Here is a 57,671-nt window from a genome sequence, read left to right as displayed (position 1 = left end):
TAAGTAAGGTTATATCTATGGTAAAAAAGCTTAACTTTGTAAATGCAGTACTAGCGCTTTTGTTATTTCTTTTTCCGTTTCAGTCATTTACAATATCTATAGGCAACAATACACTTACCCAGCAGGTTGGGTTGTATATAAGTGGACAGTACAAACCAAGTATCTCTTACTTTAAAAATTTTTCAGTAGCAGAAAATAATAAAATTGTGGACTTAATAGGTCTTGACACTGGTGTTACATATATTACAGAAACTACATTACAGGATGATACAAAATTTAATATCCCTTACATTGCAAAATTTAAAAACAATTTTACAAATTTCAGTAGTGCAATTGGTTATTATTCAGGGCAAGGACTAAGATTAGAAATAGAAGGTTCTTATGGGAATTTTGATGTTGTAAATTGTAAAAATTGTGTAGTAAAAGATGCTAATAGATATTTTGCTTTAGTACGTGAAAAAAAAACTGATGCATTTTCTCCGAAAGCACATGATGGTACTAATGGTAACAAGACATCTTATTATACTTTTATGAAAAATAATGGAATATCTATTGCATCGGTTATGATGAATAGTTGTTATGATTTTTCTTTTAATAATCTAAAGATATCACCTTATGTATGTGTGGGTATTGGTGGAGATTTTATTGAATTTTTTGAAGCAACATATATTAAGTTTGCTTGTCAAAGTAAAATTGGCATTAATTATATAATATCTCCTTCTATCAGTATTTTTACTGATGGTTATTATCATAAAGTTATAAATAATCAGTTTAAAAATTTACATGTTAAGTATCCATATACACTTAAAAATTCACCTACAATTACTTCTGCAACAGTTAAACTCAATCTTGGGTATTTTGGTGGTGAAGTTGGAATGAGGTTTATATTTTAAAGTAATTAAGCAAAGGAATTTTTTATGAATAACAAGAACTTTATTATAATAGGAACAGTATTTGCATCTCTACTGTCATTTTTATCTATTGAATCTTTATCAGATGTAAATCATAATATAGAGGGCAATACTAGTGGTATATATGTCGCAGGACAATATAGACCAGGAGTTTCTCATTTTACTAATTTTGCAGTTAAAGAAACCAATAATACTACCAAACAATTAGTAAGATATAAAAAAGATGCAACTTCTATTGCTCTTGCAACTAATACAAATTTTCAAGATTCATATACTGTAAAATTTCAAGATAATGTTACAGGCTTCAGTGGAGCTATTGGATATTCTTATCCAGATGGACTAAGATTTGAAATCGAAGGTTCTTATGAAAAATTTGATGTTAAAGATCCTAAAGATTCTTCGTTAAAGGATGCTTTTAGGTTTTTCGCTGTAGCACGTAATATGAACAGTAATAACCCTGAGACTGGTAAATACACAGTTATGAAAAACAATGGTATGTATATTACATCAATTATGATTAATGGCTGTTATAATCTATCTTTCAATAATTTAGTTGTATCACCTTATATATGTGCAGGTATCGGTGAGGACTTTATTGAATTTTTTGATACTTTGCACATTAAATTTGCTTATCAAGGTAAGCTAGGTATCGACTATCACTTATCTTCTAAAATTAACATATTTGCCAATGGGTATTATCATAAAGTTATAGGAAATAAATTTAAAAATTTAAATGTTAATCATGTTGTTGCACTCACTCAATTCCCCAAAGTGACTTCTGCAGTAGCTACACTCAATGTTGCTTATTTAGGTGGTGAAGCCGGAGTAAGGTTTATATTTTAATAATATAACAGGGTAATCTTCTTATGATACATAAAGAAAAATTTATTACAGTAAGGTATGTTTTAATACTTTTGTTATTTGTTTCTTATATTTACATTTTTCTAATGCTTGTGGGTATGAGCAGTAGCATTAAAAATTTTATTATACACGCTATCGGGTTTTATAAGGTTAATATTTTTAATGCTAACACAAAAAAGTTAACAAATGTTGAAGATGTTATTACTAGCTTTAATAATACTAAGTTGTCCCTAGGTAGCGAATCTCTAAAATTTCATCAAAAATTACAAACTTTTTATAGGGTATTTTTCTGTATTAAAAGTCCTTATGGTATCATACTCAAGATTTTGCATGGCACTCTGAGAAACATTGAAACATCATACTACACACGCATTGCTACTATCAAAAATTCTCACTTCCTTGATGCTTTATATATGATTCTTATTTATCAATATAAGTTAGGAATTGATGGTAGCCACCTTATAAATCAACATAATAAAAATACTCTAGTAGTAACATCCATACCTAGTATTAGAGGTTTTGGTGATAGAGCTCGAGTAAGAAATATATTAAATAATAAGGAAAGTTCTTATGAGTAGTAAAACAATGTTTTCTATAGTAAGGTTAGCACTAGTATGTCTAGTGTCATACTTACCTATCCAATCTTTTTCAGAATCAAATAATATTCCTGAGAATATTAAACATACTGGATTATATATTAGTGGACAATATAAACCTACTGTTTCTCATTTTAGTAATTTTTCAGTCAAAGAAACTTATATCGGTACTCAAAGGTTATTTGGATTACAAAAAAATGCTAATTCCATCACAAGTGACATAAAAACACATACAAAATTTGATATTCCTTATAATGCCAAATTCAAAGGTAATGCTCTTAGCTTTAATGGGGCTGTTGGGTATGTTGCTCAAAAAGGACCAAGAATTGAAATAGAAGGATCTTATGAGAAATTTGACATTAAAGATTCTGGCAATTATACAATAAATGAAGCAGCCAAGTACATTGCTTTAGCAAGGGTAGCTGCAACAAGCAGCAACCAAAGTTATCCTGACACAGGCACATACGTTGTTATAAGAAATGACGGTTTATCTGTTGCATCTATTATAATTAATGGTTGTTATGACTTCTCTTTAAATAATTTAAAGATATCACCTTACATATGTGCAGGGTTTGGTGGGGATATGATAGAATTTTTTAATGCTGTACGTTTTAAATTTGCTTATCAAGGGAAATTAGGCATTAGTTATCCGTTATCTTCTAATATTATTTTATTCGCTGATGGATATTATCATAAGGTAATAGGCAATCAATTCAAAAATTTAAATGTTCAGCATGTTGTAAATCTTACTAAAGAACCTAAGGCTACTTCTGCAGTCGCTACTCTTAATATTGAGTATTTTGGCAGTGAATTTGGGTTAAAGTTTATATTTTAAGGAGTTTTATGAATAAAAAACAATTTATTACACTAGGGACAACTTTAGCTTACCTATTGCTGTTGCCTAGTATATCTTTTTCAGAAGTTAACAATAATGTTACCAGTCAATCTTCCGGATTATATATAAGCGGGCAGTATAAACCAGGAATTTCTCATTTCAACAAATTCTCAGTTAAAGAAACTTATCATGATACGGTTCGATTAATAGGGTTAAAACATTCTGCTATCTCTACTGATAGGTTGAACACTAATACAGATTTTAATGTTCCTTATAAAGTGACATTTCAAAATAACATAACTAGCTTTAGTGGAGCAATTGGTTATTCTGATTCTACAGGTCCGAGATTTGAGCTTGAAGGTTCTTACGAGAGATTTGATGTTACAGATCCTGGAGATTGTACAGTAAAAGACACTTATAGATATTTTGCATTAGCCAGAGAAGTTTCAGCTGATACTCCTAATACTCCTACTAGTGGAAAATTCACTGTTATGAAGAATGACGGTGTATCTATTGCTTCCGTTATGTTTAATGGCTGCTATGATATTTCTTTAAAAGATTTAGAAATATCACCTTATGTATGCGCTGGCATCGGTGGAGATTTTATAGAGTTTTTTGATGCATTGCATATCAAATTAGCATACCAAGGTAAGTTAGGTCTTAATTATTATTTATCTACTAAAGCAAGTTTATTTATTGACGGATATTATCACAAGGTTATAGGCAATCAATTTCATAACCTAAATGTCCGACATGTAGTTGATCTATCTACAGATCCTAAACCTGTATATGCAGTAGCTACACTTAACATTGGTTATTTTGGTGGCGAAATTGGAGTTAGACTCACATTTTAAAGGAATATTATGAGTAATAAAAAAAGCTTTTTTACAATAGGTGTATCATTCATAGCAAATTTATTATTGCTATCTAATGCATTTTCTACAGAAAATACAAGCAATTACACTTATTTCAAACCTAGGTTGTATATTGGAGGACAATACAGACCAGCAGTTTCTCATTTTAGCGAATTCTCAGTTAAGGAAACAAATTTCAATACTGTTCGATTAGTGGGATTAAAAAAAGACCTCAGTGCTATCAATAGCACTAATATTGCTAGTAATACAAATTTTAATTTTCCTTACATTGCAGAATTTCAAGATAATGCTATTAGTTTTAGTGGAACTATAGGATATTCATATTCTAAAGTATTAAGAATTGAAGTAGAAGCTTCTCATGAAGAATTTGACGTTAAAAATCCTGAAGGATCTGTTGTAGATACATACAGGTATTTTGCTCTAGCACGTGCTGTGGACAACACTAATCCTCAGAATGGAAAGTTTACTGTAATGAAAAACGATGGGCTGTCAATTTCATCTGTTATGCTAAATGTCTGTTATGATTTTGAGCCAGATGGTATACTAGTAACGCCTTATATATGCGCAGGAATAGGAGGAGACTTTATAGAATTTTTCAATGACTTACACGTTAAGCTTGCTTACCAAGGTAAAATGGGTCTCAGTTATTCAATATCCCCTGAAGTTAGTTTATTTCTTGATGGATATTATCATAAAGTAATCGATAGCAAATTCAAGAATTTACATGTTCAACATGTAGCTGATTTAGATAGTGCTCCTAATTTTACATCTGCAGTTGCTACACTCAATATCGGATACTTTGGTGGTGAGGTTGGAGTAAGGTTTACATTTTAATTATAATTAAATACGGGAATTTCATGAGTAAGAAAAATAAATTCATTGCAGCAGGTACAGCATTGATGTACTTATTGCTATCACCTAATATATCGTTTTCAGAAAATATAAATAGTAACGTCAACAAATCTGGGTTATACATCAGTGGACAATATAAGCCCAGTGTCTCTGTTTTTAGTAATTTCTCAGTAAAAGAAACACATGTCCCTACAAAACAGTTGGTAGCTTTGAAAAAAGATGTTGACTCTGTTGAGGTTAGTACAGATGCTACCAAAGGGCTTAATAAGCCAGATAATTTTACCCTTCCTTACATGCCAAAATTCCAAGATAATGTTGCTAATTTTAGCGGAGCAGTTGGATTCTTCTATAAAGGCTTAAGAATTGAATTAGAAGGTTCTCATGAAGAATTTGATGTCAAAGACCCTGGAGGTTATACAGCAATAAAAGATGCTTACCGCTACTTTGCTTTAGCACGTGATACAGAAACTAATAAAATTCAACCAAAAAACAAAGAATCCTCTACTACGCCACAGGGGATTTATCACACTGTAATGAAGAATGATGGGCTATCCATTTCATCTGGAATGATCAATGGTTGTTATGATTTTACTTTAGGTAGTTTGCCAATATCACCTTATATATGTATAGGTATGGGTGTAGATGCTATACAGTTCTTTGATGCATTACATATTAAGTTTGCACATCAAGGTAAAGTGGGCATTACCTATTCATTATCGTCTAATGTGAATTTGTTTGCTGATAGTTATTATCATAAAGTACTAGGCAATAAATTCAAAAATTTGAATGTTCAACACGTCTATGCATTGCAAAATCCTCCTAGGGCTACATCTGCAGTTGCTACACTAGATGTCGGATACTTTGGCGGTGAAGTTGGAGCAAGGTTTATATTCTAATTTAATTAAATACAGGAAATTTTATGAGCAAGAAAAACAAATTTATTGTGATAGGCACAGCACTAGTGTATTTGTTATCACTACCTAATATATCTTTTTCAGAAACTATAAACAATAGTATTGAACAATATTCTGGATTATATATTAGTGGACAATATAAACCTAGTGTTTCCGTTTTTAGTAATTTCTCAGTCAAAGAAACAACTGTTCCTACAAAGCAACTTATAGCTCTTAAAAAAGATATAGATTCTGTTGAGCTTGACAGCAATGCTAGTAAAGGTATTAGTAAACCAGATCATTTCAACACTCCTTATACTGTAGAATTTCAAGACAATGCTGTTAATTTTAATGGAACTATTGGTTATTCCTTTTCTGGAGGCCCAAGAATTGAAATAGAAGGATCTTATGAAGAATTTGATGTTAAAAACCCTGGAGGTTATACATTAAATGATGCCTTTCGGTATTTTGCCTTAGCACGTGAACTGAAAAGTGATGCAACAAACCAACCCAAAGAGAAATCTACTGGTATTTATCACACTGTAATGAAGAATAATGGCCTATCCATAACGTCTGTTATAATTAATGGTTGCTATGATTTTTCTCTAGATGATTTCTCAGTATCACCTTATATATGTGGCGGTATAGGCGTAGACGCTATAGAATTTTTTGATGCATTGCACATTAAACTTACTTGCCAAAGCAAATTAGGCATCACTTATTCATTATCTTCTAACATTAGCTTATTCGCCGGTGGCTATTATCATCAAATAATAGGTAACCAATTTAGAAATCTAAATGTTCAGCACGTAGCTGATCTTAATGATGCACCTAAAGTTACATCAGCAGTTGCTACACTCAATATCGGATACTTTGGTGGTGAGGTTGGAGTAAGGTTTATACTTTAAATTGTAATTAAATACGGGAATTCCATGAGTAAGAAAAATAAATTCATTACAGCAGGTACAGCATTAATGTACTTATTGCTATCACCTAATATATCGTTTTCAGAAAATATAAATAGTAATGTCAACAGATCTGGGTTATACATCAGTGGACAATATAAGCCCAGTGTTTCTGTTTTTAGTAATTTCTCAGTAAAAGAAACAAATGTCCCTACAAAACAGTTGATAGCTTTGAAAAAAGATATTGATTCTGTTGAGATTAATAAAGATGCTAACAAAGGGCTTAGTAAGACAGACAATTTTACCCTTCCTTACATGCCAAAATTTCAGGATAATGTTGCTAATTTTAGCGGAACAGTTGGATTCTTCTATAAAGGCTTAAGAATTGAATTAGAAGGTTCTTATGAAGAATTTGATGCCAAAGACCCTGGAGGTTATACAGCAATAAAAGATGCTTACCGCTACTTTGCTTTAGCACGTAATACAGAAGATGGTAAAACTCAACCAAAAAACAAAGAAACTTCTACTGATCCAAATGGGGTTTATTACACTGTAATGAAAAATGATGGGCTATCCATTTCATCTGGAATGATCAATGGTTGTTATGATTTTACTTTAGGTAGTTTGCCAATATCACCTTATATGTGTATAGGTATGGGTGTAGATGCTATACAGTTCTTTGATGCATTGCATATTAAGTTTGCGCACCAAGGTAAGGTAGGCATTACCTATTCATTATCTTCTAATGTGAGCCTATTTGCTGATGGTTATTATCATAAAGTACTAGGCAATAAATTCAAAAATTTGAATGTTCAACACGTTTATGTATTGCAAAATCCTCCTAAGACTACATCTGCAGTTGCTACACTTGATGTTGCATACTTTGGTGGCGAAGTTGGAGCAAGGTTTATATTCTAATTTAATTAAATACAGGAAATTTCATGAAGAACAAATTTATTGCGATAAGTACAGCATTGGTATGTTTATTATCATCACCTAACATATCGTTTTCAGAAACTGTAAATAGTAAAATTGAAAAACATTTTGGACTATATATTAGTGGACAATACAAACCTAGTGTCTCTGTTTTTAGCAATTTCTCAGTAAAAGAAACAAATGTTGCTACGAAGCAGCTTATAGCTCTTAAAAAAGACATTGATTCTGTTGAAATTGATGCTAGTAATGCTGACAAAGGTATTAGTAAACCAGAGCATTTCAACATTCCTTATACTGTAGAATTCCAAGACAATGCTGTTAATTTCAATGGAGCTATTGGTTATTCCTTTTCTGAAGGCCCAAGAATTGAAGTAGAAGGGTTTTATGAAAAATTTGATGTAAAAAACCCTGGAGGCTATACAAAAGTAAAGGATGCTTACCGTTACTTTGCTTTAGCACGTGACTTAGAAGCTACTAAATTTCAGCCAAAAAATAAAAGTTCATCTTCCTCTTCCCCCCCTCCCACACCAGGTGTTTTCCATACTGTAATGAAAAATGATGGTCTATCTATTTTAGCCACAATAGTCAACGTTTGCTATGACTTTTCTCTAGATGAGTTATCGGTTTCACCTTACATATGTGTAGGAATGGGTATAAATGCCATAGAATTTTTTGATGTTTTACATGTGAAATTTGCTTATCAGAGTAAGTTAGGTATTAGCTATCAGTTATTCCCTAAAATTAATCTATTTGTCAACGGATATTATCACCAAGTAATAGGCAATCAGTTTAAAAATTTGAATGTTCAATACGTTTACGATTTAGAAAAAGCTCCTAAAGTTACATCTGCAGTTGCTACACTTGATGTTGCATATTTTGGCAGTGAAGCTGGCATAAGATTTACATTCTAATTTAACTATTGAAATAATGAGAAAACACGCTAAATAGTGTTTTCCATTATTCAATGGTTAACTCTAACAATAAAAAATAAAGTATAAATAGGCTTTCTAGTTTTAAATTAATAATAAAATTATATCCCATTAATAAAAAGCTTTAAGTTATAAAGTACATATTTTTAAAGATCTTTCCTAAAATTCCAAATAGCACCTACTAATTAAGTCATACTTTGCCTTGCTAGAATAAATTTTGATTAATTTACTATTCCATCTTTATTAATATATATTCTAATGTAAAGAATCAGGATAATAGATTTACTTATAGGGTATAACCGCTATTAATAGATTACGCATAAAGTATTAAATTTGTTTCCTACAACAATAAATATATGATGTAATAAAAGTATAATTTAATAATATCTTTATTAATTAATCAATCTATTACAAATTTTATTAAAAAATTTTCTCTAATTACTTTAAATATCAATTACTTTTATTGTAAATTTAAAAGAAATTTTACATTCTAGACTTGCTTTTCTTTACTTCTTTTATTATTCTTAAATTTTGATTATCTTTTATAAAAGGTTTATTAACATGAATTATAAGAAAATTTTTGTAGGGAGCGCATTAATCTCATTAATGTCAATCTTACCGTACCAGTCTTTTGCAGATCCTGTAACTTCCAATGATACAGGAATCAATGATAGCAAAGAAGGCTTCTATATTAGCGTAAAGTATAATCCAAGCATATCACATTTTAGAAAATTTTCAGCTCAAGAAACTCCTATTAATGGAACAACTTCTCTTACTAAAAAAGTTATTGGACTAAAGAAAAATGGAATTATAATTACTCATAGTGATTTCACCACAACAGATCCAGCTTTTGAGTTTCACAATAACTTAATATCAGGGTTCTCAGGAAGTATTGGTTATGCTATGGATGGACCAAGAATAGAACTTGAAACTGCATACCAACAATTTAATGCAAAAAATCCTGACAGTAATGACAGTGATAGTAGTGATTACTACAAGTATTTTGGGTTATCTCGTGAAGATGCAATAGCAGATCTGAAATACGTGGTACTTAAAAACGAGAGTATAACTTTCATGTCGTTAATGATTAATACTTGTTATGATATTACAGCTGAAGGAGTACCTTTTATACCATATGCATGTGCAGGTATAGGAGCAGACCTTATAAGTATATTTAAAGATTTTAACCTAAAATTTGCTTATCAAGGAAAAATAGGTGTTAGTTATCCGATTACACCGGAAGTTTCTGCATTTATCGGAGGATATTATCATGGAGTTATAGGAAATCAGTTTAACAAGATACCTGTAATAACACCTGTAGTATTAAGTGAAGCTCCTCAAGTTACATCCGCTTCAGTAACTCTTGACACTGGATACTTTGGCGGAGAAGTTGGAGTGAGATTCACCTTCTAGTTTTATTTATTTACTGTTACACATAATAAACAGTAAAAAACTTAGCAATTCATATCATAGGGAAAATATGAAGTTATTTCAAGTTTTCCCTTGTGTGTTTCTGTTTTTTGTTATGGAAGGTGTTTCATTCTTACCATGAATACCTTAGTATGTTGCTTTAGTAAGAAAGTACACTTTTCCTTTCTATGCAAATAATACAACATATTAAATTTTTCTTACAATAATCACAGATATTTTTCGTAAAAAGTTACCTTCTAGCTTGCATTTACCTTATACTTCCACTATTGTTAGCTTATTTTCACTATTTTAGGTGTGTAATATGAATTGCAAAAAAATTTTTATGACAACAGCATTAATATCATTAATGTCCTTTCTACCCGGAGTGTCATTCTCTGATCCAGTACAGGATAGTAGCACTAATGGTAACTTCTATATCAGCGGGAAATATATGCCAAGCGCTTCTCATTTTGGAGTATTTTCAGCTAAAGAGGAAAAAAATCCTACTGTGGTATTATATGGGTTAAAACAAAATTGGACAGGTGTAGGAGCATCAACACATAGTGATGATGATTTTAGTAATAAAGGTTATTCATTTAAATATGAAAATAACCCATTTTTAGGCTTCGCAGGAGCTATTGGTTATTCAATGGGTGGTCCAAGAGTAGAGTTTGAAGTGTCTTACGAAACATTTGATGTTAAAAATCAGGGTAATAATTATAAAAATGATGCCCATAAGTACTGCGCTTTAACCCAACAAGATGGCACCACCAAACCTACACAAAATAAATACGTTCTACTAAAAAGTGAAGGACTACTTGACATATCATTTATGCTAAATGCGTGCTATGATATAATAACAGATGGAATACCTTTTTCTCCTTACATATGTGCAGGTATTGGTACTGATTTAGTATCTATGTTTGAAACTACAAATCCTAAAATTTCTTATCAAGGAAAATTAGGCTTAAGTTATTCTATAAGTCCTGAAGCTTCTGTATTTGTTGGTGGGCATTTTCATAAAGTTATAGGAAGTGAATTTAAAGACATCCCTACCCTTAAAGCGTTTGCTTCATCAACGGCAACTCCAGATATGGCAATAGTAACACTAAGTGTATGTCATTTTGGAATAGAACTTGGAGGAAGGTTTAGCTTCTAATTTTATTGTTGCCACATGTTAAAAATGATCTAAAATTATTTTCATTATTGCTGCAGACAAAAAAAGAAAATAGTGGCAAAAGAATGTAGCAATAATAGGGGGGGGGGGGACAAAACTTACTAAAGCAAAATCCATTATATTCTTTTACTATTTTTACACACAAGGTGTTTAGAACAAGGTACACCCCATTATTACAATTTTACATAATATATTAAATTTTTCTTACAATAATCACAGATATTTTTCGTAAAAAGCTACCTTCTAGCTTGCATTTACCTTACACTTCTACTATTGTTAGCTTATTTTCACTATTTTTAGGTGTGTAATATGAATTGCAAAAAAATTTTTATAACAACAGCATTAATATCATTAATGTCCCTTCTACCTGGAGTGTCATTCTCTGATCCAGTACAGGATAGTAGCACTAATGGTAACTTCTATATTAGTGGAAAATATATGCCAAGTGCTTCTCACTTTGGAGTATTTTCAGCTAAAGAGGAAAAAAGTCCTACTGCAGCATTATACGGGTTAAAACAAGATTGGACAGGTGTAGGAGCATCAGCACATAATGATAATGATTTTAATAATAAAGGTTATTCATTTAAATATGAAAATAACCCCTTTCTGGGCTTTGCAGGAGCTATTGGTTATTCAATGGGTGGTCCAAGAGTAGAGTTTGAAGTATCTTATGAAACATTTGATGTTAAAAATCAGGGTAATAACTATAAAAACGATGCCCATAAATACTGTGCTTTAGATCAACAAGCTACCAGCAGCAGCGCTACAGCAAACAAATATGTTCTACTAAAAAGCGAAGGATTACTTGATATATCATTTATGCTAAATGCGTGCTATGATATAATAACAGATGGGATACCTTTTTCTCCTTACATATGTGCAGGTATTGGTACTGACTTAGTATCTATGTTTGAAACTACAAATCCTAAAATCTCCTATCAAGGAAAATTAGGCTTAAGTTATTCTATAAGTCCAGAAGCTTCTGTATTTGTTGGTGGGCATTTTCATAAAGTTATAGGAAGTGAATTTAAAGACATCCCTACTCTTAAGGCTTTTGCTTCATCAACAGCAACTCCAGATATGGCAATAGTAACACTAAGTGTATGTCATTTTGGAATAGAACTTGGAGGAAGGTTTAGCTTCTAATTTTGTTGTTGCCACATGTTAAAAATGATCTAAAATTATTTTCATTATTGCTGCAGACAAAAAAGAAAATAGTGGCAAAAGAATGTAGCAATAATAGGGGGGGGGGGGACAAAACTTACTAAAGCAAAATCCATTATATTCTTTTACTATTTTTACACACAAGGTGTTTAGAACAAGGTACACCCCATTATTACAATTTTACATAATATATTAAATTTTTCTTACAATAATCACAGATATTTTTCGTAAAAAGTTACCTTCTAGCTTGCATTTACCTTATACTTCCACTATTGTTAGCTTATTTTCACTATTTTAGGTGTGTAATATGAATTGCAAAAAAATTTTTATAACAACAGCATTAATATCATTAATGTCCTTTCTACCCGGAGTGTCATTCTCTGATCCAGTACAGGATAGTAGCACTAATGGTAACTTCTATATTAGTGGAAAATATATGCCAAGTGCTTCTCACTTTGGAGTATTTTCAGCTAAAGAGGAAAAAAATCCTACTGTAGCATTATACGGGTTAAAACAAAATTGGGAAGGTGTAAGAGCATCAGCACATAATGATAATGATTTTAATAATAAAGGTTATTCATTTAAATATGAAAATAACCCCTTCTTGGGTTTTGCAGGAGCTATTGGTTACTCAATGGGTGGTCCAAGAGTAGAGTTTGAAGTGTCTTATGAAACATTTGATGTTAAAAATCAGGGTAATAATTATAAAAACGATGCTCATAAATACTGTGCTTTAGGTCAACAAGATAATTCTGGTAAAGCGAAAGCAAATACCTACGTTCTACTAAAAAGCGAAGGATTACTTGATATATCATTTATGCTAAATGCGTGCTATGATATAATAACAGATGGAATACCTTTTTCTCCTTACATATGTGCAGGTATTGGTACTGATTTAGTATCTATGTTTGAAACTACAAATCCTAAAATTTCTTATCAAGGAAAATTAGGCTTAAGTTATTCTATAAGTCCTGAAGCTTCTGTATTTGTTGGTGGGCATTTTCATAAAGTTATAGGAAGTGAATTTAAAGACATCCCTACCCTTAAAGCGTTTGCTTCATCAACGGCAACTCCAGATATGGCAATAGTAACACTAAGTGTATGTCATTTTGGAATAGAACTTGGAGGAAGGTTTAGCTTCTAATTTTGTTGTTGCCACATGTTAAAAATGATCTAAAATTATTTTCATTATTGCTGCAGACAAAAAAAGAAAATAGTGGCAAAAGAATGTAGCAATAATAGGGGGGGGGGGGACAAAACTTACTAAAGCAAAATCCATTATATTCTTTTACTATTTTTACACACAAGGTGTTTAGAACAAGGTACACCCCATTATTACAATTTTACATAATATATTAAATTTTTCTTACAATAATCACAGATATTTTTCGTAAAAAGCTACCTTCTAGCTTGCATTTACCTTACACTTCTACTATTGTTAGCTTATTTTCACTATTTTTAGGTGTGTAATATGAATTGCAAAAAAATTTTTATAACAACAGCATTAATATCATTAATGTCCCTTCTACCTGGAGTGTCATTCTCTGATCCAGTACAGGATAGTAGCACTAATGGTAACTTCTATATTAGTGGAAAATATATGCCAAGTGCTTCTCACTTTGGAGTATTTTCAGCTAAAGAGGAAAAAAGTCCTACTGCAGCATTATACGGGTTAAAACAAGATTGGACAGGTGTAGGAGCATCAGCACATAATGATAATGATTTTAATAATAAAGGTTATTCATTTAAATATGAAAATAACCCCTTTCTGGGCTTTGCAGGAGCTATTGGTTATTCAATGGGTGGTCCAAGAGTAGAGTTTGAAGTGTCTTATGAAACATTTGATGTTAAAAATCAGGGTAATAATTATAAAAACGATGCTCATAAATACTGTGCTTTAGATCAACAAGCTACCAGCAGCAGCAGCGCTACAAAAGACAAATATGTTCTACTAAAGAACGAAGGACTACTTGATATATCATTTATGCTAAATGCATGTTATGATATAATAACAGATGGGATACCTTTTTCTCCTTACATATGTGCAGGTATTGGTACTGACTTAGTATCTATGTTTGAAACTACAAATCCTAAAATCTCCTATCAAGGAAAATTAGGCTTAAGTTATTCTATAAGTCCTGAAGCTTCTGTATTTGTTGGTGGGCATTTTCATAAAGTTATAGGAAGTGAATTTAAAGACATCCCTACCCTTAAAGCGTTTGCTTCATCAACGGCAACTCCAGATATGGCAATAGTAACACTAAGTGTATGTCATTTTGGAATAGAACTTGGAGGAAGGTTTAGCTTCTAATTTTGTTGTTGCCACATGTTAAAAATGATCTAAAATTATTTTCATTATTGCTGCAGACAAAAAAGAAAATAGTGGCAAAAGAATGTAGCAATAATAGGGGGGGGGGGGACAAAACTTACTAAAGCAAAATCCATTATATTCTTTTACTATTTTTACACAAAATTATGCACACATAAGATGTTTAGAATAAAGTACACTCCATTATTACAATTTTGCATAATATATTAAATTTTTCTTACAATAATCACAGATATTTTTCGTAAAAAGTTACCTTCTAGCTTGCATTTACCTTATACTTCCACTATTGTTAGCTTATTTTCACTATTTTAGGTGTGTAATATGAATTGCAAAAAAATTTTTATAACAACAGCATTAATATCATTAATGTCCTTTCTACCCGGAGTGTCATTCTCTGATCCAGTACAGGATAGTAGCACTAATGGTAACTTCTATATTAGTGGAAAATATATGCCAAGTGCTTCTCACTTTGGAGTATTTTCAGCTAAAGAGGAAAAAAGTCCTACTGTAGTATTATACGGGTTAAAACAAAATTGGGAAGGTGTAGGAAAATCAACACATAGTGATGATGATTTTAATAATAAAGGTTATTCATTTAAATATGAAAATAACCCCTTCTTGGGTTTTGCAGGCGCTATTGGTTATTCAATGGGTGGTCCAAGAGTAGAGTTTGAAGTGTCTTATGAAACATTTGATGTTAAAAATCAGGGTAATAATTATAAAAACGATGCTCATAAATACTGTGCTTTAACCCAACAAGATGGCAGCAACAAACCTACAGCAAGCAAATATGTTCTACTGAAAAGCGAAGGATTACTTGATATATCATTTATGCTAAATGCGTGCTATGATATAATAACAGATGGAATACCTTTTTCTCCTTACATATGTGCAGGTATTGGTACTGATTTAGTATCTATGTTTGAAACTACAAACCCTAAAATTTCTTATCAAGGAAAATTAGGCTTAAGTTATTCTATAAGTCCTGAAGCTTCTGTATTTGTTGGTGGGCATTTTCATAAAGTTATAGGAAGTGAATTTAAAGACATTCCTACTCTTAAAGCTTTTACTACATCACCAGCAACTCCAGATATGGCAATAGTAACACTAAGTGTATGTCATTTTGGAATAGAACTTGGAGGAAGGTTTAGCTTCTAATTTTATTGTTGCCACATGTTAAAAATGATCTAAAATTATTTTCATTATTGCTGCAGACAAAAAAAGAAAATAGTGGCAAAAGAATGTAGCAATAATAGGGGGGGGGGGGACAAAACTTACTAAAGCAAAATCCATTATATTCTTTTACTATTTTTACATAAAATTATGTACACATAAGATGTTTAGAACAAAGCACATCCCATTATTACAATTTTGCATAATATATTAAATTTTTCTTACAATAATCACAGATATTTTTCGTAAAAAGTTACCTTCTAGCTTGCATTTACCTTATACTTCCACTATTGTTAGCTTATTTTCATTATTTTAGGTGTGTAATATGAATTGCAAAAAAATTTTTATGACAACAGCATTAATATCATTAATGTCCTTTCTACCCGGAGTGTCATTCTCTGATCCAGTACAGGATAGTAGCACTAATGGTAACTTCTATATTAGTGGAAAATATATGCCAAGTGCTTCTCACTTTGGAGTATTTTCAGCTAAAGAGGAAAAAAATCCTACTGTAGTATTATACGGGTTAAAACAAGATTGGACAGGTGTAGGAGCATCAGCACATACTGATGATGATTTTAAAAATAAAGGTTATTCATTTAAATATGAAAATAACCCATTTTTAGGCTTTGCAGGAGCTATTGGTTATTCAATGGGTGGTCCAAGAGTAGAGTTTGAAGTGTCTTATGAAACATTTGATGTTAAAAATCAGGGTAATAATTATAAAAACGATGCTCATAAATACTGTGCTTTAGGTCGAGAAGATGGCACCACCAAACCTGCATCAAACAAATATGTTCTACTAAAAAGCGAAGGATTACTTGATATATCATTTATGCTAAATGCGTGCTATGATATAATAACAGATGGAATACCTTTTTCTCCTTACATATGTGCAGGTATCGGTACTGATTTAGTATCTATGTTTGAGACTACAAATCCTAAAATTTCTTATCAAGGAAAATTAGGCTTAAGTTATTCTATAAGTCCTGAAGCTTCTGTATTTGTTGGTGGGCATTTTCATAAAGTTATAGGAAGTGAATTCAAAGACATCCCTACCCTTAAAGCGTTTGCTTCATCAACGGCAACTCCAGATATGGCAATAGTAACACTAAGTGTATGTCATTTTGGAATAGAACTTGGAGGAAGGTTTAGCTTCTAATTTTGTTGTTGCCACATGTTAAAAATGATCTAAAATTATTTTCATTATTGCTGCAGACAAAAAAAGAAAATAGTGGCAAAAGAATGTAGCAATAATAGGGGGGGGGGGGACAAAACTTACTAAAGCAAAATCCATTATATTCTTTTACTATTTTTACACAAAATTATGTACACATAAGATGTTTAGAACAAAGCACACCCCATTATTACAATTTTGCATAATATATTAAATTTTTCTTACAAAAGTAACCGATATTTTACACCAAAATCTATATTCAGACTTGCTTTTATTTTATAGTTCTACTATTGTTAATTTATTTGTCACTATTAGGTTATGTATGAATTGCAAAAGAATTTTTATAAAAAGTGCACTAATATCATTAATATCTTTCTTACCTGGAATATCATTTTCTGATCCAATACAGGATAGTAATGCTAGTGGTAATTTCTATATTAGTGGAAAATATATGCCAAGTGCTTCTCATTTTGGAGTACTCTCAGCTAAAGAAGAAAAAAATGCAACAGCTAAAATATTTGGCTTAAAACAAGATTGGGATGGGTCTGCAATATCTAGTTCTAGTCCAACAAATGTATTCACAATTTCAAATTATTCATTCAAGTACGAAAATAACCCATTTTTAGGCTTTGCAGGAGCTATTGGTTATTCAATGGATGGTCCAAGAGTAGAGTTTGAAGTGTCTTATGAAACATTTGATGTTAAAAATCAGGGTAATAACTACAAGAATGAAGCTCATAGATATTACGCTTTGTCTCAACAGGACACAATTACAGAACACAAATTTGTTGTGCTAAAAAATGAAGGTTTAGCTGATATATCATTTATGCTAAATGCATGTTATGATGTAACAACAGAGGGAATACCTTTCTCTCCTTACATATGTGCTGGTATTGGTACTGACTTAGTATCTATGTTTGAAACTACAAATCCTAAGATTTCTTACCAAGGAAAATTAGGCTTAAGTTATTCTATAAGTCCAGAAGCTTCTGTGTTTGTCGGTGGACACTTCCATAAAGTAATAGGGAATGAATTTAAAGATATTCCTGCTATAGTACCTAGTGGATCAACTCTTGCAGGAAACCACTTTGCAATAGTAACACTAAACGTATGCCATTTTGGCATAGAACTTGGAGGAAGGTTTGCCTTCTAATTTAGTAATACATGTTGTTTAAGTAGTTTTGTATATAAGATAAAAGCTAGATTTGCACTATTACAAATATGCTAACAATTACACTGTCCTTATAAATTAGTTTTTACTACATACATTGTAATTGTTAGCCTAAACTAGTGGGAATTCTATAATGCTGCTTATTAGTTAAAGTAATTGTAGATCTAATGCCAAAAAATCACTAATATACTTCATCAATCTTCAAATTTATTTTACTGACAGCCCCTTTATTCAAAAACAACAGTGTGTCACTTGGCATTTTCCGTAACTACAGCCATACAAAAGCATAACTGTAGCGGAACAAAAATAATCAGGACTTTAAATACACTATGATTACGTAAGAAATTAGCGTGGTATAAACTAAAATAGGAAAACTATCACCTAATTCCCCACAATAGAAATTACAAGAAATTTATACTTAATAATAAAATCCTACAGTGCAAACCTCATACCAACTTCCCAACCAAAATAGTCAGTACCTAAAGTAGCAGAAGCTGAGGTAGTTTTAGGAACATCAGTAAAAGCAGAAGGATGATAAGCTATTTCTACTCTCTCATATTTGTTACCTACAACCCTATGGTAGTAACCTCCACCAAACAACATAATATTAACACTGACAGGATAGTTAACACCAAACTTAACTTGATAAGAAAACTTAGGTAAGGATCTGCCTAAAAACTTTATATAATCTGCACCAACACCAGCACATACATACGGTGCCAAAGGAACCTGACCATGCGCAACATCATAACAAAAGTTCACATTAAGAGACTTATTCATAACTCCATTGTTTTCTAGCACTATAAATTTATTATCTGCCATAGTATCAGCACGAGATAAAGCAAAAAATTTGTAACTTTCGCTTCCTTCAGGATACCATTGTCTTTCAGGCTCAAAACTTTCATACGAACCTTCAAATTCTATTCTAAAATCGTCAACATAATACCCGATAACACCACTAAAACCAGCAAAATTACTTGCATATGTAGGGTTATACACTTGTTTAAAACCAGAATGAGTAGTAATATCAGATTCGGTAAAACCTAAAGCAAAAATCCTCTTTGTAAGTCCAGGAAGTGTTTCTTGTGCTGAAAAATCACTAAAATTAGGAACACCAACTTTATACTGAGTACCTACGTAAAGCCCATTCCCTCCCTCAGGAATGTTTGTACTAGAAAAAGAACTATAAGGTAAAAAAGAAAGCAATGTACTCAATGCAACACCTATAATAAATTTTTTGTAATTCATTTTAAATCCATTAATAACAAGGTAAACTATGGTAATTTACTATGACAAACCATGCCAAGTCAAGCAATTGTACATAATTCTATTTGCACTATACAAATATTATAAACCATAAAAAAGAACACTTATTATATAAATAGCAATGTAGGACTTCACTTCTTAATTAGTAACCAATTATATGTAAATTCCCTACCTGTTTTGATAAATCTTACAAAAAATACCTTAATCTAACTTGGCTACTACTCAAACATTAAGAGAAAATAGAAAAGAAGCTTATGGAATATTACATCAGAGAATATCATTCCACTACAAACCATTCCACGTATAGATTAATAAATATACTGAGATACTTAAGTAATTGATTCCCATTTTGCCGTAAAAGAAAGTCTACATCTTATTAAGTCAAAAATTTTAATAACATCTTCTCCGATAACCATACAAGACGAGGAAATAATACTAGCATTACATATTGTAAAAATCGTAATAAATATTTATCATAGTGTAAGATAATATCCTATTTCACACATCTAGCTTTTACTAAGCAATGTTTATTATCGTTCGTCAAATGTCCCCTATATATCTACAATATCAAGCTTCTTCAAGTCCTAATTGTTAAATTTCAAATAAATATTCTAATACAAAAAGATAACTAAAAAAACATTGTCGTTATATTTTAAAACATACCTATCTGAGAAAAACCATTAAAATCTTTGCCAATATTTAAAAAATACTATTCTTTACTCCTTCCCACATACATACAACTCTATCAATTTCTATACTTATTATCATATATGTTTTCACTTACAAAAAAATCCTTAATATGTTAAAAAGAAGCATTTAATCTACATGAAATACGCAAAAAGATAGGACTTGATCTGCTGGAAAAATACTTAATATATCCAATAAACATGAGAAATAATAAGAAGGTATTAATATTATTATCAAAGTTTTTACAATTCTATACTTCATAAATTAACTTATCTAGCAGTAATAATAACTAATACTGTACAATACAAACATTAACAATTTAAATAAAAACAAACTTATTTATATACACCTAACCAATATATTTCTTAATTTGTACATAACATGAACAATCATTACATATGATTAAAATTATAGAATAGAAAATTTATATACGAAACATTCATCAAATTGACCAGTTTAAGCCATATTACAAACACATAAAACTACATTGCAGTTGATACTGAAACTCATAAATTATTACAACCCTACTGTAAACATTTTGTCCTATTTAGTTTGGCAATACCCTGTAAAAAACTATCAGAAATTCAAAACTAAATATGACTCTTATTATAAGACTTACATAATTTAATGTTTATAGAATAATAGTGCAATCCTGCAATAAAAAAAACCAGAAGATATATTGTTTTCATATACTAATTGTTATAGATTATATACACAATTCATTTGCATGTTAGGTATAATAATGAACGACTCAGAACTTTACCATGAAACAAAAATCTCAGTAGATCCTATAGATAATAGCACGTTTCATGCTTCTAGTGCTTCTAGTTTAACCAGTTTGCCTAATAACAGTTATATTTTTAACGACAATTGTATTTCTAAGTTTCTAGTTACACTATCTCCCACATCCATAAATAATCAATACATTGTTAACTTCACATTTGAACAACATAAAAACAATGCTGAGCAAAATTTATTAAAATTAATAACAGAACAATTTGTAGTTAATTTTGATCAAGAAAATCATGCCTTGGTTTTTAATAAAGGTGATACTTCTATAGTACTAAACGAGGATATGATAAGTTCATGTTTAAATTCTATAAAGGTAATACATAAAAACCATTCTATAGAATAACCAACATATTCTTTTATGTATAAAAAACTGGCCTATGCCTTTTGTTGTTGGTAAAAAAGTTTACCAATTCAATACAGCACAGTGAAAGTGCTGAGTTTTATAGCTATAAATTTTACCCTTAACATATAAAATATATTGTATATATAGTCAGTACAGCGGGCTGAAAGCAGGTACGGTAATTAAGTTGAACCACAATACTGACATTAAATTCACTTACAGACAAAATCTAGCTTCTGTTATTTCAAAATTATATAATTATTTCTATTCTAGTTTTCACTAGTTACGTAGTATAGAATACACTTATACTTAAAAATTTAAATATAGAACATCTTAAGTAAATTAAAATACATATTATTTTTTGATGTCAAAGAAAAAAATTAGGATCTTTGATAACTTGTTTTTAATATCAAACAAAACATATTGTTTTATTATCCTCATAAGATATAATATGATTATTAATAAATTTAGGTAGGCCATAATGGATATTTTTGGTAATGAATTCGACGTTCACATTAATGCAAACGGAACAGAGTATGCAGGGCAAGTTATCGTGGATAATGAAGGGAGCTTCGACGCTGGGCTTAAGCTACAAGCTGGTGTTGGAACTTTTGGTCATTTCTCCGGAGATATATTGAGAAATGATGATGATTTAGAAAATCATTATGTTGCTCATTACTTATTCGAACAATGTGTAATTCATCCAGAACTTCCTGTTTTACATTCATTCACTGGAGAAGCAGTACTTCATTTTGAAGGAAATAACATTACTTTTGGGGATGAAAACATTACAGTGTCATTACATAGTTCAAAGAAGCCGGGAGAAAATGAGAAACCTGCTGATAATGATGAAGTAACACAAAATCAACAGTAATATCTTTTCTAAATGCTTTTGTTTTTTTATTAAAGGTAAGTTAATTAGTGTTGAATGCTAGTAAAGCGGATGCTTACCTTTCGTAAGCATCCGTTTCACAGTTAGTGATGTCTTAAAGTATGTTGGGTTATTTTATACAAAAAACTAGCTTTTACATATACTATGATACCTTTCTAAAAAAAGCTTTTTAATACTGGGTTATAAATACATTATGCAATTAAGTACTAGTCATTCATTTATACATATTTAAATATATATAATTAAACGTATGAAAACTATTACGTTATACATAATTCTTTACAGCACATGAAATACAAAAAACATTTACGCAACCTGTTGCTAATTTTATTGTACTTTTGCCTTATTTAGCCATATAATTCACAACCTAATAAATTAAATATTAATTTAATTATGCTTAGTATTGCACACAAAATATTTGGCTCGACAAATAGCAGGGTAATAAAATCATTTCATAAAATAGTTCAGGATATAAATGCAATAGAACATGAAATTCAACTTCTCTCTAATGAAGCATTAAAATATAAAACTATAGAGTTCAAGGAAGAACTTAAAAATGGGAAAACTTTAGATGACATCTTAGTACCAGCCTTTGCTGTGGTAAGAGAAGCATCAAGAAGAGTACTAAATATGAGGCATTTTGATGTACAGCTCATAGGTGGAATAGTCTTGCATAAAGGAATGATATCCGAAATGAAAACGGGTGAAGGAAAAACTTTAGTAGCAACACTAGCTGCATATTTAAATGCATTAGAAGAAAAAGGAGTTCATATAGTAACAGTAAACGATTATTTAGCAAAACGTGACGCTGACTGGATGGGAGAATTATATAATGCATTAGGAATAACAGTTGGCTGTATATTAACTGATACGAACGACTTAGAAAGAAAAAACGCCTATAACTGTGACGTATTATATTCAACAAACAATAACTTAGGGTTTGATTATCTACGTGATAACATGAAATTCTCTAAAAAAGACATGGTACAAAGAGGATTTAATTATGCAATAGTCGATGAAGTTGACTCAATATTAATAGATGAAGCAAGAACTCCTTTAATAATTTCTGGACAAGTCGACCAAGATATTAAAATGTACAAAAAAATAGACAATTTGATATATGAATTAACAGAAGAAGATTATGAGCTAGAAGAAAAAAGTAAAAATATTTTCCTAACTGAAGCTGGAATAATAAAAATTGAAAATTTATTAACTCAACATAATCTTATTTCTTCTAATACATCCTTGTATGACATCGATAACATTATAATTATGCACTATATTACTCAAGCATTACGTGCACACAAAATGTTCACCTTAGATAAGGATTACATAATCAAAAATGGCAACATAGTAATCATAGATGAGTTTACAGGTCGCATGATGGATGGAAGAAGATATTCAGATGGATTACATCAAGCACTTGAAGCAAAAGAAAAGCTAAATATCAACAGTGAAAATCAAACATTGGCTTCTACTACATTTCAAAATTACTTCAGAATGTACACAAAACTCTCTGGCATGACTGGCACAGCAATAACTGAATCAGAAGAATTCTTGGGAATATATAATTTACGAGTTGTACAAATTCCAACAAATATACCTGTTCAAAGAATAGATTTAAACGACGATATATATTATACAGAAGAAGAAAAATTCAATGCTGTTATAAAATTCATTTCAGAATGTCATCATAAACTGCAACCTGTACTAGTAGGAACAGTAAGCATTGAGAAATCGGAAATGCTATCTAAGTTACTAACAAAAAATAAATTAAAACATTCCGTATTAAATGCACGTTATCATGAACAAGAAGCATATATAATAGCACAGGCTGGAATACCTGGAACAATTACTATTGCTACAAACATGGCTGGTAGAGGGACAGATATACAGCTCGGAGGAAATCTAAAAATGTTAGCAAAAACAGCCCTTGCTAATACTACAGATAAAGAAGCAATAGAAATAAAATATAAACAACTTGCAGAAAAAGTAAAAAAAGATAAAGAACTAGCAATACAAGCTGGGGGATTGTGTGTAATTGGTACAGAACGTCATGAGAGCAGAAGAATTGACAACCAATTAAGAGGAAGATCTGGTAGACAAGGAGACCCAGGGTTATCTAAATTTTTCTTATCATTAGATGATGATTTACTAAGAATATTTGGATCAGATAAGATAAAGGGAGTGCTCCAAAAGCTAGGCATGAAAAAAGATGAAGCTATTCAACATACACTGATAAGCAGATCTATTGAAAAAGCACAATATAAAGTTGAATCAAGAAACTATGATATTAGAAAGTCTTTATTAAAATTTGATAACGTAATAAACGAACAAAGAAAAGTTGTTTTTGAGCAAAGAAATCAAATTTTAGATAATGATTCTTATGATATTTCAATTATATATAGAGATCTTAACAGAGATATAATCAACAATACAATCCATGACAAGTATTATAACTTAGATGACGATACATATAAAGCGCTATCATCTGAATTTACAAGAATATACAATATCACTCTGGATTATAGAATTATCAGTGATTTCGAAAGTATAGACAAAGTTTTAGAATATCTAAACAAAATCGTCGACGAACATTTCGCTCAAAAAATAGAAGAATTAACATCTAAAGATCAAAAGGCATGGGATCATATAGTAAAAAAAGTCATGATAATGTCATTGGATTACCTATGGAGAGATCACCTTGCTGCGCTGGATAGTCTAAAATGTGGAATAAATTTAAGATCTATAGCACAAAAAGATCCACTAAACGAGTTTAAAGCCGAAGCATTTTCTATGCTTGAGAATATGATGAGCAAGTTCTATGAATTAATAATACAGAGACTATCTTACTTAAAATTTGATATAGAGTTAAGTGATATACAAAAAACAGAATATAACATTAATCATTCTAAAATTTCACGTAATGAAAAATGCCCTTGTGGATCAGGAAAAAAATTCAAACATTGCCACGGTACTTAATGTTAACCTGCTTATATATTGTTGACAAAAATAATTGCTTGACTATTTTGAAGATTACAAATTTCAAAACTTTTAATTAAAAGAAAACCAGAGCTAAATTATACCATGGTTATATAAGCTCAAAAACCTTTTCGATTTTATAAAGTTATAAAAATACCAATTAAGGTACGTATCTGGCACTTTCGTATCAAAACAGAAATCGCACTACTGCTACTTCAGTAGATGAACAATACGCACCTACACAAAACCCTTTCAAAATCACTTTTACTTATGTAGTACACAACACTACCACATTGAATACAAACTACTGTAACAAGTATAATGTATCAACATAAGCAACAAAAAAACTGTGCTTAAGTTATCAACATAACAAGCTATACACACAATTAATAACTCATATTCTCAGCATTTATTTTAAATAAAAACTTACATATCAAGATAGGCACCTCTTCTCATTAATTCAACACCTTCATCTTGATAAAAAATATCTCTAACCATATTCACAAAATTAAGACCTCTATTGTCACCTTCACTTCTATATACAAGAGCAGCCATAGCAGGTTCATTACTAACTTCTACTCTCGACGGATCCATTAATATTAGACTATGTTCCTCAATTAAGTAAGCCATATCCATTCCATTTAATATAGACACCAGGAAAATCTTATCAAATGATGTAGTATTGTTAACATCTTTAACAGGATCATAATGTTCAAGAGTAATGTTCAAACTACATTTCTCATAATATCCAGTCATAATATGATTTATTATATTTAATGTACCTTTCTCTCCTGTCAAATCATTAACAATATCTCCACTAGCATAATAACTATCTTCTGGATCATTGAGATATATCCTACCATGATAAATATCAACATTAGAATGACAATTTTGCTGAATAAAAAAGTCAACATCAAAAAAATTATTACTTGTCTCCATAATAAAACCTCTGTTTATTAATATAACTTAAAAAATAATACACTATAATTAAGAAAATTAATATAAATATTTATTTTATTAATCATAAAAATGCATTTATTCATGCATTCCGAATTTTTTATACATTCCATAGATGATATCTTCTTGTTAATTGAATTCACATAATATTAACATGGTAATACATTTAGAATACTTTTTTACAATCTTAGTTTTCCTATATCACAATTTTCAACTAAAATTCAGTTTTTCATTGCACAATTAATTTATGTAGAAACACTTTTAAATGATTAATATCAATACAAACATGTAATGTCATAAATTTATTATTAGTTAATATACATACTTAATTTATTCTATATTTATCAAATTATTTGCATTATTTTATTGACGTAGTATATTAAGTTATCTTTACTATGTGCTCAGTATGTCTTTAAATATTTGTTTACCAGACCAATCTTTACTAAAACCAAGAATTACAGTTTTTGGTGTAGGAGGCGCTGGTGGTAATGCTGTTAATAACATGATACAATCTAATCTGCATGGCGTTAATTTCGTAGTAGCTAATACAGATGCACAAGCATTAGAACTTTCTTTATCAGAAAAGAAAATTCAACTAGGTATTGACTTAACAAAAGGATTAGGGGCAGGATCACTTCCAGAAGTGGGTAAAGGTGCTGCAGAAGAATCAATAAATGAAATTATTGAAGAAATCTCAGACAGTAATATGTTGTTTATAACTGCCGGAATGGGTGGTGGAACAGGAACAGGAGCAGCTCCTGTAATTGCCAGAGTTGCCAAGGAAAATAAAATTCTCACCATAGGAGTTGTTACAAAGCCTTTTCATTTTGAAGGAGCGCACCGGATGAGAACAGCAGAACTTGGATTAGAAGAGTTACAAAAATATGTTGATACCCTGATAGTAATTCCTAATCAGAATTTATTCAGAATCGCCAATGAAAAAACAACATTTGCAGATGCATTTAAGCTCGCAGACACTGTATTACATACAGGAGTCCGCGGTATAACTGATTTAATGGTAATGCCAGGACTCATTAACTTAGATTTTGCTGATATTAGAGCAATAATGAGCGAAATGGGTAAAGCTATGATGGGTACAGGAGAAGCTGAAGGAGAAAACAGAGCCATATTAGCAGCTGAAGCAGCTATATCCAATCCTTTATTGGATAACATTTCAATGAAAGGAGCAAAAGGTATATTAATCAATATAACCGGTGGGTTAGACATGACTTTATTTGAAGTCGATGCAGCTGCAAATCGTATCAGGGAAGAAGTAGACAGTCACGCTAATATAATATTTGGATCAACATTTAACAAAGAAAGTGAAGGAAAAATTAGAGTATCTGTTTTAGCAACAGGAATAGATAATGAAGAAGTAGTAATACAAAACAAAACTACATTTAAAGACAAAGGAACCCATAGTGATATATCTGAAATATCAAATAAACCTTTTAACCCATTAGATAATGAAATTGCCTATTACAAACCAAGTAATCCGGGAGAAGATATAATTAATTCTATAAGTCATATCAAAAAACAAGATCATAAAGTAGAAAGTCAAAAATCTAGTAATAAAGTTTCTGAGTCAGATTATAAGATACAGTTTAATAAAAACGAATATTGGGATGAGGAATCATTTAATATCCCAACTTTTTTAAGAAAAAAATAAGGTGTAATGTTCTACTGGCTTTTAAAAACAGAACCACATGATTTCTCATGGGATAATATGGTACATGATAAAGTTACTGTATGGGACAATGTGTTAAATTATCAAGCTCAAAATTATTTAAAAACAATGAAGTATAATGATCTTGCTTTTTTTTACCATTCTGGAAAAGAAAAAGGAATAATAGGAATTGTATCCATAGACAAAGAATTTTATCTGCCCGATACAAATAATAAATTTGGTGTTGTTGAAGTCAAAACACATACAAAATTAAATAAGACCGTTTTTTTGAAAGATATACAATTAAACCCTACACTAAAAAACATGTTAATTCTAAAACAACCACGTCTATCAGTTTCTCCAGTAACAGAACAAGAGTGGAATTGCATCTTACAATTAAGTGAGACTGTCCTGTGATTGAAATCAATGTTTACTACAGAAAATGGTATAACATAATAAATAAGCCAAAAAATTTTGTTAAAAATATTATAAATATCTCCCTAATGGACTTAAACATTTATGAATACAAGCCTATAATTTCTGTTGTATTAGCAAACAATAGCTTATTACAAAAATTAAATTATGAATACAGAAAAAAAGATAAACCAACAAATGTGTTATCATTCCCATATAACAAATTAAACAAGAATTGTTATTTAGGAGAAATCTTTATTTCATTAGATATTCTTATAAGTGAATCCATCGATTTAAATATACCGTTAGAACACCATACATCCCATATGCTTATTCATGGATTATTACATATCTTAGATTATGATCATGAAGAACCACTAGATCAATACATAATGGAATCTATTGAAATTAAGTTACTAGATAAACTAGGAATAAAAAACCCTTATGTTCCACGTGAAACATACTACTCAAATAAAAAATCTACAAAAAACCCTATTAGTATCAATTCATAATTAAAGTTCGCACTATATTCCCATTTACAATGTTTAAGAATAAAAAACTCAGTGACACCAGTCCGATCTTGTATATAATTTGAAAAACATGTAAATTATTCATATGAGTAAAATTTTTGCAATAGTAAATCAAAAAGGTGGTGTAGGAAAAACAACAACCAGTATAAATTTATCAACAGCTTTTGCTATAGTAAATAAAAAAACTCTACTAATAGATTTAGATCCTCAAGGCAATAGCAGCACTGGATTTGGAATAACCTATGAACAAAGAACAAACACAGTATATGAAGTATTAGTTAATAACTTATCTATATCAGCAGCTGTTGTAAAAACTGAAATACCAAACTTACATTTGCTACCATCAACAGTAGATTTATCTGCAGCAGAAATCGAGCTAACACAAGTACAGCAAAGAGAATTTATTCTACAAAAGTCTTTATATGAAGCAAAAAGTTCATACGATTATATTTTTATTGATTGTCCCCCATCTTTAGGATTACTAACAGTAAATGCATTAATAGCTGCAAATTCAATTATCATTCCTTTACAATGTGAATTCTTTGCCCTAGAAGGACTTAGCCACTTAATAAAAACCATAGAAATAGTAAAAAAACATCTCAATCCATTTCTATCAATAGAAGGAATTATCTTAACCATGTATGACAAAAGAAATAAGCTAAGTGAACAAGTAGAAGAAGACATTAGAAAATATTTGAAAGAGTCTGTATACAAAACAGTTATTCCTAGAAATGTAAGATTATCTGAAGCCCCATCTCATGGAAAACCTGCTATCATTTACGATTTTAAATGTGCAGGTTCTCAAGCATATATATACTTAGCAAAAGAAATCCTAAGAAAACAAAAAAACAATAGGTATTCAAAATGACAAAAAGATTAGGAAAAGGCATTTTTGAGTTAATAGGAAATAACACGTTAGAAATTAACAACAACATTACTAATATCAGTACTGATACTCACCTCACAATGCCAATAAATCTATTAAATCCCAGCACATCACAACCAAGAAAAACATTTGATCAAGAATCCCTTAGAGAATTAGCAGAATCTATTTCCAAACATGGTATAATACAACCAATCATCATTAGGAAAAATCCACACAAAAAAGGCTATGAAATAATAGCAGGAGAAAGGAGATGGAGAGCCAGTATATTAGCAAAATTAAAATCAGTACCTGTAATTGTCAAAGAAATAAGTGATAATCAGTGTTTAGAATTATCAATTATAGAAAATATACAAAGACAAGACTTAACACCTATAGAAGAAGCTGAAGCATACTTCAACTTAACAAATACTTTCTCTTATACACATGAAGATTTAGCTTCTACTATAGGCAAAAGCCGTAGTCATATTACAAACATGATAAGAATATTATCTTTACCACCTTCTATAAAATTGATGATAAACAATAAACTCATATCATTTGGCCATGCTAGAGCTTTAATAAATACAGAAAACCCAGAAGCAATAGCGCAAAAAATTATTTCTTCAAATTTAAATGTAAGACAAACTGAGTTATTAATTAAAAATTTACAAAAACCATATAAGAACAAAACTCAAACAAATCTAACAGAATTAGAACAATCATTATCTGAAATATTAAATTTACAAATTAAAATAAACGGATTAAAAAACAAAGGCAGTATTACTATAAAATACAATAACACACAGCAACTTAACTCAATACTAGATAAGCTAAAGAAAACAATTTAAGTATAAATCATCAATATTAAAATTATTGACAACACTAAAGATACATAATTTTCATAAATACAATCAACTATTTATTGAGTCAAAATAACCCTAAAAAGTTAGTATTTACAAAATTATAATTGAGCTAATTACACATAGCATATATTATAGTATAAAATTACAGTTTACATATTATAATGAGAAATGACCTCATATGCCTTGGTATAATTACATCATCTCATGGAATTAACGGACATGTAAAAATAAGAACTTTCACAGAAAAGCCTGAAAATTTTACATCTTATGGAACGTTAACTGATGGGACGAACACATATAAAATAAGGATAATATCTGTCATATCACAAAACATAATAATTGCAAAAATCAAAGGCATAATATCAAGAAATGATGCAGATTTATTAAGAAGCAAAAAGCTCTTTATAGAAAAAAATAAATTACCAAATCTTACAAATGACGAGTTTTACCACAACGATTTAATAGGGTTAAGTGTTATTTTAGAAAACAATAATGTTTATGGAAATATAAAGAAAGTTCATAATTTTGGGTCATGTGATATTATAGAAATATGTCTTTCTGATTCAAAAAAAAGTACTATGCTACCTTTTACAAAAGACATATTCCCTTATATAAGTGTTAAAGAAAAATATATAATAATAAAACCACCAGAAGTTATAGGAAATAGCAGTGACATTTAGCGTTAACGTTTTAACCATATTTCCAGAGATGTTTCCAGGAACATTAAGTTATTCAGTAATAGGTAGAGCATTAAATAAAGGTATTTGGAATCTTAACGTTATCGATATAAGGTCATTTGCAAAAGATAAACACAAAAGCGTAGATGATAGACCTTATGGTGGTGGTCCTGGAATGATAATGAAAGCAGATGTTATAGGGTCAGCAGTAGATGAAGTATTAAGTAAGAACAAAAATACAAAACTAATATACATGTCTCCCAGTGGTATAAAATTAAATCAAGATATTTCTGGACAATTAACACATTTTTCTAATATAACTATACTATGTGGTCGCTTTGAAGGAATAGATAGGAGAATTTTAGATTTTTATGATTTTCATGAAATAAGTATTGGAGATTATATATTATCTGGCGGAGAAGTTGCTTGTATGGTTCTCATAGAGGCTTGTGTTAGGCTTATACCTGGGGTGGTTAATAATACACAAAGCATATGTGATGAAAGCTTTACTTCAAGCTATAAGTTGGAATATCCTCAGTACACACGTCCAGCAAAATGGAGGGGGTTAGAAGTTCCTAGTGTTTTACTCTCTGGGAATCATAAAAAGATTAATCTTTGGAAAGCTAATCAATCTTACTGTATAACCAAGCAAAGGCGTCCTGAATTGACTGGCACTATAGATGGAGATATATATGAGTGATTTGCTTAAGGAGTTTAATGAACAACAAATGAAGTTGTTGTCCAACAAAGAAGTTCCAAAGTTTAGTTCAGGTGATACACTAAGAGTAAGAATGAGAATTTTTGATGGAGTAAGTGAGCGCTTACAGATATTCGAAGGAGTATGTATAAAAAGAAAAAATAACGGTCTACACTCCTCATTCACTTTAAGGAAAATTAGTTATAACGAAAGTATTCAATTACAAGTGTTTTTATACTCTCCTATAGTAGAATCTATAGAGGTTGTCAAATTTGGTAGAGTACGTAGAGCAAAACTTTACTATATGATTAACTTATTTGGCAAATCTGCAAGGATAAAAGAACGTAGTGATAGAACAAAAAAGCTATCCTAATTTTTTGCTTATATAGAACTTAATGTTGTAGTTATCATTGTAAATGGAAGACTATAAGTGGTATCGTGTATTGTTTTTTACAAATTTTCAAGTTTTACCCATTATACAAAATTTGCAGTTAATTTCCTTCAAATGCCTCTATTTTTATTGAAAAAGGTTTTAAACTACATAAATCTTCTTCTATTAGTAATAGAGTAACAATGCATTTGTCACAAGATATAATTTATTACATACCAATACCCAGGGCTTCAATTTATAAAGTTTTACTTATTTTATATAACAGAAAATCCATAGCTGCACCTGCTGATGACATTTGCACTTCATATCTACTCATATCATTAAAATAACATTTTTTATAATCACTTTCTATATTTGAAGCATAACCTATATAAACTAAACCTACTTGCTCATCATCAACAGCAGGACCAGCAAATCCAGTAATTGAGATAGATACATTAGCTTTTGAATTTTCTAAAATACCAACTGCCATTAAAATAGCTACTTCTGAACTCACAGCTCCATATTTATCAATAAGATCTTTATCAATATTTAAAAATTTAGTCTTAGATACATTTGAATATACAACAAAGCTATAATCCAACACTTTTGATGCTCCTGAAATACAAGAGAATAAAAAAGACATTAACCCTGCTGTACATGATTCAGCTATCACTAATTTAGAATCATTTTCTATCAGTTTAGAAACACAAGCTCTAGCTTTTTCTAACATTCCTTGGTCTATCATCACGTAACAATATTATAGAAACTATAAATAACTTTATATAACCACTCAAGTTAAGTAAAACAATAATCAACATAATAAAAAACATAGACATATTAAGTCAATGAGATGTAGATATATAATTGCAACTAATAATAGAAATTTATATTTTTCTATAGCTTCCATGATATAACTTCATAAAATCTTTTAATCTATAATAACAGTCATTTAGTCATAGAATCTGTTATACTAAAAATACATGTTGTAGTTGTAAGAACTGCAACCTTCTTTAAATTTGCTATAAAAGCTTATTGAGTGTAGTAGTTGAATTAAAAAATACAATGTAACACACTTAAAATTAAGATATAATAAAAAAAATAAAATTGTGACTTAAAAAACTAGATAATAACTCATAGTTGAAATATTTTATGATAAACATTTATTTTAATGATAACTCGTGTAAGCAATTTTATCGTGGAGTCAAAGGACATGATGTAGTAAACGATTTATTTCCAGAATTAAAAAAGAAAGCAATAGCTGTAAAAGTAAATGGAGAATCATACGATTTATCAAGAGAAATTACAGAAAATTGTACATTTGAAGTAATAACGATCAACAGCGAAGAGGCACTTGAAATTATACGCCATGACACTGCACATATTATGGCACAAGCTGTAAAAGAAATTTTTCCTGATACTCAAATAACTATTGGACCAACTATTAAAGATGGATTTTACTATGATTTTGCAACGAATCATAATTTTTCTAGTGACGATCTAGAAGTAATAGAAAAAAAAATGATAGAAATTATAAATAGAAATGAAAGTTTTATACGCGAAGTATGGTCTAGAGAAGAAGCTATAAAGTTTTTTTCCAGCATAGGAGAAGATTACAAAGTCAAAATAATATCTAATATTCCAAACAATGAAAACATTACCGTTTATAAACAAGGAAACTTTACTGACTTATGTCGTGGACCACACGCACCTTCAACAAAAACATCAAGAGCCTTTAAATTAACAAAAGTATCTGGATCATATTGGCAAGGTAACTCAAAAAATGAAAGGTTACAAAGGGTTTATGGTACAGCATGGCGCAATGAAGAAGAATTAAAATCATACTTAAATAACTTAATAGAAATAGAGAAAAGAGATCATAGAAAAATTGGAAAAGAATTAGAGTTATTTCATATTCAAAATGAAGCATGCGGTCAAATATTCTGGCATACAAAAGGGTGGACTATTTATCGCATTATAGAAGAATACATAAGAAAGAAACTAGAAAGAAATGGCTACATAGAAGTAAAAACTCCCATACTACTAAACAAAGAGCTTTGGGAAAAATCAGGACATTGGGATAAGTTTCGTGAAAATATGTTTCTAAGTGAAGCAGAAGATAAAACTTTAGCTATAAAACCGATGAATTGTCCATGTCATATACAAATTTTTAATTCAAAAATTAGGAGTTATAGAGACTTACCAATACGAATGGCAGAATTTGGAACATGCCACAGATACGAAGCATCAGGAGCACTACACGGATTAATGAGGGTTCGTGGGTTTACTCAAGATGATGCACATATTTTCTGCACAGAAAGTCAAGTCACATCTGAAGCTTTAAAATTTTGTAATTTACTTATGGAAGTCTATAAAGACTTTGGTTTCACTGATATTTTAGTAAGATTTTCAGATCGTCCAGAAAACAGAGCTGGTAGTGATGAAACATGGGATAAAGCTGAAGCAGCATTAAAGAAATCAGTTGAAGCTGCTAATTTAAGTTACGTTTTAAATCCGGGAGATGGAGCATTCTATGGACCAAAATTAGAGTTTGTATTAACAGATGCTATTGGTAGAGAATGGCAGTGTGGAACCTTACAAATGGATTTCGTACTACCTGAGAGGCTAGGTGCTTACTACATAGGCAGTGATGGAAAAAAACACCACCCAATAATGTTACATCGTGCTATTTTAGGTACTTTTGAAAGATTTATAGGAATATTAATTGAACATTATTCAGGCAAATTTCCAATGTGGTTAGCTCCTATACAACTATCAATATTAACTATAAGTGAAGATTCTACTGATTATGCTAATTCTTTAAAAATAAAAGCTGAAGAACATAACATAAGAGTAGAACTAGATACTACAAACGAAAAAATAAACTACAAGATACGGAACCATATTCATAAGAAGATACCTGTGTTTTGGATAATAGGTAAAAAAGAAGTTGAGGAAAATTCTGTGTCTATACGTTATCTAGAGTCTAACAAACAGCATGTTATGCATATTGATAAAGCATTGAAAACATTATTAACTTGTGCTAGCATCTAGTAAATTTATAGTGAGGAGTATAAGATTTGAAAACAAAAAAATTCTCTAATAAAAACAAAATTAATGAAATGATAACAGCAAAAAAAGTAAAGCTTGTCGATCAAAATAGTGTTATGATTGGAGTTATAGACATTGAAGATGCCTTATCTAGAGCTAAAGCTGTTAATTTAGACTTAGTTGAAATAGTACATGATGATCAATATCCTCTATGTAAAATATTTGACTACAGTAAATACAGATACAGCCATAAGAAAAAAATAGGTGATTCAAAAAAGAAACAGAAAACCATAATAGTAAAAGAACTTAAGTTCAAGCTTAATATTGGAGATAATGACTACAACGTAAAATTAAACATGTTACGTGGATTTATAGAAAGAGGTGATAAAGTAAAAATATCACTAAGGTTTATAGGAAGGGAAATACTTCATCCAGAAGTTGGAATGGATATTATAGAAAGACTAATAAGAGATACTGCTGATATTGCAAAGCCTGAAAGCTTACCAAAAAAGGAAGGCAATTTGATCAATATGGTATTAACTTCAAAATAAAGTTTTTTTACAACTGTAGAATACTATAGTATTTTTAAAAGCTGCATTACTCTACCATATCATAATGAAAATGTTATAATTTAAGTATTGCAGGCAAGCATCACAAAAAACTACTCGATGATATTATAAATTCTAATTTATATAACATGTCAAATAGAATTTAATAGAAAACAAATGATATTATTACTAATTATTTCATTAGTGTCCCTGATAAGACACTATTATTGAGATCAAAAAAGTATTTCAACACATAAGAACCCATGATAATACGTTTGAATAACAAAAACAAAAAAAAGATTAGATCATTAACACATTTCCGACGTTGATATTCTGAAAGAATTCTTAAAAGTACTCCTTATGTGCTTCAATATATACATCGATTTATAAATTCTTAAAAACATCATATTTTTTGCCATCATTAACAAAAACTTCAACATTTCTAAGATTGTCTTCCGCAGAATATTTTATACTTATCTTTAAATTAAAATCTAATATACCATCTAATAAGCCAGACCATTCTACAATTCCCACCCCATCATCACAAATACAATCTATTCCCAAATCATATATCTCAGATAAAGAATTAACCCTATAAAGATCAATATGATATATTGTAAATTTACTGAAATGATATTCATTAATAATGCTAAAAGTAGGACTACTTACATCCTCATCCGGCGCTAATGTATGAACTAAAAACTTAACAAAAGTAGTCTTACCAACACCTAAGTCTCCAACTAAAGATATATTATCACCTTTCTTCAAACTTAAAGCAACAAAACGCGCCAGTTTTTTAAAAAAAGCTAAATCAACAAAATTATACTTAAAACTATAATTATATATCACTGATAAAAAATTATCTACGTTCCCCTTGTAGATTCAATAAGCTTACAAATATATTAATATAATTAAAATACAAAGTAGTTGCACCTAATATAGCCATTTTATTAACAGAATCACCGCCATCGTTAAACTTATAGTACATATCTTTAATCCTTTGAGCATCATATGCAGTCATACCAGTAAATACAATTACTGCAACAACTGACAAAGCAAAATGTAATGGTCCACTACTTAAAAATAAATTAACTACTGAAGCGATGATTATTCCTATAACACCCATAAATAAGAATGTTCCAAATTGAGATAAATCCTTTTTAGTAACATTACCATACCATGCCATCACACCAAACATAGAAGATGAAATAAAGAATACTTTTGCAATACTTGCTGCCGTGTACACCAAAAATATATATGAAATAGATACCCCTACTAATGCCGAAAAACTAAAGAATATCGTTAATACAGTCTGAAAACTGAAAACATTTAGCTTATATGACATTAAAAAAACCAACCCCACGGGAGCAAAGACAACTAACCAATGCAAAGGAGTATTATATATCATAGAGATAATAACAGGAGAAGAAGATACAAAAAATGCTACTACACCAGTTAAACCTAAAGCCATAGCCATGTAATTATACACTTTTACTAGATAACTCCTAAGCCCTGCGCTATAGTAAGCACTTTGAAATTGTACTTTACTGTAATTATCCATAAATACTCCACTCCAGAACAGAAATTCAACCCAATAGTATTATAACAAAAAAATATAAAAAATCAATATAAAATTTATAACACACATTACTGTAATAAGCTGTTTTTGAGAATGATCAACAATATCAAAAACACCGCTCATATCAGAATCAACACTATCTCTTACATAAGAACTAACACTATCATTATCAATATCATTATAACAATTAATACTAGATATTTTACCAGATAGTTCTTTAACCTCTTTTTATACTACAATATATCATCATTGCATATGCTACACAAAACATTGCCATACCAACAGTACGAATTATTAATGCTACTGGAAGTGTATCCATACCAAAAGGACCAGTATTTCCTGTATAAATTGCACCACTTCTGGTTTCAAAAGAAAGTAATACTTTTCCAGCAAAAACAAAGAAAGTACCAGAAAATATACCAGAAATAACTAATAATCGAGTCATATTGTATGCAGACCTACCATTTTTATCCTTCTTACATCTCACCACGTAAGAAAGTAAGCACATAGCTGCAGCTATTGTAAAAAGAATATTTCCCACAATATCTACAATTCCCTGTAAATTAAATACAGTGCCAGTAGGAACTTTACTTACATCAAAAATTGATGGAAGCGTTAAACTAAAAATAGCAAGAATTAATACTCTGTTTTCGAGAATGATCAACAACCTCAAGAACACCGCTTATACTAGACGTACTAGACGTACTAAGCATACTAGGCATACTAGACTTACTAGGCAGACTAGACACACTAGAACAAACACTATCATTATCAAGACCATTATAACAATCATAACTATGTACTTTATCAGATAGTTCTTTACCTTCTTTTACACTACAATATATCATCATTGCATATGCTACACAAAATATTGCCATACCAACAGTACGAATTATTAATGCTACTGGAAGTGTATCCATACCAAAAGGACCAGTATTTCCTGTATAAATTGCACCACCTCTGGTTTCAAAAGAAAGTAATACTTTTCCAGCAAAAACAAGGAAAGTACCAGAAAATATACCAGAAATAACTAATAATCGAGTCATATTGTGTGCAGACTTACCATTTTTATCCTTCTTACATCTCACCACGTAAGAAAGTAAGCACATAGCTGCAGCTATTGTAAAAAGAATATTTCCCACAGTATCTACAATTCCCTGTAAATTAAATACAGTGCCAGTAGGAACTTTACTTACATCAAAAATTGATGGAAGCGTTAAACTAAAAATAGCAAGTGCTTGCATACCAGTAGTAAAAAATGCACCTGCAAGATCAACCTTACTTGCATGATCATCTAAAAAATCTGCAACTTTAATACTGATAGGTTTCTTTTTATCTATTTTCTCTTGATCTAGCAGCTCTAATTTTCTATTTATTTCTTTTCTTTCTTTTTCTAAATATAAAACATTCAATAAACCTGATATAAGAAAAGACAAGCATAAAAAAAGAGCTAGATAATCCATGAAATTAGAAAAAAATGTCAATTGATTTCGTGTTAATTTCAAAACTCCTGATTGCATAATGGCAAATGAAATAAAAACTAAAGTATAAAAAACACTTACACCCATAATAAAGTTTTTTCTGATAAGATCTTGACGATTTAATTTTAACAAAGTACTATAGTATTGTTGCTTTAGAATGGTATTTAGTTTAATGTGCGTATCTTCCTTAAGTTGTTCATTCTCTTTGCCAAACATTTTACCTCCAATTCTTATAATTAATACATACCCACGTTTGGAATTAAGTAACAAATTCAATGTCATATTATATCATAATTATACAAGAAATACAAGGTTATTTAACTTTATGATAGTGTGAACGTTGCTTTTTTGTACTAAGAAAGCACAAAGATAAAAAAACGTTTGTGTTATGTTAAAGAGAATAAGTATGAAAATAGGAATAAATGGATTAGGTCGAATCGGAAGGTGCTTAATAAGAGCTATATATGAAAATGAATTACTATATAAACAAAAAATAGAATTATCTGCCTTAAACGGATCTGCATCATCAGAAATACTTGCACACCTCATTCAATATGATTCTGTTCATGGTATATTTCCATATAATGTAGAATCAGAAGAAGGGTACATTATAATAAATGATCAGAAAATTCCATTATCAATGGAAAGAGAACCTAAAAGCATCTTCTGGGAAAAACATAACGTAGACATAGTATTGGAATGCACAGGAAAATTTAATAAAAAATCTTTAGCAGAACAACATATAAATTCTACAGTAAAAAAAGTTTTGGTATCAGCCCCTATGCAAGATTCTGATATAACAATTGTATACGATGTAAACAATGAAATGCTAAAAAAAGAGCATAATGTTATTTCAGCTGGATCATGTACAACAAACTGTATAGCACCTATTTTAAAAGTAATGAACGATACAATAGGAATAAAAAATGGATTTATTACAACTATACATTCATATACAAATGACCAAAATTTAGTTGATAACAATCACAAAGACTTAAGAAGAGCAAGAGCATGCATGATGTCCATAATTCCCACCACAACAGGAGCAACAAAAACTATTGATTTAATCATACCAGAATTAAAAGGAAAACTTAATGGAACAGCTGTACGTGTACCTACACCAAATGTGTCCATGATAGACTTAGTGTTTAACTCTGTTAAACCAACTACTGCTAATGAAATAAATTACATAATAAAAAATCTATCACAAAATTCCAAAGTAATAAATATAACAGACAAGAAATTAGTTTCTATAGATTTTTGCCATAGTACATACAGCTCAATAGTAGATGCAAATGAAACATACGTTACTGATAGCAATTTGTGTCGCATAGCAGCCTGGTATGATAATGAATGGGCTTTTGCTATGAGAATGTTAGATATAGTATTACTGCTATCAGAAAATTATATTTAAAAATAGGCTAAATGTAGGTAAAGATTATACTACTATCACAAATTAAGTGTTAGAATTTCAGTTGCTGTTACTAAATGAAATGTATTTATTCACAAAGACAAGAAACTTAGAGAACATTATAAACACTTAATGCTTATGCAGTAATAACACTAATCCCTATAACTAAAAAATATCTTTAACGTAAATTACATAATAACTTACCTGTAATCACATTCTTTATACTTTAAACAAATAAACTTAATATTATGAAAACTAATTTTTACAGTCACCACTATTTCAGATAATTTACCATAGATGATATCATATCTTGTATTCCAAGGTACACATTGTAAAGACTATCATCTCTCATATATGCAGAACAAGAAAATATTCTATTTATATCATCCTGTACAGATTTAATAGTAGGACAATCAACATGAATTCCTCCCAACTTGTTTATTAAATCATTAGCATCTTCTCCTATTGTTACTTTAACCTTTGCAATATCTTTTAATAATGCAACTATTACTGCAGGTGATATACAAACTGCCCCTATAGGTTTTTTAGCATTATAAAATTTATACACAGCATTTTTAAATTCGGGTAGTATATAATTACTTTCTTTACTTTCATCAAATAAGTTAGAAAAATTTTTTGCTACTCCATAACCACCAGGAATTATTAACATATCAAATTCTTCAATATTTATTTGTTCTATATCATATACAGAACCTCTAGCTATTCTTGCAGATTCAACTAAAATATTTCTCACTTCTTCTACAGATTCCCTATTTTTATGATTTATAACTTGTTTCTGGTTCTTATTTGGTGCAAAACATTTAAAATTTACATTATGCCGATCAAGTTCAAGCATAACCAAAACAGCTTCCCTGATTTCTGAGCCATCCATATGACCACAACCAGCTAAAATAACAGCAGAATTTAATGTCATAAAAATATCCTTTTTTGAACTAAATGCTAATTTTATAAAAACAATTTATAATTTACAAATTTATTTAAGTATATTATACTGCTTATGTTATATTTATTATTATTTATATAACAGACAATGAATATATTATTAATAGGATGTGGTAACTTAGGAAGTATATTACTACATAAGTGGTCATATAGTAATCAAATATCAAAAGTGATTGTAGTACAGCCTAGCCTATCGAAAAAAGATATCTTTAGTAGTATATCTAAAGTAACGTTTGTAAAAAGCTACGAAGAAATAAGCAAAGATTTTACACCTCAAACTGTAGTAATAGCAATAAAACCACAACAAGTTCTTGATGTTATCCCAAATTATAGAATTTATAGTGAATCTGCATCTTTTATATCCTTGTGTGCTGGAATTGATATTAATTTCCTAAAAACATGCTTAAGTCCTACTACAACAATAATAAGAGTAATGCCTAATATTGCTATGTCATTAGGTGAAAGTGTAAACCTTTCTTACATGGAAGAAGAATTACTATCTGAAAAACAAAAAGTATCAATTGTTTTTAATGAAACAGGGCTTATATATTGGATACAAAAAGAAGATATTTTCGATAAATTATCTCCCATTACTGGTTCTGGCCCTGCATATTTTTTCTCTCTTGCAGAAGAATTAGTAAAAAATACTGTAGCTACAGGCATAAATGAAGAAGATGCAATAAAACTTATATCTCAAACATTTATAGGAAGTGCTAAATTACTAGAAACGCGACAAAATACCATAAGTCATCTTATATCATCTATAACAAGTCGTGGTGGTATAACACAGGCTGCACTACAGGTACTAAATTCACACTTACCTCAAACAATAACTTCATGTTTAAAAGCAGCTATGGAAAGGTTGTTCTACTTAAAAGAGTTAAATAAAAACAATTAATATGTATTAACAATAATGCTTTAGTATTCTATTTTTTTATAAAATAAACAAAAATTTTTATTTGATATTTCCTTGAGTTAAATTATAATATAAAGGGTAATATGAGCAGAGAGCTTGTGAAGCCGGTCAGGTTAGGAATAAAGCAGCCGTAGCATTGTTTCTTTGGGTTGTATTGCCCATTTTTTATGTTATCATCCAAAAATGAGTTTCGCATTAAAGTATAGGCCTAGCAATTTTAAAGATCTCTTAGGACAAGAGGTTTTAGTTCGTGTCTTACACAATGCATTTAATTTAAACAAAGTACCAGAGTCCATACTTTTGACAGGTACTAGTGGTGTAGGAAAAACCACTGCTGCAAGAATAATATCAATGTGCTTAAATTGTATTTCTGGACCAACATCTGATCCATGTAATGTATGTCAAAATTGTACATCTATAAAAAATTTTAATCACCCAGATGTAATAGAAATAGATGCAGCAAGTAATACAAGTATAGAAGATGTAAAAGTGATTTTGGAAAATTCACGGTACATGCCAATTAGCTCAAAATTCAAAGTATATATAATAGATGAAGTACATATGTTATCCAACAGTGCATTTAATGCACTACTAAAAGTACTAGAAGAACCTGCACCTTATGTAAAATTCATTTTAGCAACAACAGAAGTAAAAAAAATACCTGTAACTATTATATCCAGATGCCAAAGATTTGATTTTCGAAGAATACCTACAGATAAACTTGTAAGTCACTTAAAAATTATAGCAAAAAAAGAAAATGTATCCTTTGACGAAGAAAGTATAAAATTAATAGCATATAATGCTGATGGATCTATACGTAACGCTTTATCTTTATTAGAACAAGCTGCTATATACAGTAATAAAACTTTATCTGAGAAAACTACAAAAGAAATGTTAGGCTATGTTAGCAGACATACATTACTAGAAATAATAGAACCATTGGTTATAGGAAATACTGTAGAAGCCATCAATAAATTTGAAGAAGCATGTAGTTCATATAGCCCTGTTATAATTTTAGATAACATGCTGCAGATTATTTATGAAATATGCTACTTCTCTATAACAAAAAAAGACACATCTATATTTGATTATAATATTATAGCACATGTAAAAAACGAAAAGATTTTATCCCCTACATTTTTATCAAGACTATGGCAAGTACTTTTTAAAGGAATACAAGAAGTAAAATCATCTAGCTGTATAAAGCAGACTGCTAATATGTTAATTATAAGACTATGTTACCTATCATCTTTACCATCTCCAAAGCAAATAATAGATAAGATTCAAGGAAATACTAAAATAGATAGTAATCGCAAAGCATTACTTGAACTGTTAAAAAGCAATAATATGCAAGACTTATATAAACAAGTATATGAATCTGATTTAGAAATAATAAATTATAATAACGGAACACTAAATATAAAAACTAATCAGGTTTTACCAAAAGATTTTCATAGAGATTTATTAAATTTTTTTTATAATTTAACAAATAAAAAATGGAATATATCCATTGAACAAAATTTTGATATAAGCAAAAGTAGTAACTCGTGTTATAATCAATCTCTTGATCCAACTGTTTGCGATATATTACAAGAGTTTGATGGAGCAAGAGTTATAAATATAGAAAATATAAAAAAAGAGCAATAATAAGGAGTTAGCTATGTACTCTAGCGATCAATTATCTAATTTACAAGATATTATAAAAAAGAAATTCTCTGATTTTCAAGAACATCAAAAATCTCAAATATTTGAGGGCTCATCACTTGGAGGAAAAGTATCTGTAAAAATTAGTGTATCCAATATGGTCATCTACCAAGTTATTGAAGTAAAATTAGACCCATCACTATTACAAGAAAAAGCTATCCTTATAGAAGATTTAATTAAAGCAGCATTCAATGATGCTCTAAAAAAGTCATCTGATCACAATAAAAATCTTGTAGGTTCTTTATTATCATTTGGTATATAACAGTAAAAAACCATGAGTTACAAAATAGCAATAGTAGGAGCTACAGGAAATGTAGGTAGAGTTGCTTTAAACATTTTAGCAAGTAGATCATTCCCAATAAAGGAAATTGTAGCACTAGCATCAAAAAAATCTATAGGGAAAAAGTTAAGCTATGGAGATAAGGTATTAGAAGCTCAAGATCTGGATAGTTATGATTTTACTGATACAGATATAGCAATTTTTTCAGCTGGATCTTCAGTATCACAGCAGTATGCACGAATAGCAGCAAATAAAGGATGTATAGTTATAGATAATACTTCTTTATTTCGTATGGAAGATGAAATTCCACTAGTAATTCCAGAAATTAATCCAGAAGATATAGCTCAGTATCATAAACATAATATTATTGCTAATCCGAATTGTTCTACAATACAAATGCTTTTAGCTTTAAATCCATTACACAAAATATCAAAAATAAAGAGAGTTGTAGTATCAACGTATCAATCAGTCTCTGGTACAGGAAAATCTGCAATGGATGAACTTTATTCACAGACTAAAGGTACGTTTATGAATCAAAGTATCACTCCTAAACAATTTACAAAAAGAATAGCTTTCAATTGTATTCCACACATAGATGTCTTTATGGAAGACGGTTCAACAAAAGAAGAATGGAAAATGGCTGTTGAAACAAAAAAAATATTAGATCATAACATAGAAGTAAGTGCAACATGTGTTAGAGTTCCAGTATTTGTATCACATTCTGAATCATTAAACGTTGAATTTCTCTCTGAGATTTCAGAAGAAGAAGCTTATGAAGCATTAGAAAATGCTCCAGGAATTATAATACTTGATAGAAGGGAAGATGGTGGGTATGCAACGCCACTAGATAGTGTACATGAAGATGAAGTCTATGTATCAAGATTAAGAAAAGATAAGACAGTAAAACATGGTCTTAACATGTGGCTAGTAAGTGATAACTTAAGAAAAGGTGCAGCATTAAATGCAGTACAAATAGCAGAAATACTTGTAAATGATTATCTTTAAAAAAATCTTTTACTTAAAATACTAATAAATATGTAACAATGTACAACACATAGTTAGTTTTACATTACTTACCTTTTATATATACATAAGTAAGATTGCCTCTTTAATTATCATATAATTGAGTAACCATATCTAATATTCAACATTATTAAATACTCTTTATATAAGAAGTAGATGTTTATACTTCTTAAGACTAAATATAAAATAGATGTAACTTTATAAATAGGATGAAACAATATTAAGTGCTGATAAATTTCATAAGAAGACAAATCTACGGTTACATAAAATTTTTTATTACACTACAAATGACAAATTTAGTGTAAAGAATATTTACCATAAGACGAAATTCATTTTTAATTTTAAATCAAATTTTCCTAAGAGAAAGCTTAATTTTTATGAGATACTCTTTCAAAATATTCAATTTATAAATAAGACGAAGCAACATTAAGTGCTTACAAACCCCATAAGGGGATAAATCTACATTATAAAATTTTTTATTACATAATCAATTACAAATTTAGCGTAAAGAATATTTATACAAGATGAAATTCATTTCTCAATTTTAAAGCAAAATCTTCTCTTTCCCAAGAGAAGCTTCCATTTTTATTAGGCACTCTCCCAAAATGTCCATAACAAGATGTAACTTTATAAATAGGATTAAGCAACATTAAGTGCTTACAAATTCCATAAGGAGATAAATCTACACTATCTTCTATAAAATTTTTTATTACATCATCACTGACAAACCCAGTACCAAAGGTATTTACATAAAATGAAATAGGATGGGAAATACCAATAGCATACGATAACTGAACTAAACATTGATTAGCTAATTTAGCAGAAACAATGTTTTTTGCTAAATAACGAGCCATATAAGCAGCAGATCTATCTATCTTACTTGGATCCTTTCCAGAAAAAGCTCCCCCACCATGAGGTACATGTCCTCCATACGTATCTATCATAATCTTACGACCAGTCAAACCACAATCCCCAACTGGACCACCTATAACAAATCTACCTGTTGGATTAACTAAAAAATTACTATCAGGACACATCCATCCTTCTGGTAAAGATTTCTCAACATAAGAATAAACAATATCTCTTATTTGACTTTGTGAAAAATCTTCAGAATGTTGTATAGAAAGTACAATATTAGATGCTTTAATAGGAATATTATCTTTATATAGCAATGTGACTTGTGTCTTTGCATCAGGACCAAGATTTGGTATTTCAAAATTTTTTACTGCAGAAACAATATTTTTTAAAATTAAATGAGAATAAAAAATTGGTGCAGGCATAAAAGTTTCAGTTTCATTTATTGCATACCCATATACTATACCTTGATCACCAGCACCTTGATTTTTACCAGAACTTACTCCAATAATAATATCAGGAGACTGTTCATGTATCAAAATTTCAATAACAACATATTTCCAATGAAACCCATCCTGTTCATATCCTATTTCTTCTATAACTTGACGAGTTATACATTCTACATCATATTTATTAACATTAACTCCACAGATTTCACCGCTAATTATTACCTTGTTTTTTGTTACTAAAGTTTCTATAGCAGCATGTACAAGTGGATTTAACGATATATAATAATCAAGTATAGCATCAGATATCTGATCAGCAACTTTATCAGGATGTCCATTAGAAACAGATTCGCTAGTTATAATGTACTCAGATGAACAATTTTGATAATAAAACATGTTAAAAACGTAAAACCAAGGATTTTTATAGTACCAAATCTTAAATAACTAAACAATATATAATATCCAACTTTTAATACATTATCCTAAAATTCATAACATATATACTTTACACTAGCTAAAAAATATAAATCTATATAAAAATAACTCTCAACTGTTAAATAAAATATAGAAGATAAGCTTAATATATAGAACAATATAAGAGTGTCATATTAGATATTTTAATAGATGAACATAGTTCAATATTTACACGTTATGATTATAAAATTGATAATCCCATAGCTTATATTACAGAAACTAAATATCTAATGCTTTAACAAAACATCTATTCAAATTAACAGATGCACATAACTTCTAATTACCAAAAAAACCTATAAGCTTGACAAATATGTTAATTAAAGTACCATTTCATAGTTATAATGTGTCCGTAGCTCAGCTGGATAGAGCATCAGCCTTCTAAGCTGTAGGTCAGGGGTTCGAATCCCTTCGGACACACCATAACATTAATAATTATCTAATTTTTAATTGTTAGAACATTTTTTATGTCTTTTGCGTGATTTTTTCATGAATAGTAGCAATAGCAAATACTACGATGTAGTCATTTCAGGAGCAGGAATAACTGGAATAATCACAGCAATAGCATTAAACCAGCTTTCTATCTCTATAGCTTTAATAGATAAAAATAAAATCTTATCATCAATACCAAAAGGCAGAGTATTTGCTCTATCAAGAAAATCTCAAGAAATACTAGATAAGTTTAATATATGGAACAATATAAAAGAACATTGTCCTATACTAGATATTTTAATAAAAGATGAAGACAGTTCAGTATTTACACATTATGACTATAAGTCTATAAGTGATAATCCTATGGGTTATATTGTAGAAAGTAAATTCCTATGTGATGCTTTTAGAAAGCATATAAAAAAAATAAATTTATATTCAGAATGCACATATAATTCAGTAAATATAGCAAATGACTTAGTAAGAATAGAATTAACTAATAACACAACATTAGTAACTCCATTATTAATATCCGCTGAAGGTAAAAATTCAAACCTAAGACAAATATTTGATATACCATCCATTAGTCACGATTACTCCCAAAGCAGTATTATTTGTAATGTAAAACATACAAACAACCATAATAACTTAGCTATAGAGCATTTTTTTCATGGAGGACCATTTGCAATATTACCTATGTATGATGGACATAAGTCTTCTGTAGTTTGGACAAACAAAACCCATATTAGTGAAATGTTTATGAAGCTAAGCAAACAAGCTTTTATGACAGAATTAGAAAAAAAATGTGCCCCATACTTAAATGATATCAGATTAGATAGTGAAATAAAGTGTTTTCCTTTACACTTAATGCTTGCTAAATGTTTATATAAAAATAGATTAGTATTGATAGGAGATGCAGCACATTCCATCCATCCTATTGCAGGTCAAGGATTAAATTTAGGTATAAGAGATATTGAAAAATTAGTAAATAACATAAAATCAGCAAAACAATATGGTATAGATATAGGTAGTGATTACATATTAAGAAATTTTTCTTACGACAGATATTTTGACAATTTATCTATGGCAGTTTTTACTACATGTATAGATGGAATATTTTCTAGGAAATCTTGCATAGCAAAAATTGCAAGAAGGGCTGGGTTATTCATAGTTCAAAATTCAGAAAACATTAAAAGCTATATGATAAAACATGCTATGGGAATAGGAAAATTAAATTAATTTTTGTCAATTATGTTATTATAATTCTCACTATCCTTTTTATTTTTTATACATAAAATCTCTGAAGTCATTTTATTTATTGATTCTTCTATTTCTATTATTGCATTTCTTTTTATTCTATAAAGTTCTTCACGATAATCAGTTTTTTCAAAATCAATATTATTCTTACCGTTAAATTCCAAGTTTCTACTATCATAAGTATCTTTTTTTAACATAGAGAATACATATTCAAATAGACTCCTAAAAAATCTACTCCAATTAATTTTAGAAATCTTCAAATAAAACCAAAAAGGTATAACTAATGATACACCTGCTTTAAAAAATATAGAGTAAGTTAGTGAACCAGAGTTATAATAACACCACTTTAAATACTTATAAGCGTAAATAGCAACATTTTTAGGATCTTTGTATGCAAAAGCAACACTAATTCCTTCTTTCATAGCTATAAAAATAAGAGAAGAAAAATAAAGAAATATTGCAAAAAACAGCAGATTAACTACAAGATTCTTTATTTTTCTTAATATAAAGGAGAATAACATGTATCTATAAAAAAACATAAGGTTAGCATGTAAAATTACTTGAAAAACGGCTGGGATGGAAGGACTCGAACCTTCGAATGACGGTATCAAAAACCGTTGCCTTACCACTTGGCGACATCCCATCTATACAAAAGACAACTATATAGTAATTAGCAAACATTACCTCATGATTAACAAAGATTATACTGATGAAACAAAAATGCAAGAAAAAATCAAACCATTAAAAATACACATACTAGTATATAACTTTTATATTTAATAAATAAATTATTATTATAATTATTTTAAATAAATTATATGTTTAATAAAAAAAATTAATAATATATAAAAAAATAAACCTTGTGTAATTTCCTGTTATTATTCTATAATATCGATAATTAGGATTGGTTATATGTTTTGTGAATTTTCAAAGTATAATAAGAAACTTACAATGTTATTGGGAAGAATATGGATGCACAATATTTCATCCATACACTTCTGAATTAGGAGCAGCAACTCTTCATCCAGCAACTTCAATGGCAGCAATATCAAAAAAGCCTTGGAAATTGGCTTACGTTCAACCTGTTATTAGACCATGTGATGGAAGATATGGTGATAATCCAAATCGTTTGTATCAGCACCATCAGTATCAAGTACTAATAAAGCCATCTAATACAGAGTTACAATCAGATTACTTAAAAAGCTTAGAAAAAATAGGAATATCTATTAAAACTCACGATATAAAATTTATAGAAGATGATTGGGAAAATCCAAGTATTGGTGCTTGGGGTCTAGGATGGGAAGTTACCTGTAATGGTATGGAGATAACTCAGTTTACTTATATGCAACAAGTAGGCGGTATTGAGTGTTCTTCAGCTCCAGGAGAAATTGCGTACGGTTTAGAAAGAATAGCAATGATAATTCAAAATGTTGACAGTGTATATAAAATATTATGGGATGATCATGGAACAACTTATGGTGATATATTTAAACAACGTGAATATGAATTTTCTAAATTAGCTTTAGATTATTATGATGTAGATATTCTTTTCAAGCAATTTAATGAAGCTGAACAAATATGCATTTCTTTAATAGAAAAAAAGCTGCCATTAGCAGCATATGATATTTGCACAAAAGCCAGTCATATTCTTAATTTACTTGAGTCTCGTGGAGTTATTGGAGTTAATGAACGTGCATCTTATATACTACGTGTACGTAAACTTGCAAATTTATGTTGTAGCTTATATACTCAGTGTCACTAAAATAAGTAAAATGACATGCCTTTAGAACTATTATTTGAATGCTTATCAGAAGAAATACCTCCTGAAATGCAGAGTAGTGCACATTCATACATGAATTCTTATGTAAAAAAAGAATTAAGTCGTCATAATATTAGTTTTGAGCTAATGAAGGTGTTTATAACTTCAAATAGATTAACTTTATATGTAAAAAATATATTTTATAACTTATCCAATAACACATTGAAAATAAAAGGACCAAGGGTATCAGAAAATAAAATTGCAATAGAAGGTTTTTTAAAAAAAGTTGGTAAAAAGTTAAGTGATCTTATAGTTTGCAAAGTTGGTAATGATAATTTTTATTATGCTGAACTTAGTAGTAGTGTAGAAACAAGTACAGAACATATAATTTTATTAATTATAGAAAATATGTTAAATAACTTTCCATGGGATAAAAAAATGAGATGGGGAAGTGGAAAAACATATTGGATTCGTCCTATATTAAATTTAATGTGTATACTAGACGGGAAAGTATTACCAATAAAATTTGCTGATATGGAAGCAAACAACAAATCCTGCGGTAACAGACTTATAAATAAAGAATTCTTTGAAGTTACAGATTTCAACTCTTATATTTTACAGCTAAAAAACAACAATGTAATTTTATGTCAAGAAGAAAGAATTAATTTTATATTAAACCAAATAAAAAATCTAACTGAAAAAAGTAATTTAACATGTGAAAATAATCAACAATTAATTAATAAATTAAACGGTACTTTAGAATACCCAGTAGTTATAATGGGATCAGTAGATGAAAAATTTTCTGAATTACCGAAAGAATTAATACTGAGCGTAATGCACAATCATCAAAAATACTTAGCTGTTTTTACAGGAGATAAAATCACAAACTTCATTACAATATCTACCATATCAAATGATAATATAATAAGAGGACACAATAATGTACTAAATGCCAGACTAGTAGATGCAAGTTTTCTAATAAAAAAAGATAAAGAATATGGTATTGATTACTACATAGAAAAGCTAAAACAAATAGTATTTCATGCAAAACTTGGTTCTGTTTTTGAAAAAGTGAATCGTATCATAGCTTTATCAAAGTACATTTCCATATGGATACCTCATTCTTCATTAATAAAAGTAGAAAGAGCAGCAAAGTTATCTAAATTTGATTTATCAACATTAGCTGTAAAAGAATTTCCAGAGCTACAGGGAGTAATAGGAGGGTATTACGCTTCTTACTTCAATGAACCATTAGAAATATCAGAGTCCATAGTTAGTCATTATGAACCAACAAATTCACAAAAAGAATGTCCTTCTTCTCCTATAGCAATAGCCGTATCTATATCTGATAAAATAGATAGTTTAGTTGGAATGATAGTAGCAGGGGAACAAGTCACTAGTTCCCGTGATCCTTTTTCTATCAGAAGGATGGCTATATCAATTATTAGAATAATACTAGAAAATAATCTTAATATACCAATAAAACTTTTAATAGAAAAATCTGTCTCGTTATACTCATTTGCAATAATGGAAAAAACTGCTATTGATAAAATTAAGGATGTAATATCAAGAACAAATAGAAGAAAGGATATTATTTCCTCTGTGATAGAGTTTTGTTCAAATAGATTCAAAATTATCTTAAAAGGAAACGGTATTAAAGAAGATATAATAAATGCTGTAATCGAAAGCAGAAAATTTAATAATCTGTTGTTAATAAAAAAAGAGGCTGAGTTTCTTAACGATTATATTTTTACCAAAAATGGAGCTGAAATAATAAAAGCATATAAAAGAATATGTAATATAATTACAAAGGAAGACAATCTCAATAGTATAAAAAGTCACAAATGCAACAAAAGATTATTTGTAGAAAAAGAAGAAATTGATTTATATAAAGAGATAAATTATCAAAAAAATAATATAAAAAGGTTAATAAAAGACAACAAATTTGAAGAATCGTTAGATAACCTTTATAATTTGAGTTGTTGTGTAAATAATTTTATGGATAATGTGAAGGTAAATGATCAAGAAAATAAAGATTTATGTAAAAATAGGCTTTCTATTGTTAAAAATGCCTTTTATATCTTTGACTTAGTTACAGATTTTAGTAAGATTAAAAATACACATAGGTAAGTCTTGAATTTTTTTTAAATCGTATATAAATATTTTACCTGATACTTATAAAGAAGAATTGGTATGAGCAAAAGCGACTATTATGACCTGTTAGGTGTAAGTAAGAGTGCAACACCAGAAGAGATAAAAAAAGCTTATAGGAAAATGGCACTGAAGTACCACCCTGACAAAAATCCTGGTAATAAGGAAGCAGAAGAAAAATTCAAAGAATTATCAGAAGCTTACGATGTACTTATAGATCAAAATAAGAGAGCAGCATATGATAAATATGGACACAATGCTTTTGATAATTCTGGAAGAGGTGGATTTGATTTTAACAATGGCTTTCCTGGCGATTTTTCTGATATATTTAATGATCTTTTCGGTGGAGGATTTAGAGGAGGAAGAGGATCATCTAGAAGACATGATGGTAGTGTTGCGGGATCAGACTTAAGGTTTGATATAGAGATAACCTTGGAAGATTCATTCAATGGTAAGAAGGTACCTATCAGTTATGTTACTTACATAAAATGTTCAAGCTGTAGTGGCTCTGGAAGTGAAGGATCAGCAAAATCTGTACAATGTAGTACTTGTCATGGTGTAGGTAACGTTAGAACACAACAAGGGTTTTTTACAATAGAAAGAACATGTCACATATGTAATGGGGAAGGAGAAATAATACAAAATAAGTGCAAAAAGTGCTCTGGAAGTGGTCGTGCAAGAGATGAAATTAATCTACTTGTTACTATTCCAAAAGGAATAGAAAGTGGTAATAAGATTAGATTAAATGGGAAAGGAGAAGCAGGTTATAGAGGTGCAAGGAGTGGAGATTTGTATGTTTACCCTAATATACAAAAACATAAATTCTTTACACGAAATGGAGCTGATCTTTATTGTAATGTACCTATAAAAATGACACTTGCTGCATTAGGTGGATATATAGAAATGCCATCTATAGATAGCACATGGACAAAAGTAAAAGTCCCAGAAGGATCGCAAAATGGAGATAAGTTAAGGCTAAAGGAAAAAGGAATGCCAATTATAAATTCATCTAAAAGAGGAGATATGTATATACAGCTAACTGTAGAAACTCCTGTAAGGTTAACAAAACAACAGAAAGAATTGTTACAAAAATTTGATGATGAACCTAATGTAGATTGCAATCCTCAGTCAACAGGTTTTTTCCAAAAAGTAAGAAGTTTCTGGAAAGATATAAGATCAAATTAAGTATTAATTGTTCATAGAGAATACACATAAAATGTTTAAATTTAACTAATTTAGTCACTGTTGTTGCATTCAATGTCAAGACCTATGTCTTTATTCTTGAAAGAATTAGTTATACAACCAATAGAAATATAATCCACGCCTGTTAGTGCAATGTTTCTAACATTTCCTATATTTACACATCCTGAGACTTCTAAAACTGCTTTTCCATTAACTATATCTACTGCTTCTTTTATTTCACTAACACTCATATTGTCCAGTAAGATCATATCCACATTATTATATAGTGATTCCTTAACCTGAGATATATTGTCACATTCAATAGCAATATACTCATTTTTTAAATTCATTCTAAGTCTTTGTATAGCTAAAGTTATGCTTCCACAGCTAGCTATATGATTATCTTTTATAAGCACACCATCGTATAAACTATTTCTGTAATTTTCTCCACCTCCGACATGTACAGAGTACTTATCCAATATTCTTAATCCAGGAGTAGTCTTTCTAGTACTACGAATTTTAGCTTTTGTACCAGATACTTCATCAACAAATTGCCTAGTAATTGATGCTATGCCAGAAGCATGTTGGATAAAGTTTAAAATAACCCTTTCAATAGACATTAAGCGTACTGCTAATGCTTCTCCGCTCACTAAAATACTGTTCTTTTCTGTTATATCCCCATCTTTCTTATGAGTTTCATATTTTATATATTTTTCATTCATGTTAAAAATTTCTTCCAATATAGGAATTCCACAAACTACTAAATTTTCCCTTGCATTTATATTAAAATTTACTTTTTCATTCATCAATATACTATTAGTAGTTATATCACCTTTTTCTCCTAAGTCTTCTTTTAATGCACTGTATATAATCTCTGAAAATGAAATATTCATATCCGTTACACCATTTTGTATCTTAATTATTATAACAATATTGAAGTAATGTGAAAATCTTATATCATTTTAATGTAAATTAATTGTAATATAGTATGAGTGTCCACATCATTATACTAGTATCATCTTATTTAATAGGATCTATACCATTTGGTTTAATATTATCTTATATGGGAGGGTTAGGTGATATTAGAAAAATAGGGTCAGGTAACATAGGGGCAACAAATGTCTTCAGAAAAAACAAAAAATTAGCTGCATTAACTCTGTTCTTAGACGCAACAAAAGGATTTATATCTGTCTTGTTAGCTAGTAATTATAGCTCAGACCAAACATTTGTTCTGATATCTGTTATGTTTTCTATAATAGGACACATGTTTCCTATATGGCTATTATTCAAGGGTGGTAAAGGTATATCAACTTTTTTAGGATCAATGGTACTTATTGAATATAGATTTACCATATGTTTTTTACTATGTTGGATTATATTTTTTGTAAAGTTTAATTATTCATCATTGTCGTCTATTATATCGACAACTTTTGTGATGTTACTGGTATATATGTGTTACACAGTAAATGATATCATAATTTTTTTCAATATAACACTGTTAATCATAACACAACACACTGACAATATAATACGAATATTTACTAGAAAAGAAGGCAAGGTAGATATAAAACCATATTAAAAATTCTTTTTAGAATAGGCATGACATAAGCCAACAGCTATTGCATCAGAAATATCATAGGTACCTAAGCATTTAATATTTAGAATCTTTTCTATCATAAAATGTACTTGTTCTTTTCTAGCATGACCGTTACCTGTAACTAATTTTTTTACGTAATTTGTTGAATATTCAAACACTGGTATGTTTATAATGTTCAGAGTTAACAATAAGATACCTCTAGCATAACACAGTGATATTGAAGATTTGGGATTCTTATTTACAAACACCTCTTCCATAGATGCACTGTCTGCGCTATGTAATTTAAGAATATTGAGAAGGTCTGTATGTATTTTGTTTAACCTTTGACTAGTAGTTTCTTTACTATTGGTTATAATAACACCTTTATCTATTAATTTTATATCTTTATCAATAGACAACACGCCCCACCCTGTACAGCTTAAGCCAGGGTCAAGACCTATTATTTTCATATTATGAACTTATCCAATACAAAAAAACAAACAGCAATAACCATATAACATCAACGAAATGCCAATACCATGCTGCACACTCAAAACCTACATGATTTTCTGAAGACAACTGATTTTTTTTTACCCGAAGCCAACATATAGTTAAAAATATTGTACCAACTATTACATGTAGCCCATGGAACCCTGTTATCATGTAAAAATTTGAAGAATATATGGCTTTTTCTCCAGTTTCACGGAAAGAAAATCCTGTGTGTAGATATTCTATAGCTTGAAATACAGAAAATATGATTCCAAGTACTATGGTTATCCCTAACATCTTTACTGTATTCTTATTGTCGTTGTTTATCAGAGAGTAATGAGACCAAGTTAATGTACACCCAGATAATAAAAGAATGACAGTGTTTAGCAAAGGTATAGACCAAGGATCGAGTCTAGTGATACCATCTGGAGGCCAGGATACAAGTTTGCCTGGTACTAGGTTATCAAGTATATGTACGGGAAATAGCCAAGCTTTAAAAAATGAACAAAAGAAACCAAAAAAGAACATTGTTTCTGAAAGGATGAGAGCAGCCATAGCTAATCTAAGTCCCTTTTTTACAATTTCAGTATGACAATTGTCTTTAATTGCTTCTGTAACTATGTCTTTCCACCACTTGTACAAGACTATACTGACAGAAGGTATGCCAATTGCAAGTACAAGCTTACCAATATGTAAGCCATGTATTGTTCCTACTGCTCCTAATGCTGTTATCAGTATTGTAAATGAAAACAGTAACGGCCATGGACTGGGATTTACTAAATGATGATCATGTAGCTTCCCTTTCATTTCAGTATCCTTAAAGACTATTTATTTATTGTGTTTCTATAGTTAAAGCAGTGATTTGTCAAGTTCATATTTTAAGGTATTGCTTTTAAAAATATATTAAATACTAGATCTTACTATTTCTATTAGTGCCTCGATATTGGCTATAGGAGTGCTTGGAATTATTCCATGTCCTAAATTAAATATAAATGGTTCATCCTTCATTATGTTGATTAGATCCCTTGTTTGAGACACTGCTTTATTTTTATCATATGCTACCAGATATGGGTCTATATTTCCCTGTAATATTGATGAAATATTATTTTTTGCCCAAGATATTGGAATGTTGTAGTCAATACTTGTAACTGACACTTTTGTTTTCTCTGAGAATTTTTTATACATTATCCCTGCACCCTTTGGAAAACCTATAATTGGAAATTCTGGGTAAGATTCACGTATGGATGATATTATTTTCTCTGTAGGATCTATTATCCACTTTTCGAATTCACTAGCTGGTACAATTCCTGCATTACTGTCAAAGATTTGTATTATGTCTACACCACTTTCTATTTGTTTTTTTAAATATGAGATTGTCACTTCTGTAATCTTTTCTATTATTTTTTCTAAACTTCTATCTTGTAAGTAACACATCTCTCTTATTTTTGAAAAATTTTTATCTCTTCCTATCATGTAGGATGCTATGGTCCAGGGTGCACCTGCAAATCCTATTAGTGATATATCCTCCTGTAGTGATCTTTTAACTTCTTTTATACCTTCGAAGACATTTTTAAGATGGTCTAATACTATTTCTTCTGGGATATTGATTTCATCATAACTTGATATTAATTGTAGTTTAGGGCCATCTTCTTTTGTGAATCTTACCTTACAACCTAGAGCATCTGGAATTACTAGTATGTCTGAAAACATTATTGCTGCGTCCAAGCCGAACCTTCTTACCGGTTGCAATGTAACTTCTTTCATTAACTCTGGTGTATAACACAGTTCTAGAAAGCTTCCCGCATTTTTTGCTACCTCGTGGTACTCTGGTAGGTATCTTCCAGCTTGCCTCATGAACCACACCGGCACCCTCTTTTGCCTGGATCTACTTGTTATGGTTTTTAACAT

At 29.8% G+C, this 57,671-nt stretch carries 56 protein-coding genes, 2 tRNA genes and 1 other RNA gene (1 of these 59 running past the window's edge); 44 read left to right on the top strand and 15 right to left on the bottom strand.

Features of this window, described 5'->3' with window-relative positions; translation table 11 throughout:
• The 19 genes from EHF_RS00290 to EHF_RS00200 form a co-directional block, all read left to right on the top strand.
• Positions 1 to 3 carry the final stretch of a P44/Msp2 family outer membrane protein gene (locus tag EHF_RS00290; RefSeq protein ID WP_044193947.1) on the top strand. The gene continues 834 nt to the left of window position 1, outside the view, so only the last 3 of its 837 coding nucleotides appear in the window; its start codon lies off the left edge, out of view; the stop codon is at positions 1 to 3.
• A gap of 14 nt (positions 4 to 17) precedes the next feature.
• Positions 18 to 893, top strand: coding sequence for a P44/Msp2 family outer membrane protein (locus EHF_RS00285; RefSeq protein ID WP_044193946.1), 876 nt, complete (start codon positions 18 to 20; stop codon positions 891 to 893).
• A gap of 24 nt (positions 894 to 917) precedes the next feature.
• The gene (locus EHF_RS00280; RefSeq protein ID WP_044193944.1) at positions 918 to 1,754 is read left to right on the top strand and encodes a P44/Msp2 family outer membrane protein; all 837 of its coding nucleotides are present in this window, start codon (positions 918 to 920) and stop codon (positions 1,752 to 1,754) included.
• 116 nt (positions 1,755 to 1,870) lie between these two features.
• Entirely contained in the window at positions 1,871 to 2,350 is a 480-nt protein-coding gene (locus tag EHF_RS04515) for a hypothetical protein (RefSeq protein ID WP_156928246.1), read from the top strand.
• The gene (locus EHF_RS00270; protein WP_044193942.1) at positions 2,343 to 3,203 is read left to right on the top strand and encodes a P44/Msp2 family outer membrane protein; all 861 of its coding nucleotides are present in this window, start codon (positions 2,343 to 2,345) and stop codon (positions 3,201 to 3,203) included. The genes EHF_RS04515 and EHF_RS00270 overlap by 8 nt, the downstream gene beginning before the upstream one ends.
• Before the next feature lie 8 nt (positions 3,204 to 3,211).
• On the top strand, positions 3,212 to 4,057 hold the full coding sequence (locus EHF_RS00265; RefSeq protein ID WP_044193940.1) for a P44/Msp2 family outer membrane protein: 846 nt from the start codon (positions 3,212 to 3,214) through the stop codon (positions 4,055 to 4,057).
• Between the two features lie 9 nt (positions 4,058 to 4,066).
• Complete coding sequence (locus EHF_RS00260) at positions 4,067 to 4,912, top strand: P44/Msp2 family outer membrane protein (protein WP_044193938.1); 846 nt, start codon at positions 4,067 to 4,069, stop codon at positions 4,910 to 4,912.
• 23 nt (positions 4,913 to 4,935) lie between these two features.
• A complete protein-coding gene (locus tag EHF_RS00255) occupies positions 4,936 to 5,826 on the top strand; it encodes a P44/Msp2 family outer membrane protein (protein WP_044193936.1) in 891 nt (296 codons plus the stop codon).
• Positions 5,827 to 5,849: 23 nt separating this feature from the next.
• Positions 5,850 to 6,731 carry a P44/Msp2 family outer membrane protein gene (locus EHF_RS00250; protein ID WP_044193934.1) on the top strand — a complete coding sequence of 294 codons (882 nt, stop codon included), beginning with the start codon at positions 5,850 to 5,852 and terminating at the stop codon, positions 6,729 to 6,731.
• Positions 6,732 to 6,755: 24 nt separating this feature from the next.
• The gene (locus EHF_RS00245) at positions 6,756 to 7,646 is read left to right on the top strand and encodes a P44/Msp2 family outer membrane protein (protein ID WP_044193932.1); all 891 of its coding nucleotides are present in this window, start codon (positions 6,756 to 6,758) and stop codon (positions 7,644 to 7,646) included.
• 23 nt (positions 7,647 to 7,669) lie between these two features.
• Entirely contained in the window at positions 7,670 to 8,575 is a 906-nt protein-coding gene (locus tag EHF_RS00240; RefSeq protein ID WP_044193930.1) for a P44/Msp2 family outer membrane protein, read from the top strand.
• 579 nt (positions 8,576 to 9,154) lie between these two features.
• Positions 9,155 to 10,006, top strand: coding sequence for a P44/Msp2 family outer membrane protein (locus EHF_RS00235; protein WP_044193928.1), 852 nt, complete (start codon positions 9,155 to 9,157; stop codon positions 10,004 to 10,006).
• A gap of 319 nt (positions 10,007 to 10,325) precedes the next feature.
• The gene (locus tag EHF_RS00230; protein ID WP_044193926.1) at positions 10,326 to 11,162 is read left to right on the top strand and encodes a P44/Msp2 family outer membrane protein; all 837 of its coding nucleotides are present in this window, start codon (positions 10,326 to 10,328) and stop codon (positions 11,160 to 11,162) included.
• Between the two features lie 327 nt (positions 11,163 to 11,489).
• Complete coding sequence (locus tag EHF_RS00225; RefSeq protein ID WP_044193924.1) at positions 11,490 to 12,326, top strand: P44/Msp2 family outer membrane protein; 837 nt, start codon at positions 11,490 to 11,492, stop codon at positions 12,324 to 12,326.
• A 325-nt stretch (positions 12,327 to 12,651) separates the two neighbouring features.
• Positions 12,652 to 13,488 carry a P44/Msp2 family outer membrane protein gene (locus EHF_RS00220; RefSeq protein WP_044193922.1) on the top strand — a complete coding sequence of 279 codons (837 nt, stop codon included), beginning with the start codon at positions 12,652 to 12,654 and terminating at the stop codon, positions 13,486 to 13,488.
• Positions 13,489 to 13,815: 327 nt separating this feature from the next.
• Complete coding sequence (locus tag EHF_RS00215; RefSeq protein ID WP_044193920.1) at positions 13,816 to 14,655, top strand: P44/Msp2 family outer membrane protein; 840 nt, start codon at positions 13,816 to 13,818, stop codon at positions 14,653 to 14,655.
• Between the two features lie 339 nt (positions 14,656 to 14,994).
• A complete protein-coding gene (locus tag EHF_RS00210; RefSeq protein ID WP_044193918.1) occupies positions 14,995 to 15,831 on the top strand; it encodes a P44/Msp2 family outer membrane protein in 837 nt (278 codons plus the stop codon).
• 340 nt (positions 15,832 to 16,171) lie between these two features.
• Positions 16,172 to 17,008 (top strand): P44/Msp2 family outer membrane protein, encoded by an 837-nt coding sequence (locus EHF_RS00205; RefSeq protein WP_044193916.1) that lies wholly within the window; start codon positions 16,172 to 16,174, stop codon positions 17,006 to 17,008.
• 337 nt (positions 17,009 to 17,345) lie between these two features.
• Entirely contained in the window at positions 17,346 to 18,176 is an 831-nt protein-coding gene (locus EHF_RS00200) for a P44/Msp2 family outer membrane protein (protein WP_044193914.1), read from the top strand.
• A 450-nt stretch (positions 18,177 to 18,626) separates the two neighbouring features.
• On the opposite strand, the gene EHF_RS00195 is transcribed toward EHF_RS00200, so the two are convergent.
• Positions 18,627 to 19,442, bottom strand: coding sequence for a P44/Msp2 family outer membrane protein (locus tag EHF_RS00195; RefSeq protein WP_044193912.1), 816 nt, complete (start codon positions 19,440 to 19,442; stop codon positions 18,627 to 18,629).
• Between the two features lie 1,447 nt (positions 19,443 to 20,889).
• Between EHF_RS00195 and EHF_RS00190 the strand changes: the two genes are divergently transcribed.
• The 3 genes from EHF_RS00190 (at position 20,890) to secA (ending at position 25,153) form a co-directional block, all read left to right on the top strand.
• Complete coding sequence (locus tag EHF_RS00190; RefSeq protein ID WP_044193911.1) at positions 20,890 to 21,282, top strand: hypothetical protein; 393 nt, start codon at positions 20,890 to 20,892, stop codon at positions 21,280 to 21,282.
• 478 nt (positions 21,283 to 21,760) lie between these two features.
• Positions 21,761 to 22,153, top strand: coding sequence for a hypothetical protein (locus tag EHF_RS00185; protein WP_044193909.1), 393 nt, complete (start codon positions 21,761 to 21,763; stop codon positions 22,151 to 22,153).
• Between the two features lie 411 nt (positions 22,154 to 22,564).
• Positions 22,565 to 25,153: a preprotein translocase subunit SecA gene (gene secA / locus EHF_RS00180; protein WP_044193907.1), complete on the top strand. Its 2,589-nt coding sequence runs from the start codon at positions 22,565 to 22,567 to the stop codon at positions 25,151 to 25,153.
• A 426-nt stretch (positions 25,154 to 25,579) separates the two neighbouring features.
• On the opposite strand, the gene EHF_RS00175 is transcribed toward secA, so the two are convergent.
• A complete protein-coding gene (locus EHF_RS00175; protein WP_052349263.1) occupies positions 25,580 to 26,092 on the bottom strand; it encodes a hypothetical protein in 513 nt (170 codons plus the stop codon).
• Positions 26,093 to 26,516: 424 nt separating this feature from the next.
• On the opposite strand from EHF_RS00175, the gene ftsZ reads away from it, so the two are divergent.
• The 8 genes from ftsZ to rplS all read left to right on the top strand — a co-directional run bounded on the left by ftsZ (position 26,517) and on the right by rplS (position 32,195).
• Complete coding sequence (ftsZ, locus tag EHF_RS00170) at positions 26,517 to 27,779, top strand: cell division protein FtsZ (RefSeq protein WP_044193905.1); 1,263 nt, start codon at positions 26,517 to 26,519, stop codon at positions 27,777 to 27,779.
• A 6-nt stretch (positions 27,780 to 27,785) separates the two neighbouring features.
• A complete protein-coding gene (locus tag EHF_RS00165) occupies positions 27,786 to 28,193 on the top strand; it encodes an EVE domain-containing protein (protein WP_044193903.1) in 408 nt (135 codons plus the stop codon).
• Positions 28,190 to 28,702 carry an rRNA maturation RNase YbeY gene (gene ybeY / locus EHF_RS00160; protein WP_044193901.1) on the top strand — a complete coding sequence of 171 codons (513 nt, stop codon included), beginning with the start codon at positions 28,190 to 28,192 and terminating at the stop codon, positions 28,700 to 28,702. Before EHF_RS00165 ends, ybeY begins: the two co-directional genes overlap by 4 nt.
• 103 nt (positions 28,703 to 28,805) lie before the next feature.
• Positions 28,806 to 29,588 carry a ParA family protein gene (locus tag EHF_RS00155; protein ID WP_044193899.1) on the top strand — a complete coding sequence of 261 codons (783 nt, stop codon included), beginning with the start codon at positions 28,806 to 28,808 and terminating at the stop codon, positions 29,586 to 29,588.
• Positions 29,585 to 30,433 (top strand): ParB/RepB/Spo0J family partition protein, encoded by an 849-nt coding sequence (locus tag EHF_RS00150; RefSeq protein ID WP_044193897.1) that lies wholly within the window; start codon positions 29,585 to 29,587, stop codon positions 30,431 to 30,433. Before EHF_RS00155 ends, EHF_RS00150 begins: the two co-directional genes overlap by 4 nt.
• Positions 30,434 to 30,609: 176 nt before the next feature.
• Entirely contained in the window at positions 30,610 to 31,128 is a 519-nt protein-coding gene (gene rimM, locus EHF_RS00145; RefSeq protein ID WP_044193895.1) for a ribosome maturation factor RimM, read from the top strand.
• Positions 31,118 to 31,825, top strand: coding sequence for a tRNA (guanosine(37)-N1)-methyltransferase TrmD (gene trmD, locus EHF_RS00140; RefSeq protein ID WP_044193892.1), 708 nt, complete (start codon positions 31,118 to 31,120; stop codon positions 31,823 to 31,825). The genes rimM and trmD overlap by 11 nt, the downstream gene beginning before the upstream one ends.
• Positions 31,818 to 32,195 (top strand): 50S ribosomal protein L19, encoded by a 378-nt coding sequence (rplS, locus tag EHF_RS00135; RefSeq protein ID WP_044195724.1) that lies wholly within the window; start codon positions 31,818 to 31,820, stop codon positions 32,193 to 32,195. The genes trmD and rplS overlap by 8 nt, the downstream gene beginning before the upstream one ends.
• Positions 32,196 to 32,448: 253 nt before the next feature.
• On the opposite strand, the gene EHF_RS00130 is transcribed toward rplS, so the two are convergent.
• Positions 32,449 to 32,940, bottom strand: a complete 492-nt coding sequence (locus tag EHF_RS00130) for a CinA family protein (RefSeq protein ID WP_044193890.1) — start codon at positions 32,938 to 32,940, stop codon at positions 32,449 to 32,451.
• A 404-nt stretch (positions 32,941 to 33,344) separates the two neighbouring features.
• Here EHF_RS00130 and thrS point away from each other — a divergent pair, with 404 nt between their 5' ends.
• The gene (gene thrS / locus EHF_RS00125) at positions 33,345 to 35,246 is read left to right on the top strand and encodes a threonine--tRNA ligase (protein ID WP_044193888.1); all 1,902 of its coding nucleotides are present in this window, start codon (positions 33,345 to 33,347) and stop codon (positions 35,244 to 35,246) included.
• A gap of 26 nt (positions 35,247 to 35,272) precedes the next feature.
• Complete coding sequence (gene infC, locus EHF_RS00120; RefSeq protein ID WP_044193886.1) at positions 35,273 to 35,794, top strand: translation initiation factor IF-3; 522 nt, start codon at positions 35,273 to 35,275, stop codon at positions 35,792 to 35,794.
• 381 nt (positions 35,795 to 36,175) lie between these two features.
• Here the strand turns inward: infC and tsaE are convergent, their stop codons facing one another.
• The 4 genes from tsaE to EHF_RS00100 all read right to left on the bottom strand — a co-directional run bounded on the left by tsaE (position 36,176) and on the right by EHF_RS00100 (position 39,133).
• A complete protein-coding gene (tsaE, locus tag EHF_RS00115; RefSeq protein ID WP_232228943.1) occupies positions 36,176 to 36,640 on the bottom strand; it encodes a tRNA (adenosine(37)-N6)-threonylcarbamoyltransferase complex ATPase subunit type 1 TsaE in 465 nt (154 codons plus the stop codon).
• 10 nt (positions 36,641 to 36,650) lie between these two features.
• Positions 36,651 to 37,352 (bottom strand): Bax inhibitor-1/YccA family protein, encoded by a 702-nt coding sequence (locus tag EHF_RS00110; protein WP_044193884.1) that lies wholly within the window; start codon positions 37,350 to 37,352, stop codon positions 36,651 to 36,653.
• 235 nt (positions 37,353 to 37,587) lie between these two features.
• The gene (locus EHF_RS00105) at positions 37,588 to 38,034 is read right to left on the bottom strand and encodes a hypothetical protein (protein WP_044193882.1); all 447 of its coding nucleotides are present in this window, start codon (positions 38,032 to 38,034) and stop codon (positions 37,588 to 37,590) included.
• Positions 37,991 to 39,133, bottom strand: coding sequence for a hypothetical protein (locus tag EHF_RS00100; RefSeq protein ID WP_052349261.1), 1,143 nt, complete (start codon positions 39,131 to 39,133; stop codon positions 37,991 to 37,993). Before EHF_RS00100 ends, EHF_RS00105 begins: the two co-directional genes overlap by 44 nt.
• Before the next feature lie 124 nt (positions 39,134 to 39,257).
• On the opposite strand from EHF_RS00100, the gene gap reads away from it, so the two are divergent.
• Positions 39,258 to 40,265, top strand: coding sequence for a type I glyceraldehyde-3-phosphate dehydrogenase (gene gap / locus EHF_RS00095; RefSeq protein WP_044195716.1), 1,008 nt, complete (start codon positions 39,258 to 39,260; stop codon positions 40,263 to 40,265).
• A gap of 271 nt (positions 40,266 to 40,536) precedes the next feature.
• Here the strand turns inward: gap and elbB are convergent, their stop codons facing one another.
• Positions 40,537 to 41,196 carry an isoprenoid biosynthesis glyoxalase ElbB gene (elbB, locus tag EHF_RS00090; RefSeq protein ID WP_044193880.1) on the bottom strand — a complete coding sequence of 220 codons (660 nt, stop codon included), beginning with the start codon at positions 41,194 to 41,196 and terminating at the stop codon, positions 40,537 to 40,539.
• Positions 41,197 to 41,313: 117 nt separating this feature from the next.
• Here elbB and EHF_RS00085 point away from each other — a divergent pair, with 117 nt between their 5' ends.
• The 5 genes from EHF_RS00085 to EHF_RS00070 all read left to right on the top strand — a co-directional run bounded on the left by EHF_RS00085 (position 41,314) and on the right by EHF_RS00070 (position 45,130).
• Entirely contained in the window at positions 41,314 to 42,123 is an 810-nt protein-coding gene (locus tag EHF_RS00085) for a pyrroline-5-carboxylate reductase family protein (RefSeq protein WP_044193877.1), read from the top strand.
• 91 nt (positions 42,124 to 42,214) lie between these two features.
• Positions 42,215 to 42,307, top strand: an RNA gene (gene ffs, locus EHF_RS04545) — signal recognition particle sRNA small type.
• Between the two features lie 17 nt (positions 42,308 to 42,324).
• The gene (gene dnaX, locus EHF_RS00080) at positions 42,325 to 43,788 is read left to right on the top strand and encodes a DNA polymerase III subunit gamma/tau (RefSeq protein ID WP_044193875.1); all 1,464 of its coding nucleotides are present in this window, start codon (positions 42,325 to 42,327) and stop codon (positions 43,786 to 43,788) included.
• A gap of 13 nt (positions 43,789 to 43,801) precedes the next feature.
• Positions 43,802 to 44,107 carry a YbaB/EbfC family nucleoid-associated protein gene (locus EHF_RS00075; protein WP_044193873.1) on the top strand — a complete coding sequence of 102 codons (306 nt, stop codon included), beginning with the start codon at positions 43,802 to 43,804 and terminating at the stop codon, positions 44,105 to 44,107.
• A gap of 12 nt (positions 44,108 to 44,119) precedes the next feature.
• A complete protein-coding gene (locus EHF_RS00070) occupies positions 44,120 to 45,130 on the top strand; it encodes an aspartate-semialdehyde dehydrogenase (RefSeq protein ID WP_044193871.1) in 1,011 nt (336 codons plus the stop codon).
• Positions 45,131 to 45,663: 533 nt separating this feature from the next.
• Here EHF_RS00070 and metK read toward each other — a convergent pair.
• Entirely contained in the window at positions 45,664 to 46,845 is a 1,182-nt protein-coding gene (gene metK, locus EHF_RS00065) for a methionine adenosyltransferase (protein WP_044193869.1), read from the bottom strand.
• A 421-nt stretch (positions 46,846 to 47,266) separates the two neighbouring features.
• Here metK and EHF_RS00060 point away from each other — a divergent pair.
• Positions 47,267 to 47,343: transfer RNA gene (locus EHF_RS00060), tRNA-Arg, on the top strand.
• A 66-nt stretch (positions 47,344 to 47,409) separates the two neighbouring features.
• Positions 47,410 to 48,588 (top strand): FAD-dependent monooxygenase, encoded by a 1,179-nt coding sequence (locus tag EHF_RS00055; RefSeq protein WP_044193866.1) that lies wholly within the window; start codon positions 47,410 to 47,412, stop codon positions 48,586 to 48,588.
• Here EHF_RS00055 and EHF_RS00050 read toward each other — a convergent pair.
• Positions 48,585 to 49,145, bottom strand: coding sequence for a hypothetical protein (locus tag EHF_RS00050; RefSeq protein ID WP_044193864.1), 561 nt, complete (start codon positions 49,143 to 49,145; stop codon positions 48,585 to 48,587). The two genes, EHF_RS00055 and EHF_RS00050, sit on opposite strands and share 4 nt — an antisense overlap.
• Positions 49,146 to 49,177: 32 nt before the next feature.
• A tRNA-Gln gene (locus EHF_RS00045) sits at positions 49,178 to 49,249 on the bottom strand.
• Positions 49,250 to 49,525: 276 nt separating this feature from the next.
• On the opposite strand from EHF_RS00045, the gene EHF_RS00040 reads away from it, so the two are divergent.
• The 3 genes from EHF_RS00040 to dnaJ all read left to right on the top strand — a co-directional run bounded on the left by EHF_RS00040 (position 49,526) and on the right by dnaJ (position 53,701).
• Entirely contained in the window at positions 49,526 to 50,368 is an 843-nt protein-coding gene (locus EHF_RS00040; protein ID WP_084475720.1) for a glycine--tRNA ligase subunit alpha, read from the top strand.
• A 15-nt stretch (positions 50,369 to 50,383) separates the two neighbouring features.
• On the top strand, positions 50,384 to 52,495 hold the full coding sequence (glyS, locus tag EHF_RS00035) for a glycine--tRNA ligase subunit beta (protein WP_044193862.1): 2,112 nt from the start codon (positions 50,384 to 50,386) through the stop codon (positions 52,493 to 52,495).
• Positions 52,496 to 52,558: 63 nt separating this feature from the next.
• On the top strand, positions 52,559 to 53,701 hold the full coding sequence (dnaJ, locus tag EHF_RS00030; protein WP_044193861.1) for a molecular chaperone DnaJ: 1,143 nt from the start codon (positions 52,559 to 52,561) through the stop codon (positions 53,699 to 53,701).
• Positions 53,702 to 53,751: 50 nt separating this feature from the next.
• Here the strand turns inward: dnaJ and nadC are convergent, their stop codons facing one another.
• Entirely contained in the window at positions 53,752 to 54,591 is an 840-nt protein-coding gene (nadC, locus tag EHF_RS00025) for a carboxylating nicotinate-nucleotide diphosphorylase (protein ID WP_044193859.1), read from the bottom strand.
• Between the two features lie 95 nt (positions 54,592 to 54,686).
• Between nadC and plsY the strand changes: the two genes are divergently transcribed.
• Positions 54,687 to 55,277, top strand: coding sequence for a glycerol-3-phosphate 1-O-acyltransferase PlsY (gene plsY / locus EHF_RS00020; RefSeq protein ID WP_044193857.1), 591 nt, complete (start codon positions 54,687 to 54,689; stop codon positions 55,275 to 55,277).
• On the opposite strand, the gene ruvC is transcribed toward plsY, so the two are convergent.
• The 3 genes from ruvC to hemE all read right to left on the bottom strand — a co-directional run bounded on the left by ruvC (position 55,274) and on the right by hemE (position 57,671).
• Positions 55,274 to 55,744, bottom strand: a complete 471-nt coding sequence (gene ruvC, locus EHF_RS00015) for a crossover junction endodeoxyribonuclease RuvC (protein ID WP_044193856.1) — start codon at positions 55,742 to 55,744, stop codon at positions 55,274 to 55,276. The two genes, plsY and ruvC, sit on opposite strands and share 4 nt — an antisense overlap.
• Position 55,745: 1 nt before the next feature.
• Positions 55,746 to 56,570 (bottom strand): cytochrome c oxidase subunit 3, encoded by an 825-nt coding sequence (locus EHF_RS00010; protein ID WP_044193845.1) that lies wholly within the window; start codon positions 56,568 to 56,570, stop codon positions 55,746 to 55,748.
• Positions 56,571 to 56,666: 96 nt separating this feature from the next.
• Complete coding sequence (hemE, locus tag EHF_RS00005) at positions 56,667 to 57,671, bottom strand: uroporphyrinogen decarboxylase (protein ID WP_044193835.1); 1,005 nt, start codon at positions 57,669 to 57,671, stop codon at positions 56,667 to 56,669.

This window comes from Ehrlichia japonica (assembly GCF_000632845.1).
Taxonomy (GTDB): Bacteria; Pseudomonadota; Alphaproteobacteria; order Rickettsiales; family Anaplasmataceae; genus Ehrlichia; species Ehrlichia japonica.
The sequence above is the reverse complement of the archived record's forward strand: the minus strand, read 5'-3'. Positions and strand labels throughout refer to the sequence as shown.

Bases quoted from the DNA above. Each gene is read 5' to 3' on its own strand.
- EHF_RS00285 (WP_044193946.1), top strand. From the start codon at position 18: ATGGTAAAAAAGCTTAACTTTGTAAATGCAGTACTAGCGCTTTTGTTA.
- EHF_RS00085 (WP_044193877.1), top strand. From the start codon at position 41,314: ATGAATATATTATTAATAGGATGTGGTAACTTAGGAAGTATATTACTA.
- EHF_RS00185 (WP_044193909.1), top strand. From the start codon at position 21,761: ATGGATATTTTTGGTAATGAATTCGACGTTCACATTAATGCAAACGGA.
- EHF_RS00110 (WP_044193884.1), bottom strand. From the start codon at position 37,352: ATGGATAATTACAGTAAAGTACAATTTCAAAGTGCTTACTATAGCGCA.
- hemE (WP_044193835.1), bottom strand. From the start codon at position 57,671: ATGTTAAAAACCATAACAAGTAGATCCAGGCAAAAGAGGGTGCCGGTG.
- EHF_RS00255 (WP_044193936.1), top strand. From the start codon at position 4,936: ATGAGTAAGAAAAATAAATTCATTGCAGCAGGTACAGCATTGATGTAC.
- gap (WP_044195716.1), top strand. From the start codon at position 39,258: ATGAAAATAGGAATAAATGGATTAGGTCGAATCGGAAGGTGCTTAATA.
- EHF_RS00075 (WP_044193873.1), top strand. From the start codon at position 43,802: ATGTACTCTAGCGATCAATTATCTAATTTACAAGATATTATAAAAAAG.
- EHF_RS00200 (WP_044193914.1), top strand. From the start codon at position 17,346: ATGAATTGCAAAAGAATTTTTATAAAAAGTGCACTAATATCATTAATA.
- dnaX (WP_044193875.1), top strand. From the start codon at position 42,325: ATGAGTTTCGCATTAAAGTATAGGCCTAGCAATTTTAAAGATCTCTTA.
- EHF_RS04515 (WP_156928246.1), top strand. From the start codon at position 1,871: ATGAGCAGTAGCATTAAAAATTTTATTATACACGCTATCGGGTTTTAT.
- plsY (WP_044193857.1), top strand. From the start codon at position 54,687: ATGAGTGTCCACATCATTATACTAGTATCATCTTATTTAATAGGATCT.
- nadC (WP_044193859.1), bottom strand. From the start codon at position 54,591: ATGAATATTTCATTTTCAGAGATTATATACAGTGCATTAAAAGAAGAC.
- glyS (WP_044193862.1), top strand. From the start codon at position 50,384: ATGCCTTTAGAACTATTATTTGAATGCTTATCAGAAGAAATACCTCCT.
- EHF_RS00165 (WP_044193903.1), top strand. From the start codon at position 27,786: ATGTTCTACTGGCTTTTAAAAACAGAACCACATGATTTCTCATGGGAT.
- EHF_RS00265 (WP_044193940.1), top strand. From the start codon at position 3,212: ATGAATAAAAAACAATTTATTACACTAGGGACAACTTTAGCTTACCTA.
- EHF_RS00205 (WP_044193916.1), top strand. From the start codon at position 16,172: ATGAATTGCAAAAAAATTTTTATGACAACAGCATTAATATCATTAATG.
- EHF_RS00210 (WP_044193918.1), top strand. From the start codon at position 14,995: ATGAATTGCAAAAAAATTTTTATAACAACAGCATTAATATCATTAATG.
- EHF_RS00070 (WP_044193871.1), top strand. From the start codon at position 44,120: ATGAGTTACAAAATAGCAATAGTAGGAGCTACAGGAAATGTAGGTAGA.
- ftsZ (WP_044193905.1), top strand. From the start codon at position 26,517: ATGTCTTTAAATATTTGTTTACCAGACCAATCTTTACTAAAACCAAGA.
- EHF_RS00270 (WP_044193942.1), top strand. From the start codon at position 2,343: ATGAGTAGTAAAACAATGTTTTCTATAGTAAGGTTAGCACTAGTATGT.
- EHF_RS00195 (WP_044193912.1), bottom strand. From the start codon at position 19,442: ATGAATTACAAAAAATTTATTATAGGTGTTGCATTGAGTACATTGCTT.
- EHF_RS00245 (WP_044193932.1), top strand. From the start codon at position 6,756: ATGAGTAAGAAAAATAAATTCATTACAGCAGGTACAGCATTAATGTAC.
- EHF_RS00250 (WP_044193934.1), top strand. From the start codon at position 5,850: ATGAGCAAGAAAAACAAATTTATTGTGATAGGCACAGCACTAGTGTAT.
- elbB (WP_044193880.1), bottom strand. From the start codon at position 41,196: ATGACATTAAATTCTGCTGTTATTTTAGCTGGTTGTGGTCATATGGAT.
- EHF_RS00190 (WP_044193911.1), top strand. From the start codon at position 20,890: ATGAACGACTCAGAACTTTACCATGAAACAAAAATCTCAGTAGATCCT.
- EHF_RS00050 (WP_044193864.1), bottom strand. From the start codon at position 49,145: ATGTTTTTTTATAGATACATGTTATTCTCCTTTATATTAAGAAAAATA.
- rimM (WP_044193895.1), top strand. From the start codon at position 30,610: ATGAGAAATGACCTCATATGCCTTGGTATAATTACATCATCTCATGGA.
- EHF_RS00100 (WP_052349261.1), bottom strand. From the start codon at position 39,133: ATGACATTGAATTTGTTACTTAATTCCAAACGTGGGTATGTATTAATT.
- dnaJ (WP_044193861.1), top strand. From the start codon at position 52,559: ATGAGCAAAAGCGACTATTATGACCTGTTAGGTGTAAGTAAGAGTGCA.
- EHF_RS00130 (WP_044193890.1), bottom strand. From the start codon at position 32,940: ATGATAGACCAAGGAATGTTAGAAAAAGCTAGAGCTTGTGTTTCTAAA.
- EHF_RS00055 (WP_044193866.1), top strand. From the start codon at position 47,410: ATGAATAGTAGCAATAGCAAATACTACGATGTAGTCATTTCAGGAGCA.
- EHF_RS00155 (WP_044193899.1), top strand. From the start codon at position 28,806: ATGAGTAAAATTTTTGCAATAGTAAATCAAAAAGGTGGTGTAGGAAAA.
- thrS (WP_044193888.1), top strand. From the start codon at position 33,345: ATGATAAACATTTATTTTAATGATAACTCGTGTAAGCAATTTTATCGT.
- EHF_RS00280 (WP_044193944.1), top strand. From the start codon at position 918: ATGAATAACAAGAACTTTATTATAATAGGAACAGTATTTGCATCTCTA.
- secA (WP_044193907.1), top strand. From the start codon at position 22,565: ATGCTTAGTATTGCACACAAAATATTTGGCTCGACAAATAGCAGGGTA.
- metK (WP_044193869.1), bottom strand. From the start codon at position 46,845: ATGTTTTATTATCAAAATTGTTCATCTGAGTACATTATAACTAGCGAA.
- EHF_RS00230 (WP_044193926.1), top strand. From the start codon at position 10,326: ATGAATTGCAAAAAAATTTTTATGACAACAGCATTAATATCATTAATG.
- EHF_RS00215 (WP_044193920.1), top strand. From the start codon at position 13,816: ATGAATTGCAAAAAAATTTTTATAACAACAGCATTAATATCATTAATG.
- EHF_RS00225 (WP_044193924.1), top strand. From the start codon at position 11,490: ATGAATTGCAAAAAAATTTTTATAACAACAGCATTAATATCATTAATG.
- EHF_RS00150 (WP_044193897.1), top strand. From the start codon at position 29,585: ATGACAAAAAGATTAGGAAAAGGCATTTTTGAGTTAATAGGAAATAAC.
- EHF_RS00010 (WP_044193845.1), bottom strand. From the start codon at position 56,570: ATGAAAGGGAAGCTACATGATCATCATTTAGTAAATCCCAGTCCATGG.
- EHF_RS00240 (WP_044193930.1), top strand. From the start codon at position 7,670: ATGAAGAACAAATTTATTGCGATAAGTACAGCATTGGTATGTTTATTA.
- EHF_RS00235 (WP_044193928.1), top strand. From the start codon at position 9,155: ATGAATTATAAGAAAATTTTTGTAGGGAGCGCATTAATCTCATTAATG.
- EHF_RS00175 (WP_052349263.1), bottom strand. From the start codon at position 26,092: ATGGAGACAAGTAATAATTTTTTTGATGTTGACTTTTTTATTCAGCAA.
- ruvC (WP_044193856.1), bottom strand. From the start codon at position 55,744: ATGAAAATAATAGGTCTTGACCCTGGCTTAAGCTGTACAGGGTGGGGC.
- EHF_RS00220 (WP_044193922.1), top strand. From the start codon at position 12,652: ATGAATTGCAAAAAAATTTTTATAACAACAGCATTAATATCATTAATG.
- rplS (WP_044195724.1), top strand. From the start codon at position 31,818: ATGAGTGATTTGCTTAAGGAGTTTAATGAACAACAAATGAAGTTGTTG.
- EHF_RS00260 (WP_044193938.1), top strand. From the start codon at position 4,067: ATGAGTAATAAAAAAAGCTTTTTTACAATAGGTGTATCATTCATAGCA.